The sequence below is a fragment of the Anabaena azotica FACHB-119 genome, assembly GCF_014697625.1.
Taxonomy (GTDB): Bacteria; Cyanobacteriota; Cyanobacteriia; order Cyanobacteriales; family Nostocaceae; genus Trichormus; species Trichormus azoticus_A.
The window spans coordinates 1-57,671 of the sequence record NZ_JACJSG010000047.1; the positions used below are offsets into that span (position 1 = coordinate 1).

General features: G+C 40.3%; 51 protein-coding genes and 1 pseudogene (1 of these 52 running past the window's edge). 30 read left to right on the top strand and 22 right to left on the bottom strand.

Going from position 1 to position 57,671, the window contains the following annotated elements:
- The 3 genes and pseudogenes from H6G83_RS27010 to psbB form a co-directional block, all read right to left on the bottom strand.
- Positions 1-194 (bottom strand): annotated as a pseudogene (locus tag H6G83_RS27010) (hypothetical protein); the annotation flags it as partial.
- A 166-nt stretch (positions 195-360) separates the two neighbouring features.
- Entirely contained in the window at positions 361-465 is a 105-nt protein-coding gene (locus H6G83_RS27015) for a photosystem II reaction center protein T (protein ID WP_082727189.1), read from the bottom strand.
- Positions 466-556: 91 nt separating this feature from the next.
- Entirely contained in the window at positions 557-2,086 is a 1,530-nt protein-coding gene (gene psbB, locus H6G83_RS27020) for a photosystem II chlorophyll-binding protein CP47 (RefSeq protein ID WP_190477786.1), read from the bottom strand.
- A 199-nt stretch (positions 2,087-2,285) separates the two neighbouring features.
- On the opposite strand from psbB, the gene H6G83_RS27025 reads away from it, so the two are divergent.
- Positions 2,286-2,456: a hypothetical protein gene (locus tag H6G83_RS27025; RefSeq protein WP_190477788.1), complete on the top strand. Its 171-nt coding sequence runs from the start codon at positions 2,286-2,288 to the stop codon at positions 2,454-2,456.
- A 261-nt stretch (positions 2,457-2,717) separates the two neighbouring features.
- Here H6G83_RS27025 and H6G83_RS27030 read toward each other — a convergent pair whose 3' ends face one another.
- The 3 genes from H6G83_RS27030 to H6G83_RS27040 all read right to left on the bottom strand — a co-directional run bounded on the left by H6G83_RS27030 (position 2,718) and on the right by H6G83_RS27040 (position 3,761).
- Positions 2,718-2,981: a ParE family toxin-like protein gene (locus H6G83_RS27030; RefSeq protein ID WP_190477790.1), complete on the bottom strand. Its 264-nt coding sequence runs from the start codon at positions 2,979-2,981 to the stop codon at positions 2,718-2,720.
- Positions 2,978-3,208 carry a hypothetical protein gene (locus tag H6G83_RS27035; protein WP_190477792.1) on the bottom strand — a complete coding sequence of 77 codons (231 nt, stop codon included), beginning with the start codon at positions 3,206-3,208 and terminating at the stop codon, positions 2,978-2,980. Before H6G83_RS27035 ends, H6G83_RS27030 begins: the two co-directional genes overlap by 4 nt.
- 226 nt (positions 3,209-3,434) lie before the next feature.
- Positions 3,435-3,761: a hypothetical protein gene (locus H6G83_RS27040; protein ID WP_190477794.1), complete on the bottom strand. Its 327-nt coding sequence runs from the start codon at positions 3,759-3,761 to the stop codon at positions 3,435-3,437.
- A gap of 517 nt (positions 3,762-4,278) precedes the next feature.
- On the opposite strand from H6G83_RS27040, the gene H6G83_RS27045 reads away from it, so the two are divergent.
- The 3 genes from H6G83_RS27045 (at position 4,279) to H6G83_RS27055 (ending at position 8,140) form a co-directional block, all read left to right on the top strand.
- Entirely contained in the window at positions 4,279-5,925 is a 1,647-nt protein-coding gene (locus H6G83_RS27045) for an ABC transporter substrate-binding protein (RefSeq protein ID WP_190477796.1), read from the top strand.
- 435 nt (positions 5,926-6,360) lie between these two features.
- Positions 6,361-7,386, top strand: a complete 1,026-nt coding sequence (locus tag H6G83_RS27050; RefSeq protein ID WP_190477798.1) for an ABC transporter permease — start codon at positions 6,361-6,363, stop codon at positions 7,384-7,386.
- Between the two features lie 130 nt (positions 7,387-7,516).
- Positions 7,517-8,140 (top strand): Uma2 family endonuclease, encoded by a 624-nt coding sequence (locus tag H6G83_RS27055; RefSeq protein ID WP_190477800.1) that lies wholly within the window; start codon positions 7,517-7,519, stop codon positions 8,138-8,140.
- Between the two features lie 64 nt (positions 8,141-8,204).
- On the opposite strand, the gene H6G83_RS27060 is transcribed toward H6G83_RS27055, so the two are convergent.
- Positions 8,205-8,459 (bottom strand): hypothetical protein, encoded by a 255-nt coding sequence (locus H6G83_RS27060; RefSeq protein ID WP_190477802.1) that lies wholly within the window; start codon positions 8,457-8,459, stop codon positions 8,205-8,207.
- A gap of 265 nt (positions 8,460-8,724) precedes the next feature.
- Here H6G83_RS27060 and H6G83_RS27065 point away from each other — a divergent pair, with 265 nt between their 5' ends.
- The 4 genes from H6G83_RS27065 to rnhA are packed head-to-tail and all read left to right on the top strand — an operon-like array spanning position 8,725 to position 14,791.
- Positions 8,725-12,084, top strand: coding sequence for a CHAT domain-containing protein (locus H6G83_RS27065; RefSeq protein WP_190477804.1), 3,360 nt, complete (start codon positions 8,725-8,727; stop codon positions 12,082-12,084).
- Positions 12,072-12,497 (top strand): hypothetical protein, encoded by a 426-nt coding sequence (locus H6G83_RS27070; protein ID WP_190477806.1) that lies wholly within the window; start codon positions 12,072-12,074, stop codon positions 12,495-12,497. The genes H6G83_RS27065 and H6G83_RS27070 overlap by 13 nt, the downstream gene beginning before the upstream one ends.
- Positions 12,494-13,846 (top strand): hypothetical protein, encoded by a 1,353-nt coding sequence (locus tag H6G83_RS27075; protein ID WP_190477808.1) that lies wholly within the window; start codon positions 12,494-12,496, stop codon positions 13,844-13,846. The genes H6G83_RS27070 and H6G83_RS27075 overlap by 4 nt, the downstream gene beginning before the upstream one ends.
- 33 nt (positions 13,847-13,879) lie before the next feature.
- Positions 13,880-14,791 carry a ribonuclease HI gene (gene rnhA, locus H6G83_RS27080; protein WP_190477810.1) on the top strand — a complete coding sequence of 304 codons (912 nt, stop codon included), beginning with the start codon at positions 13,880-13,882 and terminating at the stop codon, positions 14,789-14,791.
- A gap of 116 nt (positions 14,792-14,907) precedes the next feature.
- Here rnhA and cruG read toward each other — a convergent pair whose 3' ends face one another.
- Positions 14,908-16,098, bottom strand: a complete 1,191-nt coding sequence (gene cruG, locus H6G83_RS27085) for a 2'-O-glycosyltransferase CruG (RefSeq protein ID WP_190477812.1) — start codon at positions 16,096-16,098, stop codon at positions 14,908-14,910.
- 196 nt (positions 16,099-16,294) lie between these two features.
- Entirely contained in the window at positions 16,295-17,200 is a 906-nt protein-coding gene (cruF, locus tag H6G83_RS27090; protein ID WP_190477814.1) for a gamma-carotene 1'-hydroxylase CruF, read from the bottom strand.
- A 366-nt stretch (positions 17,201-17,566) separates the two neighbouring features.
- On the opposite strand from cruF, the gene H6G83_RS27095 reads away from it, so the two are divergent.
- A complete protein-coding gene (locus H6G83_RS27095; protein ID WP_190477816.1) occupies positions 17,567-18,016 on the top strand; it encodes a hypothetical protein in 450 nt (149 codons plus the stop codon).
- 263 nt (positions 18,017-18,279) lie between these two features.
- Here H6G83_RS27095 and rpmA read toward each other — a convergent pair whose 3' ends face one another.
- Positions 18,280-18,558 carry a 50S ribosomal protein L27 gene (gene rpmA / locus H6G83_RS27100; RefSeq protein WP_190477817.1) on the bottom strand — a complete coding sequence of 93 codons (279 nt, stop codon included), beginning with the start codon at positions 18,556-18,558 and terminating at the stop codon, positions 18,280-18,282.
- A gap of 27 nt (positions 18,559-18,585) precedes the next feature.
- A complete protein-coding gene (gene rplU, locus H6G83_RS27105) occupies positions 18,586-18,981 on the bottom strand; it encodes a 50S ribosomal protein L21 (RefSeq protein WP_190477820.1) in 396 nt (131 codons plus the stop codon).
- 243 nt (positions 18,982-19,224) lie between these two features.
- Between rplU and H6G83_RS27110 the strand changes: the two genes are divergently transcribed.
- From H6G83_RS27110 to H6G83_RS27125, 4 genes are all read left to right on the top strand, one after another.
- Positions 19,225-19,446 (top strand): hypothetical protein, encoded by a 222-nt coding sequence (locus H6G83_RS27110; protein WP_190477822.1) that lies wholly within the window; start codon positions 19,225-19,227, stop codon positions 19,444-19,446.
- 105 nt (positions 19,447-19,551) lie between these two features.
- Positions 19,552-19,797: a type II toxin-antitoxin system VapB family antitoxin gene (vapB, locus tag H6G83_RS27115; protein WP_190477823.1), complete on the top strand. Its 246-nt coding sequence runs from the start codon at positions 19,552-19,554 to the stop codon at positions 19,795-19,797.
- Positions 19,794-20,180 carry a type II toxin-antitoxin system VapC family toxin gene (locus tag H6G83_RS27120; protein WP_190477824.1) on the top strand — a complete coding sequence of 129 codons (387 nt, stop codon included), beginning with the start codon at positions 19,794-19,796 and terminating at the stop codon, positions 20,178-20,180. The genes vapB and H6G83_RS27120 overlap by 4 nt, the downstream gene beginning before the upstream one ends.
- 42 nt (positions 20,181-20,222) lie before the next feature.
- Positions 20,223-21,317, top strand: coding sequence for a nucleotidyltransferase domain-containing protein (locus H6G83_RS27125; protein ID WP_190477826.1), 1,095 nt, complete (start codon positions 20,223-20,225; stop codon positions 21,315-21,317).
- Between the two features lie 72 nt (positions 21,318-21,389).
- On the opposite strand, the gene H6G83_RS27130 is transcribed toward H6G83_RS27125, so the two are convergent.
- Both H6G83_RS27130 and bchI read right to left on the bottom strand, forming a co-directional pair.
- Positions 21,390-21,686 (bottom strand): hypothetical protein, encoded by a 297-nt coding sequence (locus H6G83_RS27130; RefSeq protein WP_190477829.1) that lies wholly within the window; start codon positions 21,684-21,686, stop codon positions 21,390-21,392.
- A gap of 219 nt (positions 21,687-21,905) precedes the next feature.
- A complete protein-coding gene (bchI, locus tag H6G83_RS27135; protein WP_190477831.1) occupies positions 21,906-23,030 on the bottom strand; it encodes a magnesium chelatase ATPase subunit I in 1,125 nt (374 codons plus the stop codon).
- 335 nt (positions 23,031-23,365) lie between these two features.
- Here bchI and H6G83_RS27140 point away from each other — a divergent pair, with 335 nt between their 5' ends.
- The 3 genes from H6G83_RS27140 to H6G83_RS27150 all read left to right on the top strand — a co-directional run bounded on the left by H6G83_RS27140 (position 23,366) and on the right by H6G83_RS27150 (position 26,016).
- Entirely contained in the window at positions 23,366-24,211 is an 846-nt protein-coding gene (locus H6G83_RS27140) for a DUF2382 domain-containing protein (RefSeq protein WP_190477833.1), read from the top strand.
- 214 nt (positions 24,212-24,425) lie between these two features.
- A complete protein-coding gene (locus tag H6G83_RS27145; RefSeq protein ID WP_190477836.1) occupies positions 24,426-25,370 on the top strand; it encodes a DUF2382 domain-containing protein in 945 nt (314 codons plus the stop codon).
- Between the two features lie 130 nt (positions 25,371-25,500).
- The gene (locus tag H6G83_RS27150; RefSeq protein WP_190477837.1) at positions 25,501-26,016 is read left to right on the top strand and encodes a DUF2382 domain-containing protein; all 516 of its coding nucleotides are present in this window, start codon (positions 25,501-25,503) and stop codon (positions 26,014-26,016) included.
- An 84-nt stretch (positions 26,017-26,100) separates the two neighbouring features.
- On the opposite strand, the gene H6G83_RS27155 is transcribed toward H6G83_RS27150, so the two are convergent.
- From H6G83_RS27155 to H6G83_RS27185, 7 genes are all read right to left on the bottom strand, one after another.
- Entirely contained in the window at positions 26,101-26,304 is a 204-nt protein-coding gene (locus H6G83_RS27155; RefSeq protein WP_190477839.1) for a hypothetical protein, read from the bottom strand.
- A 366-nt stretch (positions 26,305-26,670) separates the two neighbouring features.
- Positions 26,671-27,573 (bottom strand): DUF4435 domain-containing protein, encoded by a 903-nt coding sequence (locus H6G83_RS27160; protein WP_190477841.1) that lies wholly within the window; start codon positions 27,571-27,573, stop codon positions 26,671-26,673.
- Entirely contained in the window at positions 27,574-28,953 is a 1,380-nt protein-coding gene (locus H6G83_RS27165) for an AAA family ATPase (protein ID WP_190477842.1), read from the bottom strand.
- Positions 28,954-29,279: 326 nt separating this feature from the next.
- Positions 29,280-30,077, bottom strand: a complete 798-nt coding sequence (locus H6G83_RS27170) for an ABC transporter permease (RefSeq protein ID WP_190477844.1) — start codon at positions 30,075-30,077, stop codon at positions 29,280-29,282.
- A gap of 48 nt (positions 30,078-30,125) precedes the next feature.
- On the bottom strand, positions 30,126-30,923 hold the full coding sequence (locus H6G83_RS27175) for an ABC transporter permease (RefSeq protein ID WP_190477846.1): 798 nt from the start codon (positions 30,921-30,923) through the stop codon (positions 30,126-30,128).
- Positions 30,924-31,090: 167 nt separating this feature from the next.
- Positions 31,091-32,047 carry an ABC transporter ATP-binding protein gene (locus H6G83_RS27180; protein WP_190477848.1) on the bottom strand — a complete coding sequence of 319 codons (957 nt, stop codon included), beginning with the start codon at positions 32,045-32,047 and terminating at the stop codon, positions 31,091-31,093.
- A gap of 291 nt (positions 32,048-32,338) precedes the next feature.
- Positions 32,339-33,580, bottom strand: a complete 1,242-nt coding sequence (locus tag H6G83_RS27185; protein ID WP_190477851.1) for a hypothetical protein — start codon at positions 33,578-33,580, stop codon at positions 32,339-32,341.
- Between the two features lie 460 nt (positions 33,581-34,040).
- On the opposite strand from H6G83_RS27185, the gene H6G83_RS27190 reads away from it, so the two are divergent.
- The 13 genes from H6G83_RS27190 (at position 34,041) to H6G83_RS27250 (ending at position 53,047) form a co-directional block, all read left to right on the top strand.
- Positions 34,041-34,829, top strand: coding sequence for a DUF1868 domain-containing protein (locus H6G83_RS27190; RefSeq protein WP_190477853.1), 789 nt, complete (start codon positions 34,041-34,043; stop codon positions 34,827-34,829).
- A 399-nt stretch (positions 34,830-35,228) separates the two neighbouring features.
- Positions 35,229-38,318, top strand: coding sequence for a beta strand repeat-containing protein (locus H6G83_RS27195; protein WP_190477854.1), 3,090 nt, complete (start codon positions 35,229-35,231; stop codon positions 38,316-38,318).
- 803 nt (positions 38,319-39,121) lie between these two features.
- A complete protein-coding gene (locus H6G83_RS27200) occupies positions 39,122-41,326 on the top strand; it encodes a GumC family protein (protein WP_190477856.1) in 2,205 nt (734 codons plus the stop codon).
- A 200-nt stretch (positions 41,327-41,526) separates the two neighbouring features.
- A complete protein-coding gene (locus H6G83_RS27205; RefSeq protein ID WP_190477858.1) occupies positions 41,527-42,480 on the top strand; it encodes a glycosyltransferase family 2 protein in 954 nt (317 codons plus the stop codon).
- 66 nt (positions 42,481-42,546) lie between these two features.
- Positions 42,547-43,869 (top strand): flippase, encoded by a 1,323-nt coding sequence (locus H6G83_RS27210; RefSeq protein ID WP_190477906.1) that lies wholly within the window; start codon positions 42,547-42,549, stop codon positions 43,867-43,869.
- 4 nt (positions 43,870-43,873) lie between these two features.
- Positions 43,874-44,800 carry a glycosyltransferase family 2 protein gene (locus H6G83_RS27215; protein ID WP_190477860.1) on the top strand — a complete coding sequence of 309 codons (927 nt, stop codon included), beginning with the start codon at positions 43,874-43,876 and terminating at the stop codon, positions 44,798-44,800.
- Between the two features lie 31 nt (positions 44,801-44,831).
- Positions 44,832-46,097: an O-antigen ligase family protein gene (locus H6G83_RS27220; RefSeq protein ID WP_190477863.1), complete on the top strand. Its 1,266-nt coding sequence runs from the start codon at positions 44,832-44,834 to the stop codon at positions 46,095-46,097.
- Between the two features lies 1 nt (position 46,098).
- Positions 46,099-47,370, top strand: coding sequence for a glycosyltransferase family 4 protein (locus H6G83_RS27225; protein ID WP_190477865.1), 1,272 nt, complete (start codon positions 46,099-46,101; stop codon positions 47,368-47,370).
- Between the two features lie 81 nt (positions 47,371-47,451).
- Positions 47,452-48,468, top strand: a complete 1,017-nt coding sequence (locus H6G83_RS27230) for a hypothetical protein (protein ID WP_190477867.1) — start codon at positions 47,452-47,454, stop codon at positions 48,466-48,468.
- 68 nt (positions 48,469-48,536) lie between these two features.
- Complete coding sequence (locus tag H6G83_RS27235; RefSeq protein ID WP_190477869.1) at positions 48,537-49,412, top strand: glycosyltransferase family 2 protein; 876 nt, start codon at positions 48,537-48,539, stop codon at positions 49,410-49,412.
- 133 nt (positions 49,413-49,545) lie between these two features.
- Positions 49,546-50,691 carry a glycosyltransferase family 4 protein gene (locus H6G83_RS27240; RefSeq protein WP_190477872.1) on the top strand — a complete coding sequence of 382 codons (1,146 nt, stop codon included), beginning with the start codon at positions 49,546-49,548 and terminating at the stop codon, positions 50,689-50,691.
- A gap of 42 nt (positions 50,692-50,733) precedes the next feature.
- Positions 50,734-51,507 (top strand): WecB/TagA/CpsF family glycosyltransferase, encoded by a 774-nt coding sequence (locus H6G83_RS27245; protein WP_190477874.1) that lies wholly within the window; start codon positions 50,734-50,736, stop codon positions 51,505-51,507.
- Positions 51,508-51,616: 109 nt separating this feature from the next.
- Positions 51,617-53,047, top strand: a complete 1,431-nt coding sequence (locus H6G83_RS27250) for a sugar transferase (protein WP_190477877.1) — start codon at positions 51,617-51,619, stop codon at positions 53,045-53,047.
- A gap of 230 nt (positions 53,048-53,277) precedes the next feature.
- Here H6G83_RS27250 and H6G83_RS27255 read toward each other — a convergent pair whose 3' ends face one another.
- A complete protein-coding gene (locus H6G83_RS27255; protein WP_190477879.1) occupies positions 53,278-54,441 on the bottom strand; it encodes an endo-1,4-beta-xylanase in 1,164 nt (387 codons plus the stop codon).
- Between the two features lie 196 nt (positions 54,442-54,637).
- Here H6G83_RS27255 and H6G83_RS27260 point away from each other — a divergent pair, with 196 nt between their 5' ends.
- A complete protein-coding gene (locus H6G83_RS27260) occupies positions 54,638-56,632 on the top strand; it encodes a zinc metalloprotease HtpX (RefSeq protein ID WP_190477881.1) in 1,995 nt (664 codons plus the stop codon).
- Positions 56,633-56,999: 367 nt separating this feature from the next.
- On the opposite strand, the gene H6G83_RS27265 is transcribed toward H6G83_RS27260, so the two are convergent.
- Positions 57,000-57,671, bottom strand: the 3' portion of a protein-coding gene (locus H6G83_RS27265) for a polynucleotide kinase-phosphatase (RefSeq protein WP_190477883.1). 1,929 nt of this gene lie beyond the right edge of the window; 672 of the gene's 2,601 nt are visible here — the last part of the coding sequence; its start codon lies beyond the right edge, outside the window; it ends in the stop codon at positions 57,000-57,002.

A 57,671-nucleotide genomic window follows, 5' to 3' on the forward strand; every position in this document is an offset into this window, starting at 1 on the left:
TTCAAAGCTTTCACAAAGGAAAACTCATGTCTGAGAACCTTGCTAAGACGATACAAGTCTTTCTGCCCTACACCTCGGTTATCCATCCAAAAACGAATAGCTTTGTTGCGAACAAATTGACAGGTTCTCATCGCCTCATCAATGGCTGCATATTGAGTTGTTTTCCCTTTAACTTTAAACTCTAAAACAATCATTTCACGTGGAAAACTCCTACGCAATTATTATACCATAATCAAAGCCGTCCTTGAAGGACGGGGCTTTAGACCCTGTTTCTTGGTAAAACAAACAATATCCGTTGTTTTATGAGAAAAACAACGGATATCAGCTTTTATTTGAATTAAAAGTTTAGTATTGACTACCTTACTTCTCTTTTCTCTCAATACGGGGTGGTTCGCGGAATGCGATCGCAAAAAAGAGAACGCCTATGGCTAGGGTCAAAATTAGAATGTAAGCAACGCTTTCCATATTAAAAACTCCTGCTTAGGTATTGGGTATTGGGTACTGGGTACTAGGTACTGGGTAATATTTCCCGATCCCTATTCCCCAGTCGCTAAAATTAAGCTTCCTTCCGAACGCGGGTTGATTTGTCACCCACTTTCTGGAATAGACCCCACTCTACTTGTTCTTCTAGATCCGCATCCACACCGGCGAATACGTCTCGGTAGATTGTCCGAGCGCCGTGCCAAATGTGGCCAAAGAAGAATAATAGAGCAAATACAGCGTGACCGAAGGTAAACCAACCTCTAGGAGATGTACGGAATACACCGTCAGAGTTTAAGGTTTCACGGTCAAATTCAAAGATTTCGCCGCCTTGAGCTTTACGGGCGTATTTCTTCACGTCGGCGGGATCGGTAAAGGTCTTACCATTCAAATCGCCACCGTAGAAGCTAACTTTTACACCAGTTTGTTCAAAGCTATACTTAGATTCTGCCCGACGGAAGGGGATGTCAGCGCGGACAACACCATCAGCATCGGTCAAAATTACCGGGAAGGTTTCAAAGAAGTTTGGTAGACGACGTACTGTTAGTTCGCGTCCTTCAGCATCTGTGAATACGGCGTGACCTTGCCAAGATTGAGCGATACCATCACCCTTAACCATTGGCCCGGTACGGAACAAACCACCCTTAGCGGGGCTGTTACCTACGTAATCGTAGAATGCTAGTTTTTCGGGAATTTGTGACCAAGCTTCAGAAAGGCTTGCACCTTGAGCTACGCTAGATTGCACGCGACGCTCAATTTCTTGACGGAAGTAGCCTTGATCCCATTGGTAACGGGTGGGGCCGAACAACTCGATGGGGGTGGTAGCGTTACCGTACCACATGGTTCCGGCAACTACGAAGGCTGCAAAGAATACTGCGGCAATACTGCTGGAAAGTACGGTTTCAATGTTACCCATCCGCAGGGCTTTGTAGAGCCTTTCGGGTGGTCTAACGGTGAGGTGGAATAAACCAGCAATGATACCGACAATACCCGCAGCAATGTGGTGAGCTACTACACCGCCTGGGTTGAATGGGTTAAACCCGTCTGGCCCCCATTCTGGCGCTACTGGCTGGACGCTTCCAGTTACTCCATAGGGGTCAGAAATCCACATTCCCGGGCCGAATAAGCCTGTGAGGTGGAAAGCACCGAAGCCGAAGCAAAGTAAACCAGATAAGAACAGGTGAATGCCAAACATTTTTGGCAAGTCTAGTGCAGGTTCACCGGTACGAGGATCTCTGAAGAGTTCCAAATCCCAGTAAACCCAGTGCCATACGGCAGCTAGGAATAATAAACCAGAAAGTACGATGTGAGCAGCAGCAACGCCTTCAAATGACCAGAAACCAGGGTCTGTTGCTGGGCCACCAGTCACGCTCCAACCGCCCCAAGATTGGGTAACGCCTAATCGTGCCATGAAGGGTAGCACGAACATTCCTTGCCGCCACATCGGGTTAAGAACTGGGTCGCTAGGGTCATAAATAGCTAGTTCGTATAGTGCCATCGAACCAGCCCAGCCTGCCACCAGGGCTGTGTGCATCAAGTGTACAGAAATCAGTCGTCCTGGGTCATTCAGAACAACTGTGTGTACTCGGTACCAGGGTAGTCCCATCGACTACGCTCCTCCTCGATGAGTTATGTTTACAAAACAATTTTCTTACTTAACAGTTATCAGTTATCAGTTACCAGTTAAGTAAGAGGGTTTAAGTCCCCCATTAGTTAGTGGTAGGCGTTGCTGGCGGGTGTAAATTCCTCACCATACGCCTGATAACTGTTTACTGTTCACTGTTCACTGTTTTAAGGTTCCAAGGTTGGAAGCCTCACCTCGGACTTCTCTGAAATTTTTTTTATTGCCAGAGTCTAATCCTTTACCACGTCTAAATTTATTAATCCAGAACAGTGGCTTATTTGGCAAGCTCAACCGCTTAGGGATTGTTTCCCTAGAGGGTGGCGATCGCCAAGTAAAAATGAGAATGTTTTAAAAAGTGTAACTATTGATGGAACTGTTTGCAAGCGGTTCAATCGATGCGTTAGCGAAGCTTACCGTAGGTATTGCCTCGCCTGTCAGGTTCATCTTCCCATAATTCGGGGTTAGAAGTTATTCTGTGTAACTTTAAAAATCTTTACAATTGTGGACAAGAAAAGAATGTAATTTTTTATTTCCTTTCCTTTATTAAAATTATTGTAATGAAATATACATCTAATACGTAAGTTTAGTTATGATATGAATACCCATGCACTATTTATGAATAAAATTGCTCATAGTCATCATGGCTACCAATCCAGAACCAAGTTACTGTGTCACCATCTAACACACCAAGCGCTCGATAACTTCGATTAACTCTCACAGACCAAATTGCTTCCTCAGTATTAATACATTTGAAATGCAAAGACGGATGGAATGGGTTTTCTGACCACATTCGATAAGCTTTGCGAGTATTCAATCTGACTTCATGATTTAACTGCCGATAACCTGCCCAGAATGACGGCAAGGTAGCTGATTTCATAGTTGTTCATAATCCATTGGAACGGATTTACCTTGAGCAATTTCTTGTCTAGCATTGCGGGCAGCAGCAACAAGTTTGGCTTGTGTTTTTTGAAACGATTTTTCCCACTGTGCTTCATCTTGTAAATCACTAATGTACTCTTGAAGATGTTCTGCAATTTGCTCCTGAATCTCTACAGATAGAGATTCCATCATTTTAACTACTTTGTTAATTGCTGTGGATGACATTTATGTAGCTCCGAAAAGAAGAGTAACGTTTTTCTCATTTTAATATTAAAGTTCACTGCTCATTCTTCTTGAGAAAATTGCTGATGCTAATAGTCAGGTCATAGTCAATAAAAATCGCAGATTAAATATGTTCTCAGGCGGGACAGCTTTTCCAGCGTCGCCTGAAAATGATGTTATATTTACTTTCTGCTTATTACCAGATTTTCTACTTAAAACTATGTTTGAGCTAAAGTAGGACTGATTGGATGTTTTGTAACTGACACTTAGCCTCGGCTGTCTCTAGGCGTTCAATTACTTGTTCTGCTGTCATGAGGCGTTTTAGCACTACTTGACCAATAGCTTCGCTAACTATAGCTGATGGGGTTGGCTTGACTTCTACGGTAATAACGGCATCTTCAATGCGATAAAGCCACATTAATTCGTTGTTTTCTACCAAAGAAATATTTAGGCGTTGAATATCAGGTTGTCTTCGCCATGCTGTGATTTGCCATAACCCCTCAGATGCCCATACTCTACCAATAGTCCATCCTTCAGTGAGAAAGAAATATTTCACGGTTTGAGTTCCTTTTTGGCAAGTTTTAATTGGTCAAGCAGTAGTTAACTACAACTACTGGAAACAATAAAATAATTTACGCAATATCTGCCCTGATAAACAAGTATTTTTAACAATTTTACTCAATAAATTAAATGATGAGTCAATAAAAATTGTTGCTTATTTACTACATATCACAGTCATCTATTAAATAATGTTGAATTATGACAATTTCACTAGTTTCAATTCTTATAATTATTGTGGGGCTACTTTATACTTAGTTACTTAATTAACATTTATAAATAAAACTTAGGACTTACGCAGGTGTGATAATCAAACTCACTGTAGGGTGCGTCAGCCCCAATAATTTCGTACAGATTCAAGGATTTTCCACATCTGACGCACCCTACCCCAAGTGCCAGTTGCGTAAGTCCTGAAATCAACAGAGCGATCGCCTAAATTAATTTGGAGAAATAAAATATAAAAGCTAATTTATATAGTATAATTGCTGACCGCTAACTGCAAAAATTGGGACGCTATGAATTGGTTTGCTTTGTCTGGGAGACGGATAACAAAATTTGTCTCTATATTCTGTCTTTGTTTAGTTTTGGTTATCAGTTGCACTCCTCGTCAACAAACAACTACACCAACATCGGGCGCTACTAATGCAACCGCAGGGGATGGGCGCATTACAGTAGGGACGACGGGTAAGCCAAGAACTCTAGATCCGGCTGATGCTTATGAAATACCATCTCTGAGCTTGTTGTTTAACATGAGCGATCGCCTCTATACTTATGAACCAGGTAGCACAGAAATTAAGCCGCAACTGGCGACAACATTACCAAAAATCAGCCCAGATGGTTTAACCTACACCATACCTGTACGCCAAGGAGTGGTTTTTCATGATGGCACGCCTTTTAACGCCAAGGCGATGGAATTTAGTATCCGGCGTTTTATCGAAAATAAAGGTAAACCCGCTTTCTTACTCGCTGATACTGTCGCTTCCGTGAAAGCCACAGGTGATTATGAGTTAACAATACAACTAAAAAAACCTTTTGCAGCGTTTCCTTCACTGTTAGCATTCTCAGGAATTTGTGCAGTTTCTCCCACAGCTTATGAAATTGGTGCGGGTAAATTTAAACCAGATACCTTTGTCGGGACTGGGCCTTACAAATTAGCACAGTATGGGACAGATTCTATACGCTTTGATGTTTTTGATAAATATTGGGGAGAAAAACCCAAAAATCAAGGCGTGAATGTGCAAATTCAAACTAGCCCAGTGAATTTATTCAACGCCTTTAGCACTGGTGCAGTAGATGTAGCTTATCAGTCTTTACAACCAGACCAAATTCAAAGTTTAGAACAAGGTGCTAAAAGAGGGGATTGGCAATCGATCACATCTCAAGGTAGTGTGGTGACATTCATGGCGTTGAACCGAAATCAACAGCCTTTAGATAAACTAGAAGTTAGACAAGCGATCGCATCAATTGTTGATCGGCAAATATTAAATACCAGGGCTTTATTTGGTCAAGCCGAACCACTTTATAGCTTAATTCCCAGCACTTTTAATGTGTCCCAGCCAGTTTTTAAAGAAAAGTATGGTGATGCTAACTATGATAAAGCCAAACAATTGCTAACTGCGGCTGGTTTTTCGCCAACAAACCCCGCAAAAGTGCAAATTTGGTATCCTTCAGGTTCAGCGCCTCGGAGTTTAGCAGCCCAGACATTAAAAGCGATCGCCGATCAAAATCTTGGTGGTATACTTCAGTTTGAAGTCAGTACAGTGGAAGGTACTACTTTCTACAAAGACATTTCTAAAGGTATATATCCCACCGCTTTAGTTGATTGGTATCCCGACTTTTTAGACCCAGATAACTATGTACAGCCATTCCTAGCTTGTCAAAAAGGGTCAGTTGCTAAAGGCTGTGAAGATGGCGGTAGCCAAACTCAAGGTTCTTTTTACTATAACGAAGCAGTCAACAAATTAATCGACCAGCAACGCCAAGAACAAAATCCTGCAACCCGCCAGAAAATATTTACAGAAATTCAAAATCAATTATCAACCGATATTCCTTACATTCCTTTGTGGCAAAGCAAAGATTACGTATTTGCTCGCAAAGGCATCAACAACGTCCAACTTGACCCATCGCAAATTCTCGTTTATAAGTCAATAGTCAAAGGTTAATAGTCCATAGTCCACAGTCAATAGTCCATAGTTTGATGACTTTTTACGCTATGTGGAAAAGGTAACGCCAGACCTAACCCCCCAGCCCCCTTCCCTACGTTCGCGCAGCGTGCCGTAGGCAGGGAAGGGGGAGAAATCAAAGCCTCTATCCTTGTAGGGGGGTGGTTTTATATAATCAGAGAAAAAACACAAATGTATTTCAAAGCCTCTCCCCCCGTGGGGGAGAGGTTTGGAGAGGGGTCAAAATCTCTGCTAAAACACAAGAAATCAGGACTTATAAATTTTTGTTTTTTCGTATGAAACCACCCTGGCGTGAGAGGTTTGGAGAGGGGTTCTCCAGATACCGTGAAAAGTCAGATAGTTTAATGACTGTTGACTGTTGACTGTTGACTGTTGACTGTTGACTGTTGACTAATGACTAATGACTAAAATATTATGTCTCGCTCCAAAGCCTTACAATATTACATAGTCTCGCGGTTACTCTTTGCGCCCTTGCAATTATTAACCATCATGACAATTGTATTCTTATTACTCAGAGCCACACCAGGAGATCCCGTAGATGCAATTCTGGGTGGACGTGCATCAGAAAGTGTTAAAGAACAATATCGAGAACAACTAGGTTTAAACCGACCCATATTTATACAGTACCTAAACTATTTAGGTGATTTGCTGCGGTTTGATTTAGGTACATCTTTAAGCAGCCAGGGAAAAGCCGTCTGGAATATTATTGGACAATATTTCCCAGCGACAGTAGAGTTAGCTGTGTTTAGTATGGTGGTTGCTTTGTTGGTGGGAATTTTGGTAGGTACACTTTCCGCTTCTCGTCCCGGAACATCCTTTGACCTTGGCGGACGGTTGTTTGGAATTATCACCTACGCCCTACCCATGTTTTGGGCAGGAATGATGTTACAGTTGATTTTCTCGGTACAATTGGGCTGGTTTCCCAACTCCAACCGTTTCCCGCCTAATCTCCAGCCTCCCTCGACAATTACGGGACTTTATACCCTCGATAGTTTACTTAGCGGCAAATTTGATTTGTTCTTAACATCATTGCATCATTTGGTGCTTCCCAGTGTGACTTTAGGAATTTTGCTGAGTGGAATTTTTGAGCGAATTGTGAGAGTTAATTTAAAGCAAACATTAAAAGCTGATTATGTAGAAGCAGCTAGAGCGAGGGGTATTTCTGAAAATAAGATTTTAGTATCTCATGCTTTAAAAAATGCGCTCATTCCGGTGATTACTGTTTTAGGATTAACCTTTGCTTCCCTGTTAGGTGGAGCGATTTTAACTGAGGTGACATTTTCTTGGCCTGGGTTAGCAAATAGGTTATATCAAGCAATCTCTGAGCGTGATTATCCCACAGTCCAAGGTGTACTAGTATTTTTCGGGGCAATTGTAGTGTCAGCAAGTATTTTGATTGATATTCTCAATGCTTATGTTGACCCACGTATCCGTTATTAACGTAGTTATTAACGTAGGGTGGGCAATGCCCACCACCATGATACTTTGGACATTGCCAACTAACTATTTTTTGCCTCACGCAAAGGCGCAAAGGTGCAAAGAAGGGAATTAAGATTTTAGGCAACAAACTATGAGTCAAGCCTTAACTAAACCTGTAACATTTGATGAGTTTATCGAATGGTATCCAGCAGACTCACAAGTGCGCTATGAATTACATGATGGGGTAATTGTTGAGATGCCAAAACCAAGAGGGAAGCATTCTAAAATTGCTGGATTTGGTATTAGTGTCATCAATGATGCTATTAAACTCTTAAATAAGAGTGGAATTTGGTTTATTCCTAGAGAATCGATAGTGAAAACATCAGAGGGAAAATCAGGATATGAACCAGATATTATTGTTTTGGATGAAACATCTCTTGTTAATGAGCCTAGATGGGAGAGTGAATCAATCATCGAACTAGCGGATTCTGTAAAATTAATTGTGGAAGTTGTCAATACTAATTGGCGAGATGAATACTATCGGAAATATTCTCAATATGAGGAAATGGGCATTCAAGAATACTGGATTATTGATTATGATGCTTTAGGCGGTAAGCGGTTTATTGGCGACCCAAAACAACCAACGATTTCAGTTCACAACCTTATTGATGGTGAATATGAAATTACGCAATTTAGAAATAATGAGCAGATTATTTCACCAACTTTACCAACTTTCACTCTCACTGCCCAGCAAATATTTAATGCGCGTTTGTGATTATAAATATGTTCAATTAAAGTCAGAGCGTTGCAAAAAATCTATCATCTGCGTTCATCTGCGTTCATCTGCGTTCGATTTTTTCCAAATCTATTATAACGATATCCCTGGGGAAATTACTCCACATTTCTTGACGTGCTTGAGCAATGTCTTCTTCACTAATATCTACTTTTAAATCCGCACATAATCCTCTCACAGTCCGTAAAGGAGGCTTAAGAGTAGTTTTTTGAGACAAAAATTCGGCAAATTCTAATAGTTGCTGCTGTTTATCCACAGGTAAGTGGCGTAATCTTTCTAACACTGCTTCTTCAAGATTCATCTAACCATCTCCTGATTTAACTTCCCAGCAGTTGTGATCAGTGAGTGAAATTTCAACTTTCTTATTGGCTGCTGGTGTTGCTATTGGTAGTTCACCACGCTCATTTAATTGTAACTTCACTTCTTGCTTGCTCCCGCTTACCCCCTATTTGTCGATAGCGAATAGATAATTGTTTTCTACCATGACCAATTACCAATTACCAATTACCAATTACCGACCCCCAAGATATGATAAGTGATTAAGCGGACATGACATCATACAGTGTATGCTCAAGCGGCTTTGGCAGTGGTTGAAAAAATTGTTGCGGCGTTTATTGGGTAGTCAGCAAATACCTGTGTCTCCTCCTGTGCGGGAAATGAGGAGAGGTGAAGTACCTCAGCTAACAGATGCGGAGTATGAGTCGATATTTCTCCGGCTATTAGCAGGGGTGAATGATGAAGGCTGGAGTAGAGGACGGGTAGAAGGTTTTTTGGATGCAAATTGCATTAATGAGGCGGCGTTGGTTCGGTGGTTGCGGGGTTTTGGTGAAAGGTTGTTAGCCTCTCCTACACCCAATGATGAGTTAGCACGGCGAATGGTGCAGTTGGCTGTGTTGAATGTTGGGGAAGTGGGAGATGTGGCGGGTGAGATTGGGAGGCGGTTACAGGAGGGAAGAGGAAGGAACCACAGAGGCGCAGAGGACACAGAGGAAAGAGAAACAAATAATCAATTTAATAATGGTGAGTTGGACGCAGAGGCTTGGTTTAATCAAGGTGTGGCGTTGGCAAATTTGGGCTTATATGAACAAGCGATCGCATCTTACGACAAAGCTATTGAAATTAAACACGATTTCCATAACGCTTGGCAAAATCGCGGTGTGGCGTTGCGTCAGCTAGGGCGATATGAAGAAGCAAACGCATCCTTTAACACAGCTTTCACTCAAGCCTTACAATTTACAATCAAACCTGATGACTGTGAAGCTTGGTTCAACCTGGGTTTGTCTCAAGCTAATTTAGGAGAATATGAACAAGCGATCGCATCTTACAACAAAGCCATCGAAATTCAACCAGACGACTACCAAGCATGGAACAACCGAGGTAATACACTGGATAAATTAGGGCAATATGAACAAGCGATCGCATCTTTTGACAATGCTCTGGCAATTCAACCAGACTTATACCAAGCATGGTACAACCAGGGTGTGGCACTGGATCATTTAGGACAATATGAACAAGCGATCGCATCTTACGACCAAGCCCTCCAAATTCAACCAGACTACTACCAAGCATGGTATAATAGGGGGCTTGCTCTGGTTGATTTAGGGCAATATGAACAAGCGATCGCATCTTACGACCAAGCCCTCCAAATTCAACCACACGATTACGTAGTATGGCACGACCGGGGTGTTGCACTGAAAAATTTAGGAGAATATGAAAAAGCGATCGCATCTTATGACAAAGCGCTGAAAATTCAACCACACGACTACCAAGCATGGTACAACCAGGGTATTGCACTGGGTAAATTAGGAGAATATGAAAAAGCGATCGCATCTTACGATAAAGCCATTAAGATAGAACATAATTTTCCTGAAGCTTGGACTAATCGTGGTATTTGTCTAATTAAATTAAACTTATATAAAGAAGCACTTGAGTCTTTTGATCGGGCTTTAGTCATCAATCCCAACTTCTCAGAAGTATTCAATGCCTGGAATGGTCAAGGCAATGTGCTAGAAAGATTAGGGCAATATGAAGAAGCGATCGCTTCTTACGACAATGCCCTGAAATTTGCATCAGATAACCATGCAGCTTGGATTAATCGGGGTATTGCAGCAGGAAAATCAGTTAGTTTTAATCAGTTGCTTGCTTTCTCTAGTGCTATTGCTAGACAAAATCCTCACCTTAACCAACGTGGTTATGAGGGAAGCTTAATAAGTTATGAAGAAGGTTTGAAGTATTGTCAGCAAAAAACTCACCCTGAAGGTTGGGGAATGTTGCATCAAGCAATAGGTAATGCTCGCTACTTTCGAGGAAAAGGAGATTTTCGTCTCCGCCGCTATTGGTACGAAGCTGTTATTAGCTACAATGAGGCGTTAAAAACTCTCACAGCATCAGATTTCCCTGAGTTGCATTTAGATGTTTTACAAGATTTAATTCGTGTCCATTCTGATTTAGGTCAAACAACTGAAGCCGCAGAACTCCAGCGACAAGCAACCGATATTTTACGGCGGTTGCTGGATGAACCAAATCGTTCTGATAAAAGCAAGAAACAACTGGCTTTAAAATTTGCATGGCTGCGACAGTTGACTGTTGATTTAGCTGTCCAGTCTGGGGAGTTGTTGCAAGCAGTGGAATTAGCAGAACAGGGGAAAAATGCTTGCTTGAGTTGGCTGTTAGATGGGTGGAGTGATGAGATTTTTTCCCCCAGCTACTCACAAATGCGACAACTGCTAAACCCCACAACAGCTATTATCTACTGGCATCTGAGCTTTTACGCCCTCCACACTTTCATTCTCAAACATGACACACCAGAACCAATATTATTAAAAGAATCTCAGTTGACTGAAGAAAACGGCGTGATCAGACAAGCGCAACGCCTACGGGATTTTGAGGACTGGCTGAAAAATTGGAATCAACAATACAATGATAATCGCAAGGGAAAGAAAGACGAGGAAGCCGGAACTTGGCGTGATAATTTGCCGCAAATGCTTTCAAGCTTGGCTGATATTCTCAATATCAACGCTATTGTTAATGAAATTCCTGATATTCAGCAGCTAATTTTAATTCCTCATCGTGATTTGCACCGCTTACCTATTCATGCCATCTTCCCGCCACAATACACAATCAGTTATTTACCTAGCGCTCAAATTGGCATCAATTTACAACAATTACAGCCAACAAATCTCAAATCAATTCCCGAATCATCTCTATTGAGTGTAGAACATCCCGAAAGTATAGATTATGACTCACTGGAGTTTGCCCAAATTGAATCACAAGTCATCAGCCAGATGTTTCCCCATCCTCACCGCATCGATTCTGAGGAAGTAACAAAGCCAGCATTGCTCAATGCTTTGCCCCAAGCTTACAATATTTTCCACTTTACAGGGCATGGTGAGTATAACTTTCACAATCCCGCTTTATCGTTTTTAGCCTTAGCTGGTGAAGATAGGCTAACTTTGGCAGATATCCGCGATTTTGATTTAACAAGCTATCAACTCGTCAGCCTTGCAGCTTGCGAAACTGCAATTACAGGTAATCACACCATCACTTCAGAATATGTCGGACTGGTAAGCGGTTTTATGGGTTGCGGTGTGGCTCATGTCCTCAGTACCCTATGGATTGTGGAATCTGAAGCTAGTGCTGTGGTGATGATGCGATTTTATCAAAAATTACAGCAAGGCAAATCAGCAGCCGTGGCTTTGGCTGAAACTACCCAATGGTTGCGAAACCTCACAAATGCAGAATTAGCAGAATGGTATGCAGATGAAATCAACAATTTGCCAGAAGAAGAGGAGATAGTTCGTGATGTATGGACAGAGAATTTAGACATTATTAAGAATACACAAGAAGCAAATAATCAACCTTATAATCACCCTTATTTCTGGGCAGCTTTTACCATCACAGGCAATTTTCCATTATGCAACCAATAGAAGCTTCTGTATTGAAAGCCTTTATTTTCGCAATATACCAGCTTGATACACCATTACCAGATACTATACAAGAGCAGATTAGGGAGATTAATCTTCCTCAAGATATTAGTAAATTAAAAAGCATAGCAAATAGTTATCCCCCCTTAGCTGCATCTTACAAGCAAGTGCGGGAACGGATAAATACAATGTCTAAATACCGCAGCAAAGGCAAGAAGAACTTGCCTGAATACGAACCGGAACCAGAAAATACAGAAATTGAAAATGTTTCTAGAGAAATTGAAGATGAGTTAGTCAAGTTTGAGCAAGAAGTTGATGATACCAATAAACTAGTAGTGCTATCTCGGCAGATTTTCCAGGCGTTAAACCCTGTAAAAGCTGCAAAAGATGTTATCAAAAAAATTCTTTCTTTATGAATCAGCAGTATCAATTAGTTCACCCAACGCTGGATTTATTTCTTTATGACCTCAAGGAAGGTTTAGGACAAGATGACGCGAAAATAACAGAAAATCGTCAACTATTTTGGCAAAAAGTTTATGGTGATAAGTTAGATAATAAGAAATTAGCAGAACTGGCAAAAGCCGAAGCAGATAGTTCTGATGATATTCAGCTACTAGGTAATAAAAAAGCGGAATTTTTTCCAGACCCTTTAGATGGATATTATTATCCTGTACAGTTGGGTGATACTTACGCTCTACAAGTAGACTGCACTGCTAATTATATAACTGATTATGAATATTCACCGCAATCTATTGATTGTTTCGAGAAGTTACAAACAGAAATCCTCACTAAAATTAATCATCAACATGGTAAACTTGGACAAACTTGGTTAATTTGGGGTCAACTAGCTACAAATAATCAAGACCCCCTCGCCACAGCCCAAGCTTGTTATGCACAATTAAAATTTAGCCATCAGCACAATTGGGACAAAGATGTTATTAAACAACAAGGTAAGTTTTTCGACGGGACTGTATTTGAACTGCGGCGACTCCCTACAGCAAATGAAAAATTGAGTGATGGTTATCACGTTTTAATCTGTTTGTTTCCCTCTCACCTCAAAACGGATGTAGTTATAGAAAAGAGTAAGAGTTTACTTATTCAACTAATTAGGCTTTTATGGTATCGCCATAAAATTATTTGGGCTTACTCCGAAAGTCGGAAACTAAAAGACAATTTAAAACAAGCAGATAAACTAGCGGATTCTATAATTAAGCATTTGAATACTAGCTTGCAAAGTCCGGATATTCAGATAAGCCAATTAGAAAAGTTCCTTAAAGATACACCAAAAATATTATTAAAATATACTAATAATTTAACTTATTTAGATGAAAAAAGACGAACAATTAATGTTAATATAGGAGATTATAAAAAACGTTACCTGGATATTACCAAATTAGATAGTCATAGCGATTGGCAATTCTTAGAAACTTTCAGCAACTATGCACAGGAAAAGTTTCTCGGACAAATTGAAACTGACCAAGCTAACTTCAGTCCAGGTTTAACATTAATGGAAAATTATATTAAGACTGTACAAGGTATTATCGAGATTGAGCGCACAAAAGGCGATCGCAATCTAGAAAACCTCATCGGTAGTGTGGGTATTGGGTTAGCCGTCAGCCAAATTGCATCATCCATCTTGGTGACTCAGCATCCACCAAAACCAGACAAATTATTTTTCCTGACAGAAGCCTTTTTGATTAGCGTTTTCGCTGGATTAGTTACCAGTATAATAGCCTGGAGATTGCTAAAAAAATATCGTAAGTAACAGCTATTTGCTGTATGTTTCGCTATTCTTCCTATGTCTAAACCGATAATCGAAAGTATATACACCGATGGGGCTTGTACTGGTAATCCTGGCCCTGGGGGTTGGGGTGTTGTCGTCTATTTTAGTGATGGTTCAGTTCACGAAATGGGGGATGCAGCCAGCCATACCACTAATAATAAGATGGAGATGCAGGCAGCGATCGCAGCTTTAAAATTTCTCCACGACTCTGGACAAACCCAACCCATTACCCTTTACACCGATAGTGAATACCTGATTAACTGCGTTACCAAGTGGGTAAAGGGTTGGAAAAAAAAGGGTTGGAAAAAAGCTGATGGAAACCCAGTCCAAAATCAAGACTTGTTAGAAACTTTAGATGAACTCAATAGTCGTAAAGTAAATTGGCATCATGTGCGCGGTCATTCTGGTAACGTAGGTAACGAACGCTGTGATGTGATTGCTCGCTCATTTGCAACTGGTAAAATACCATCTTTACAGCAACTTAGCCACAACGATTCTCATAAATCTTTACCTAATGTTACCAAAATAGATGTAGCAAAAGTACATAATCATGTTACAAACTCTACAATAGTTCACAAAACTACACCAGAAAGCAGTACCTCTGCATCCAACATCAACATCAACACTATGGAACCATCTACCGCACAAGTTGCGGCTACAATCGATGAAAACCCGCCGGAAAAGCGGGTGGAACAACTGCGGAACTTAGTAGAAACCCTGCGGATTGCGGACGAAATAGCAGCGAAAGGTTATCTCATCACCAGTTCGGAGTTAGCAGACTTAATGGATGTCCACGCCAGTGCTGTCACCAGTCGCGGGGATCAGTGGCGGTGGCGTAACTGGATTGTTTCACGAGTCCGCCGTGAGGGTAATCAAATTCTCTGGGAGTTGGAAAGAGGCGATCGCGTGGGGGGTGAAGAGGAATAAGGGAGAGGGGAGAGATGAGGGAGTAGGGGGAGATGAGGGAGTAACCCACCCCTAACCCCTCCCAGCAGGGGAATAGGAAGGAGAGGAGAAAATAATGACTCCCTACTCAGCACTCACTACTCTTTACTGTATTTTCTTCCTCGCCATTCTCTTGGGGTGCGGAATGCAGATAAGAAGATTCGCAACACTGCTAGAGGATCGGCTAGGGGTGACAGCCAAAATAGCCAGCCACCTTTAGCTGTTGTCCGGTCGTAGGAAGGTGCGATCGCCAATAGCATCGCAAAGCGAATCACAAGCAAGAACACATTTAACCCGAACAAAAGCTTGAGGGGTAGCAGTGAGGGTAAGAAACCAACAAGCAAGTAACCAAGTACAACCAGCAAAGGTAAACCCTGAACTGCCGAAAGTAACCATAAATCTCCCCAAATTTGGGCGCGGGAAGAAGCATCTTTCAAGTCCAGACTGCGCCCCCATTCCTTCCAAGTCTCCAACGCCCCCTCATACATCCGCACCTTCAACACCTTAGCACCGTCCAAAAAGCCCACCTTAAACCCTTGGGCTGCAATATGACGGGCTAGGGTGACATCATCACAAAAAGAGCTACTAGCGCTACTGTAACCACCCACAGCCGCTAGTACAGAACGACGGCATAAAAAGCATTGTCCGTTTGCCATGACCCTTTCTGGTTGGTCTGCGTTAACGCCTGCGGGGTCAAATCGGAAAAGTAAAGTCATCAGCAAGGCGGGTTGCAACAAGCATTCCCCCGGATACTGGAGGATAAACTGGGGTGAAAGGGACACTAAGTCGTATCCTTGCGCCTCGGCTGTCTTCACCAAACTCGCCACTAAACCAGGATGGGGCTGAGTGTCCGCATCCATCCCCAAAAACCATTGACTATTTTCTGAACTATACAAAAAGCCGTTATGCAATGCCCAAGGTCTACCCACCCAATTGGCGGGTAAAGGATCATCATTGATGAGGCGAAAGCGGGGATCTTGCTGTTGGGCAGCTTTTACTAAGTCGGGAGTGCCATCTTGGGACTTGCTGTCTACCACAATTACTTCCCGAACTTCGTAACTTTGGCGACTCAACCCAGCCAACAAAGGGCTGATACGCAGGGCTTCATTTAGTGTAGGAACAACAACGCTCACCTGACCCAAAAGTTCTGGTGTGGGCTGTTGGGGCTGGATTGGCGCTAGTCGTCTTGGCCCCTTAAATAGACGAGACAGCAGAATTGCTGTTGCTGGCACTTGGATGAGTAATAACAGAAGCGCCAAAGCACTTGCTGCTGTCAAAGCGTTGTCCACGATAAAAATACTATGTAACTCGAAATCGCTAATCTAACAAGAGTGTTTTTGATGTTGAATCGGGTGTGGAGGAGTGCTGAGTAGTGAGTGCTGAGTAATTATTCTCTTCCCAGTCACGCCAGTTCGCTCAACGGAGGGAACCTCCGCACGCGACTGGCTCCCCAGTCCCCAGTCCCCAGTCCCCAGTCCCCAATTCCTAATTCACCGCTTTAATGCTGGCAATGGAGACTTCATTTGCAGTTGGTTCCACGCTCAGTTGACCTGATGCAGATGAGCCTTTCCACCACAGGTATAAAGCCGGGGCGACACCTGTCAATACGCCCAACAATACAGGAATAGAGAAGCCTGCTGCCAAGCTCATGACGGTAGCGAAACCAAAGTTGCCTAAATAAACTACTAGAGGTAGATTAAGCTGCGATCGCTCAAATTTGATCGGCTGGTTTCTCCACAAAATAGCCGCGACTGTCATGAATACTGCACCTGTACCCAACCAACCTGCAAAGTTTTGATAAGGCATCCCAAAGAATGCTCCTGGTTGTTGCCAATACCAGAAGGGTAGGGAAGTTTGGCTCATGGCAGGATCAAGGACAAAATCCCAGGAGGTTAGTAGTAACGAGCCTAAAGCGATCGCGCCCACATGGCGTAACAAGCTGGGTTTTTTATCTACATCTAAACCAGCGCGTCCCAATAGGTAGGAGGAGCATCCCACATAAAACCAGGATAAGGGAATGGTGAAAGGTACTAACCCAGCAATTTTATAGCCCAAGCCACTTAAATAACTGTAATGACCAAAAGGAAAACCTGTGCTGGTTCCTAGCAGTTCACTGGTTAAGGATATCAATACCGCAGGTAGCATAAAACCCAAAGTACGACCCAAACCCAATGTCCGCAACGCATATAAAAATACTGCTGCTGCGCCCAAAATCATGTAAACTACACCACCACCAGCCATACTCCATTGCATGGCTTTCTGCCCGAACTCAGACAGATGGAAAAGCACTTCGGCGTTAGGTACAACTAAGAGTATCCCTACTAATCCAAACACCATTGAGACGATGTGACCAATCAGGCATACGCGCTCTGCGATAACAAGTTGTTTCATGATCATTCCTTGAACACGATGTGATACGTGGCTAGTTGGCTGATATATAGTTTACAAATGTTTACTAAAATATTTAACTAGTTTATACCGTAATTCTGGGCAAAATTTATTTAAACTTTTGTCAGAGCTTAACCACCTATTAATTGCAACTAGAAAAAATAGGATGATAAACTAATAGTCTAAGCGATCGCAGTCAAAATCCATCCAAGTAAGTGAGATTTTTTGCCGCCTAAAAGGTTGGTGTGTTTGTTATCGCCTTCTCAAGTGAGGCAATCATCACAAAACCTACCTTGCTAGGAACAAGCCCTGAATTTCAAACAATATTTTCGACAGAGTAAAGTTTTCTATCTATAGTTATACCAACCCATGCCAATTGTAAAGAAACTTCCCTGGCTAGCCCTACTGCTATTAATGTTGAGCTACAGCACATTGGGTTGGGTATTATCTGATATACAAGCCCCTTGGTTTGCCTGGATTACTCTTGTGTTAACTATGGTTTTTTTGATAGGAACTATCACAGCCCCCTATCCCAATATCACAATTTTCTCTAATGTTTTCCTTGCATCCAGTATTAGAAGTTTTTTCACTGCTGTAGCTGGTGCATTCTTCTTCTTTCTGATGATAGCTTGGTTTCGTGTGTTTCTGGACACACTTCTCATCGTTTCCGCCGCTCTCCTAGCAAGAATAGACTTCCAGTCAGATGGATTTACAGAATGGCAAGCTTTTATCGCTACATTTACTTTTTCAATTGCTGGAGTGGGATTAGGCGCATTGATTAATATGCTGTTGACACAAAAGATTGTACTGAGTTTGTAGTAAGCACTTTAGTGCTGATACCTAAATAAATGTAGGGTGGGCAGTGCAGCGCCAAAAACAAGACATGGTAAGCATTGCCCACCCTACCATTAGTACAATGACAGCAAATTGCAGGTAAATAAGGTACAGATATAAACAAACTTTTGTAGGGTGGGCATCTTGCCCGCCCTTGTGTACCTCACTCAGATGAAATGTGCTGCAGTTTGAATGCAGTGAGAGGACTAAAGTCCTCTCTGCGAGACGCTGCGCGAACACTACAAACATTAGCTAGCTACTGCTTCTGCGGTAGCTGCGGGGTAAACACTAACTTTCTTGCGAGATTTGCCTTTTCTTTCAAAGGTGACTAAACCATCAACCAAGGCATACAAAGTATCATCTTTACCGATACCAACGTTGTTACCAGGATGAAACTTAGTTCCACGTTGACGCACGAGAATGTTGCCAGCACGGACTACTTGTCCACCAAAGCGCTTTACACCCAGACGCTGGGCATTAGAATCACGACCGTTGCGTGTACTACCTGTTCCTTTCTTATGAGCCATAATTTCCTTTTTATTGCTTCTTTACTATTATTCAGCAGCAGCTTCTGTCTCTGGGGTAGCGGCAGGAGTTTCAGCAGTTGCGGGTGTTTCTGCTGCGAACACTGTGCCATTCAGGGTGATGGAATCAATTAAAAGTCTAGTGATTTCCTGGCGATGCCCCCGTTTTTTGCGGGTTTTCTTTTTCGGCTTCATTTTATAAACCAGGACTTTGCGACCTCTCAGATGCCGCAAAACCGTCCCTTGCACTGTTGCCCCAGCTACTAACGGCTGTCCAATGGTGACTTCGCCATCGTTCTGCACTAGTAATACAGAATCTATTGTAACTTTTTCATCTGGTTGGGCAGAGAGGAGTTCAATATCGTAAAAACGACCTGGCTCAACTCGCACTTGCTTGCCGCCAGTCTCAATAATCGCGTATGCCATGAAATTGTCCTTAAAGTTGCCGTACAGGTAGCTGATGATGATTGACCAGCTTTTGCAGTATGTCTACCTGATCCGAGCAGGTAATTAGACAGACAATCTCTAATTATATTTTATCAGCTAGCGTTAAGTCAAGGTTTTACCTATAGTTTTTGCGCCAGTAGTTACAAGATTTAAAATTTGAAAACTTATCAATTAATTTTTAAAGATTTTGCGTAATTCTCAAAATTCTGGATGAAGTTAATAATGACACAGAACAGCACCAACAAGTCTGAGCAACGGAATCTCCTTGCTCAGATTTTCCCTTTTTTAGGAAGGAAGTGGGGAGATGGGGGAGATGGGGGAGATGAGGGAGATGAGGGAGATGGGGGAGATGAGGGAGATGAGGGAGATGGGGGAGATGAGGGAGATGGGGGAGATGGGGGAGATGAGGGAGATGAGGGAGATGGGGGAGTAACCCACCCCTAAGCCCCTCCTGGGAGGGGAACAGGGAGAATGACTAATGACTAATGACTAATGACTAATGACTAATGACTAACATATAGTTAAGATGCTCGATTAGGAGAAGGTAAGATGACTTCCCAAGTTGTAGATACCACTTCAGAATTAATTGCCAAGCTACAAACTCTACCACCAGAGAAGTTACAGCAGGTGCTAGATTTTGTGGAATTTTTAGCCCAGAAATATACTCAACCCCAAGAAATAGAACAACAGCCTGAAAAACGGGTATTAGGCTTACATCAAGGTCAAATTTGGATGAGTGATGATTTTAATGATCCTTTACCGGATGAATTTTGGTTGGGTGAAGGTGAGATATGAATTTACTTTTGGATACCCATGTACTGATTTGGTCAACAGGAAATCCCGAAAAGCTATCTGAAAATGTGAGGAACTTGTTACTAGATACTAGCAACTCTTGGGTGGTTAGTATCGCTAGTGTTTGGGAGATACAAATTAAATATCAGCTTGGTAAGCTGAATTTAATCTCACCTCTTCCCAGCTTGATAGAAACGCAACAGCGAGTAAATAAATTACGAATCTTACCTATTGAATTAGCTCATATCTACGCACTAGATGGTTTACCAAACCATCACCGTGACCCTTTTGACAGAATTGTTATAGCTCAGGCGATAGTTGAAAAAATACCTTTGTTAAGTGTTGATACAGTTTTTGATGCTTATCCAATTCAAAAGATTTGGTAGGAAGGATTGATTATTTCCCTACGTTGGTTATAGGTAAGAAATATGAAAAGAATTGAAGTTGAACAAAGAACAATTCTAGTTGGGTTAGCTGGTAGCCACGGGTATGGGTTAAATCGTCCTGACTCTGATTTAGATTTTCGGGGTGTGTTTATTGCACCTAAAAGGTATTATTTGGGTTTTGACAATATAGAACAGAAAGATTCTGGTTGGGATGAACCGGGTTTATTTCCCTTTATTGATGGAAATAAGGACACGGTTATATATGAATTAAGAAAATTACTTCAGTTGTTATCGGGAGCTAATCCTAATGTTTTAGAATTGCTATGGTTAAATGAATATCCTGTTTTAACTGATGTTGGAAGGCATTTAATTCAGCATCGACAACTATTTTTAAGTAAGAAGGTTAAACATACTTATTCAGGATATGCGTTTGCTCAAATCAAAAAGATGGAAACTCATCGTAAGTGGTTGTTAAATCCACCTGAGAAGAAACCACTACCATCTGATTTTGGTATAGAAGATGAAGCGCCACTAATTAAGGATGAGTTGAATGCTTTTTTGGAGTATCTCTATATTTTAATTAGAGGTCGGATTGAATTTTTGGAAGAAGCGGAACAATTATATAAGTTATTAACGGCTGATATTGATTTTAAGGGTGTTTTGAAACAGTATGCTTTACCGGATGAGAGTTTGGAGTATACGCAAAAGTTAACTAATAGCCGTAAAGATTTTATTCGGTTACTACAGAAAAGTCAGAGCTACCAAATAGCTTTAAGAGAATGGAAAGCTTATTTAACATGGCAAGAAAATCGTAACCCGGCTAGGGCGGAGATGGAAAGAAAATCTGGTTTTGATTTGAAGCATGGAATGCACTGCATTCGTTTGTTACGCAGTGGTTTGGAAATATTAAAGACTGGTGAAATAACTGTAGATAGAAGAGTTGCGGGTGATGTTGAGGATTTAAAAGCTATTCTCAGGGGGGAATATTCTTATCAGAAGGTAATGCAGATGGCTGATGATTTAGTGGCTGAAATGGATGCTATTTATGAACAGTCAACTCTAGCGCATAGACCTGATTTAGAAAAAATTAATGATTTGTGTATGGAATTGGTGGAAATGCAAGGTTGGGGAGAATAGTTATTAGTCATTAGTCAAAAAATTAAGTTTCAGGTTGTCAATACGAACTATGGAATTTTAACTTTTGACTAATTAGAGAGTGATGAGTAAGTCGGCGAAACCGTACAGGCTGATGAAGAGAGCAAGTAAGGCTGTGAGCCGGGCAACTTTTTGTTCGGGGGAGGGTGCGATCGCTTCTCGCACTAAAATAGAAATGGATGAGCCAACTACTAAACTCAAGCCCAGTACCATATAAGGTTTGTCTGGTAAAATCGTGGCAATGCTTAACATGGCGATCGCTAACACCAGCATCAACAATTCTACAAACCGGGGTGGGTTGTATTGGCTAGCTAAAATCAAGCTGCTTAACCAAGAGTTCCAATATCTCATAATTCAATGCTGATTGTAGAGTGCTGAGTGCTGAGTGCTGAGTGCTGAGTAATAATTTTCCCCTCTGTTCCCTGTCACCTGTCACCTGTCACCTGTCCCCTGTCACCTGTCCCCTGTCACCTGTCCCCTGTCACCTGTCACCTGTCACCTGTCCCCTGTCACCTGTCCCCTAAATATTTCAGTGAACAGTTGTTAAATACTACTGTCCACTGATGTTAATTACCGGACACCTGTCTTAACTTGACCTGCACCGTTTCTTTGGGAAGCATCATCTTCGGCTATTTCTACACCAAAGACGCGGGCGAAGGCTTTTTCTACCTTGTAACCAGAATCAATTGATTCTAGTGGGTCTTTGCGTAGGCGGTGACGCAGACATAGGGTAATTACGCGACGGATATCATCAACTGTGACTTCGGTGCGTCCTTCAAATGCTGTTAAAGCTTTGGCGGCGCGGTTAGTAACAATATCACCCCGTAAACCATCTACATCTAACTCTGAACAAACCTCAGAAATCTTCACCCGCGAGTCATAGTCCAGCTTCACTTCTGGTAATAGCTTTTGGGCGTTAACGATTTTTTGTTGTAGTGCGTCTTGTTCTGATTGGTATTTTTCCAGAAAAGAGGGCGGATTTTGGTCAAATTCTGACCTTTGTTCGACAATTTGCACCCGCAAAGCTGGTTCTTTCACTGTGTGAATTTCGGCGTGCATCCCGAAACGGTCAAGCAATTGGGGACGCAATTCACCTTCTTCTGGGTTTCCCGAACCGACGAGAACAAAACGAGCCGGGTGACGGATGGAAATACCTTCCCGTTCTACGGTGTTCCAACCACTGGCGGCGGAGTCGAGGAGTACGTCTACGAGGTGGTCATCTAGGAGGTTAACTTCATCGACGTACAAAATCCCCCGGTTTGCTTTCGCCAGCAGTCCTGGTTCAAAAGCTTTGACACCTTCAGACAGGGCTTTTTCGATGTCAATTGTGCCGCATACCCGGTCTTCTGTAGCGCCCAAGGGCAAGTCCACCATTTGGACTTTTTTCAATTCTATGGGAATTTCTGCCCCTGCGACTGCTTTTTGGCGGACTTCATCGCTCATCAAATCGGGGTCGCTGGGGTCACTGTTGAAGGGATCATTGGCAACCACAGGGATTTCTGGCAATAGGTCAGCCAAGGCCCGGATTGTTGTGGATTTACCTGTGCCGCGATCGCCCATAATCATTACACCACCGATTTTGGGATCAATCACGTTCAACAGCAGCGCCAGTTTCATTTCTTCCTGGCCCACAATTGCCGTAAATGGGAATACCACGCGACGCGCACTTGCCGTGGATTGAGCTGTTGGAGTCACTAAATTACCTTAACAATACTTTTCTTATTACAGTTCTTCATTGTGCCACACCTGGGGGGTAGACGAAGATTAAATCTGGGAAGGGAGTGGGGAAAGGGGAAAGGTGAAAGGGGAAAGGGGAAAGGGGAAAGGGGAAAGGGGAAAGGTAATAAATGAACCGTTGACTATGGACTATGGACTGTTGACTATGGACTATGGACTAATGATTAATGACACAATAAATAAAATCTCTCACCTGATTTGATCTGACTTCAGTCGCCAGCCAGAGGGCAAGAGGACAAAACCTTTCTACTGTGATAGGTAGATTATTCTATTTTCACAATTGGTAACAATGTATGCCTCTTTATAAACTTGGAGACTTTGACCCCAACTACCGGGAAACTTTTGGCGGCGATGATGTTAAATCTTTAGAACTCTATACCCAAAGTGGAGTCAGAGTAGGAGATATTTCTGATGTTTTAGTTGACTATGATGGTCGTTTTCGTTATCTAGTAATTGATACCAATATAGAAGATTCTATCAATAAAAAAATCTTACTACCAATTGGTCTATCCCATATTGATTATCCAGCAAAACGTGTTTATGTCGATGGATTAAGCAAAGAACAAGTAGCACATTTACCTGAATATCACGATAATATAGCAGTTGATGCTGACTACGAAGAAAGAGTACGCGGTGTATTTCGTCCGCAAACTAGCAATTTAACTTATGATCGTCAGACATATAATTATCAGCAAGAACCAGATTTATATGATTTGAATGATCAATATCATCAAACCTTCAGACTCTACGAAGAAAGGTTAATTGCTAACAAGCAGCGTGTGAAAACTGGTGAAGTAGCAGTTGGTAAACATATTGAAACAGAAACTGCACGGGTGGAAGTACCTATTCAAAGAGAACGTGTAGTCATTGAAAGAAGCTCACCCACATCACTAGACGCAGTAGTAAATCCTGAAGAAGCTCAGTTTGAACAAGGGGAAGTAGCACGTATAGAACTTTATGAAGAAACTCCAGAAATTCGGAAGGAAGCTTTTGTACGTGAAGAAGTCCGGGTAAGAAAAATCATCGAGAATGATACAGTCGAAGCACAAGAAGTAATTCGCCGAGAAGAGTTGGATATCGATACTGAAGGCAATTTACTTGTAAATGAAACTAATCTCGAAAAACATGGAAATGTCTGATGATTAGTTAAATAGCAAATATATATAGGTGCAAATGGAAAAAATAGTTTCTATTTGTACCTTTGTTATTAAAAATTATTTATAAATACAAATTGTCTATTACTTTTGATTTTTGATTTTAAAATCATTTCACTCGCGAGAAAGAGGCAATCTTAGTAATAAATTCTTAGATTGGTGCATAGAAGATGTTTTATATATTTGAGGAGAAATTACAATGGTACTTTACAGATTAGCCGATTTTGACCCAAATTATCAAGATTCATTTCAAGGTAACGACATTAAGGGACTTGGTGTCTATACAGAAAGAAGTGATGAAAAAATTGGTACTGTCAACGATGTTTTAGTGGATGATGAAGGTCATTTCCGCTATTTAATTGTTGACTTAGGTTTTTGGATTTTTGGTAAAAAAGTTTTATTACCAGTTGGTCGTTCTCGCATTGATTATAGTGCGGGTCGTGTATACGCAGTTGGGATGACCAGAGACCAAGCTGAAAACTTACCTGAATTTAATGACCGTTTAGCTGTTGATTACGACTACGAAGAACGGGTACGTGGAGTATATCGTAATCCTAGCAGCACTAGTACATTAGATACATCCGCAGCTCTGGAAGCATCTACTCCTCTAGAAACTTCCGCATCATTAGACAATAGCTATCAAACAGCTACACCAGCAACTAGACCTGCTACGCCTGCTGTCCCAGCTACACCTTCTGACAGCCGCGACACCTACAGATACGAAAACGAGCCTTCTTTGTTCGGACTCAATGAGCAAGATCATCAAACTTTGAGATTGTATGAAGAACGCTTAATTGCTAACAAACGCCGTCAGAAAACTGGTGAAGTAGCTGTTGGTAAGCACGTTGAAACAGAAACTGCACGGGTTTCAGTACCAGTGGAAAGAGAGCGTGTTGTAATTGAACGGACAACACCAGACGATGCTGGTAGAACTGTTGCTCCTGGTACAGCTACCTTCCGTGAAGGCGAAGTTGCTCGTGTAGAACTTCACGAAGAAACTGCTGACATTCGCAAAGAAGCTTTTGTGCGTGAAGAAGTCACAGTTCAAAAAGTTGTTGATCATGATACTGTACAAGCTCAAGAACAAATTCGTCGTGAAGAATTAGATGTAGATACATCTGGCCTTCCCATCGAAGAACGCTAATTGTTCGTTGAGTTGTTAGTTAATAGCTAATAACTCAATTAAATTGAGTACAGGTAAAGCTTGATATCATCAAATACAGCTTTACCTGTATTTGTAATAACTCCAGATATAAGTTTAAAACGTAGATTATATGTCTGACTATTTAGCCGCACAAAGACCGATTGATCAGCAAATATCTGATAATTCAACTGAGCCAAACCATAACCATATAGTTGAGGTGGATAAGAATTTTCGGTTATTGGAAGAAAGGCTGGTAGTTGACAGTATTAGGCAGAAAATTGGTGAAGTTGTTGTCCGTAAGGTCATCGAAACCGAGATGATACAAGTTCCTGTGCGGCGGGAAAAGCTGATTGTGGAACAAGTAGGCGCAGAACGCAGACAACTTGCAGAGATTGATTTAAGTCAAGGGGAAATTTCTGGGGTTGAATTAGCTCAAAATGCTAGCCATCAATTGGCTAGTTTGGATAGTGGTTTAACGGTGAGTGGGAGTTTTAGCTCTCCTAAGATTGCTAGTTTATTATTGAATGCGATCGCCCTAGAACGCAACCACGGTTGTCAGCAGGTGCATATCTCCATCTCAGTTGTCGATGAAGCACACCGTCAAAAATATCAAGAGTGGTTTGACCGTTCTAGGGAGAGAAGTTAGAAGTTAGTTTTCATCCAGATGAGATGTGCTTTAAAAAAGTAATTCGTAATTAATAAAATAATTACGAATTACACAAATTAAGAGTTATTCTGGTTTATTTTCTGGACGCTCCGTAGCAGGAGGAAAATCAACGTATTCATCGGTTCTGAGAGTTTCTGTCCTTACCAACTCTTCAGGTAGGAGGTCTTCTGGTTCTAAAGATTGATCAGCCGCTTCACTGATGACTCCATTAGCATTAGTATTAGGTTTAGCACCCGTTCCTTTATGACTAGCGTGTCCACCTGGCATAATATTTCACCTCATTTAGCTATTTGATTACACCTAATTTAATCAGTTTTACTATTAGATAATACCTATCATAAGGCTCGTATAGTTAATTTAATAATCTAACCTTTAGGTATAAAATATAATAAATAAGTTATTACTTTTGTTGATTAAATTATCAGAAAAAACCTAGAAATTATACAAGTTTATCGTCATGAAAAATATGATAGAAGCGTCTAACGCACCCTACTGGCGTGGCAAGACTAAAATGTGGCAATAGATTTGGATAAATTGAACGCAGATAAACGCAGATAAACGCAGATGAATAAGATGTTAGATTATTGGCTAATGTACTATTTTAGCCTTGCCACGCTACTACTTAAGATTTACTCATGGCTTGCGTAAAGATTCAAGATAATTGTAAAGGCAGTTTGGAGTATCAGCGTACTGAGACAAATCAGAAATAATCGTTCTTATTGATAAAGTCAACGGAACTTTTACCTTTCTAGTAAAATATGGATAATTACCCTCATTAGCTTCATTGATAAGCTTCTGAAGGAAAGTTCGCAAAAACTCTATTTCAAATTTTCCTCTAAAACTCTGCTGTCGATTCATAGCCTGTAACTCGCTTCGCTTTGTATCTAGTTCCTCTTGAGAGAGCAAAGGTGCTTGCGGGAACAGAGTATATAAATCATCAATCGTGTACATTGTTGTAATTTTATCTAGATCAATAGTGACAAAGCGAGTTACACTAAGGTCACAGATAGTGATTTGACTGCTCTTATCTATTTGGCAAGCAATCCAAGCATTGAGTAATTCAACTGCATTGTGAAATTCTTCTTGTAATTTAGTGTAGAGACCAACACATCTATGAAAGTTTTCATCTGATTCTAATAGTTTAAATTCTACTTTCAAAATCTCCGATACGCATTGAACAGATGTATAAAAATTTTCTATTGAGTAGCATGGAGTTTCATATATTACACTTAAACTAGCTCTATCAATTGGTTTGTCAAAATCTCGATCTATAAAGTAAGCTGCTCTAACATTTGCATAATACTTACGAAATAATAACATCTGATAAATACCTAGAACTGCTTCTTTGCCACGGCAAGGAAGATAAATATCCTTTTCTGGTCTTGTAATATTTTTTATCCTAATACCATAATATTTTGAATCTTCTTCCTCAAAAAAGCAATATAAGGCAGATGGATATTGCTTATATAATCTAGTAAACTCAGTGAATACTACTACTGCCTTTTCGCGTGATGCCCTCAAATTATCTACAGACATTTATCTTTCTCGCACAAAAGTATCTAGGTCATTAGCATTTGAATCCAATTCATTATCAAAAATGAACGGCGAGTGGGTAGCAGCTAAAAGTAATCTACATTTACCTGATCTTAAAATATCAGGTAATAGAAGCCTTTGCCATTCAATAGAAAGAGACAATTCTGGTTCATCAAACAATAAAATGAAGTCTTCGGAAGATTCTAAATAAATTTTTGAGAAAAGAGATATAATTTGTTTTTCTCCAGATGAAAGATTCTGAAGGAGAATAGGAGTATTATTTCTGGTTTGAATGATAGATATATCTACATTTACTTCATCGTAAATAATACGTTTTTTATTTAAATATCTATTACAAATAGTTGCCAAGTTGTTGAGTGATTCATCTTTCTCTTTCTGCTGTTCATATAATCCAACTAGTTTTGATAAGAAATAAACTAATTGATCATGACTGTCAGAGGCATTTATTTCGCCTGAATTGACTAGTTTTTCTATCTTCTGCCTATCTGATTTAGATATATTTTTTTCACCAACACGACTCAATACTATATTCAGAGTTTCAGGCTTAATACTATCTCTCATCTCTTGAGTTATTTCGATACCTTCCACAAACTGAGTTAAAATTTCACCTGTAACTTTTGAAAATAGATTTAATGCTAAATTTTTAATATTTGTTTTAATATCTTCAAATTTATTATTTACATCGTTCATCCCAAACTGAATAAGCTTACCTTCTCCATCGCTTAGACTTAATCGCTCTAATCTATCTTCATATCCTAAATTTTTTAAATCCTCTTCAATTCTTCGATAAGTAGGAAAATAAAGTATAAATTCATTAAGATTTTCTTGAATAGTAGCTTTGATTTTATCAATTCTACTTATATTTTCTATTAACGTATCGTCTTTAAATGTTGAATAAATTTCCTCTATAATATTATCAAAGTAATCAGGTAATCTTAACGAACTATATCTTTTTCTGGCTTCAAACAAGCGCCTACGCAATCCTTCAGGTGTTAAACCTCTTTTTATGTCCCTTTGCAATAATTCTATCTCTCTGCTAGGTAAGTAAGGTCTAAGGAGACTAATAAATTCAAAAGCATCACGTTTGTAAAAAGAATTTAAGTCACTCTTTTTAATTTCTACACTAACTCCTGATTCAAATTCAATCACTACTGATTCAAAATCTACAGTCCTCAGTTTATTGAAATTGCAAGAAATTGAATAATATAAAGTGTTCAATATGGTAGTCTTTCCCGAACCATTTTCTGCAATCAGAATCATTGCTTCTTTATCGAAACAGATTTCGACATCCTTATAACCAAATAGACCGTTAATTGTAAAAGATTTTAACTGGCTTGAGTTGGGGCGTTCACTTAGCAACATAGTTAAATTTTCCCAGAACTAGCGATGAAGATATACAAAAATTATCTCAAATATATTAATGACCCTGTTTTACTCGGTAGATTGTTCCCTTATCATAACCAACTATAGACTGATATTTTGTAATAGATTTATGAGTGAATCAATCACTGAACACAAAACTAAGCATTCCCCCATAAGAAAATTCGCCCACGCTAGAGATATATAAATAAGCGTGAGGTTACTGACATGGCTCAACCCCAAGAACACCAAGCGGTTGGCTTATGTATTCAATCCAACTTAAATAGTAATAATTAACACCAAGTATACCCCGGATTTTTACTCTCAACTCACCCGCGCATATCCATCAAGTTACCTGAAGCATAGCGCCGTAGTCCGTGATAAAACACAACTGTACCTACTAACAAGACGGCGATCGCACCAGCTACAGCCAGTAAAGTATGTACTATGGATAACTCTCTTAATGCTTCAATGGGTAAATAAGCAACGAACCCAGCCGGAATTAAAGTGTACAACAGCAATTTCACCCAACCTTCAAATAAAGTTGCTGGATAGGTGCTGAAGGTAAGCATAGCGTTTCGCCATTGCTGCGCCAGTCCTTCAGAATTACCAAGGTAAAAACTCAGACTCCCAGCCAACACATTAAAGCCGACATACGCCCCAGCAGAGGAAATTGTCAATGCTATGAACATCAACAAATGTATTAAATCAGGCTTGACGAAAAATAAATATACCCCATAACCAAATAACAAGTCACCCCAAGCTGTCGCACTCATTTGTCCCAGCAATAAGTGGGATAAAAGAGTACGCGGGTACAGCATCCACACATCCAACTGTCCCCGGACTATTAAACTACTCAGGCGTAAAGCATTACCACAGACAGCATGAGCTAAACCAAAACCTGCGGCTGCTAATGCCCACAAAGTAATTACATCCTGCACAGTCCAACCACGCAGTACAGGAAAGCGTTGGAAGAATAACGCCCAAAACGTTACCCAAACAACGTTATTCAGCACCATTGCTACTACTTGCGTGATAAATGCGCCACGATATTCTAAATGCGCCTTCAAATTGAGGCGGACATAAGCCGCAGCTAAATTCAGGTAGGAAACTAAAGGCTGTAACATTGCTTTAAATATATTTTGAATTTTGAATTTTGAATTTTGAATTTCCCTTCATCCTCCGTTTGCATGGATGCGTTTAACTGCTGTGCTATAAACCCAAGCTACCAATAAGCTGAGTACACCTATAGCTATTGCTTGACGCAGCAGTAATTCCCCAGCAAATGCTAAGTCGGGTTGGACGAACAGACGCGCCGGGCCATAGACGATGCTGGCAAAGGGGAGATTTTTTAATAGAGGTTGCCATTGTTCGGGAAAAAGATCCAACGGTATCAGCATTCCTCCTAAAATCATCGTGATACGCGAATATATCAACATCAAACCTGTGGTATTCTCCAACCAAAAAGCCCCCAACCCTACCAAAAATGTTGCTAAAAAATCAAGGACAAAGGCTAATGGTAGGGACAGGAGAAATAAGAAAATGCCTGGCAAACTTAAGGGAATTAAACCCACGAATAGTAGTGCTATGACTATAGATACTGTGACATTTAGTCCAAAGCGGACTGCACGTTCTCCTAACGTAGTCCACAGGCGATACAACGGATAGGATAAGGGACGAATTAATTGCACAGCTAACGCCCCTGTGCGTACATCCTCGTCTACCTCTTGGGCTATTGTGGGAGCAGACAGCACAATTGACTCGGTTATGCCTAAATACCAAAGCATTTGCGCTAAACTGAAGTTCCCTAACTGTTGGGCGTTTGTCTCTGTATAAGTAACACGCCACAATTGGAGAAAGATGTAAAGAATTACAAATAAAAAAACACCCCGTGAAGCTACTTCTGCTAAATAAGCTAGGTTAGAGCGTGCGGAAGTCCAGCCAATCCAGATATATTTGGTGATATTGTTCATCTTGTTTGTACTGCTTGACTAGGGGCGGTCTGACTTTTAACGGGATCTGGAAAACCCCTCTCCAAACCCCTAAAAGCAGAGAGGCTTTAATTGCTCCCCCTTCCCTTGTAGGGAAGGGGGCTGGGGGGTTAGGTAGGAGCGTTAACTTTTCCACATGACGTGAAAAGTCAGGGGGCGGCTTGGGAGTAGATGTGAGCGATGACTTCTTCTAATGGTGGGTCTTCAATGGCAATATCAGCCACAGAACCTGCTTGCAGAATGTGACTCATCACCGCTTCAATGGGAGTGATGCGAGTATTTACTTCCAACTTGAGGGCGTATTCAGTTTTCTTAAGTTCGGTCACGCCAGGGAGGGTAATTTGCGGGGCTGTGTCATGAAATCTCACACTGAGGATTTTTGCCCCTAAGTAGTCGCGGCGCATGGCGGAAATTTTGTCATCAAGTACGACTCGACCGTGGTTAATTACCACTACTCGTTGGGCTACCCGTTCGATGTCGCCTGCATCATGGCTGGTGAGAAATACGGTAATATTTTCATTGCGGTTCCACTCCCGAATGAGGTCGCGTAATTCTTGACGAGCAATCACATCTAGACCAATGGTAGGCTCATCAAGGAATAATAATCTTGGTGCGTGGAGTAAACTGGCTGCGACTTCTGCCCGCATCCTTTGCCCCAAGGATAGCTTACGCACTGGGGTATGCCAGAAGGGTCTGAGGTCAAAACGCTCAACTAGGATATCACGGCGTTTGATATATTCTTGGCGGTCTAGGTTGTAGATACGTGCCAATAATTCTAATGTGTCGCGGGGGGGTAGGTGATACCATAATTGCGATCGCTGTCCAAATACTACCCCAATCTGATAAGCTAATTCCCGCCGATTTTTCCACGGGTTCAACCCCAACACAGACGCATAACCAGAGGTGGGATACAAAATACCCGTCAGCATTTTGATTGTAGTAGATTTACCCGCACCGTTTGGCCCAATGAATGCGATCGCCTGCCCATCGGGAACAGTCAGCGTAATATCATCTACCGCCACAACCTCAGTTTGCTTGCGCCCTCTCCCCCAACCTTGAGTCAGCGTAAACGTCTTACGTAAATTTTCCAGTTCTACGGCTGTCATTACCGATGAACTCCCAAAGTATGTATTACAAGTATACTACATTAGTTCATAGTCAAAAGTCCAGAGAAAAACAACAAATTCTTCCCCTTTCCCCGTCATCTTCCCTTAACTACAGGACTTACGCATCGAAGTTTTCTGTTGAGGCAGGGTGTAAGGGTGTAAGGGTTTTAAAGATTTACACCCCTATATCCCCATACCCCCATACCCCTATACCCCTATACCCCTATACCCCTACACCCCTATACCCCTACCCAAACGCTTGATTTTTCGTTTTTATGCGTAAGTCCTGAACTACAATTCACCAGCATCCTGCAAACTACCGCAACTCTTACAATGTGGTAAGTGTTTGTAAGTAAGCTCATGGCAGTTGTGACATTCAACGTACTGATAATAACCACAATGTGGACAATAGGCATCATTTTGTCGAATTCTCTTTGCACACTTAACACAACGTGATTTTTGAATCCTGTTAACTGCTTGAAGTTTAGGGTTAAGAACAATTTTTTGGAAAAACTTGATAACGCCAAAACCAATTAAGGGAATCAGTAATATATAAACATAGCTGACAAGGAAAAGTAAGCTACCGAAAATAGCACGAATAATATTAAAAACAAATTGGAATATTGCCCCGACTTGCAGAAATTCAAATATCTTTAATATTAAGGGGATGAAAAATATTACTAATAAATGCCAACTAATCAGAGCGATAAGTCCATAATTCCGACGCAAAGAAAATTGATGAACGAATAATGCTGCAAATATTAGTGGCAACAAAAACAGAGACTGAAAAGCCAGTTGAATACTGGGATACCAAAAAGATGCTTGTTTATAGCCTTGTTCCAGCTTACCGAATTGTTCACTATTCTGAAGAAAAGCAATAAAACTACTACTTTCTGGTTTCAGAATTAGAGCATTTTTTAGATTAGATATTTCCTTTCTTAACTGAGCAATATTAAGATTATTTTTATCTAACTCTTGTTTAGCTTTTTCTGCCCCGACTTGATTAATTGACTGCTCACGAGATTGTCCGGCAATTTTTTCCAATAGTGTAGAGTCATACTGAGCGCGAATCCTGTTATTAGCTTGTGTCAGATTAGTGATTTGCGCTTGTTTGTTGTCAATTGTTTTAATATCTTGCTGATTTTGGGGAATATTAATCTTATCCTGATATTCAGCATATTGTAAGCAAATTGGTGAAACTTTACCTAAACGGTCTGTTTCAGTTTGTTGGTAGATTTGTTTTTGACTGGGTTGATTACTATTGTCATAGCGTAAAGACTGCCTAATAATTCCATAATCTTTATCTTTATCATTTTCTGTGCGGTAACTCTGCCATTGTGCATAACATGGATAAGCTTCCCCAGGGCTAAGATGCCACCTACTAATATCATCTAAACCCGTAAAAACGTTGACTAATATAAAAATATCAATCAAAATAATCACAATCAAACTTACTCTATTTAGAGGTTCATTGTTGATTTTTCTTGACCTGTTAAAAAATAGATTAAATAGACGGCGGATTCTGGCAAACATACTACGCTCGAACTTTTATTAAAATAAACAGACTGTTATAAAGTGTTTCTTGTTTCAACAAAGTAAATTTTGTGGAGGCTAGAGGGTAGAATATAATTCATCTCAATAAACCAATACTTACGCAACTGGCACTTGGGGTAGGGTGCGTCAGATGTGGAAAATCCTTGAATCTGTACGAAATTATTGGGGCTGACGCACCCTAAAGTTAGTTTGATTATGACATTTGCGTAAGACCCATAAATTTAAAAAATTATGTTTTTAATTATACTCGTCAGAGAGAGCGTAGAGCAGTTTTGTGATTTAGCGAGCCAAAATTGTTATCAAAATATAAAAAGCAGCGAATAAATCACCTCTACTGATAACATTTCTTTAAGAACAGGCTAAATACTTTTGCAAACCCTCAGTTAAGTCGTGTAATTTTTTCTAAAATCTATCAAGTGAGAGCGCGAGGCAATGTAGATTGGACGATAACTATCAAACCTACTTAAATCGGGTAGCAAGACTGACGCTACCAGAAGCTTATAGATCCCAAGTCCAGCATATTCATGAATCTTATAAATTTCAGCTTGTTGGGGGATCTAGACAAGCAGCACCTTTTCCAGGGTATACGCTAATTACCCCATCGGCGGCGGAGGACTCGAAAAATTCTGGTTTTTATAGCCAATTAGAAGCTTATCAGCAGGAATTATTACAGTTACCTATCAATCAGGATTTGATAGTTCCTGTACCTCCTGCTAGCTTTCATGTAACTTTGGCAGACTTGATTTGGGACAGTGCTTATCGGGATGCTGGCGAACAAAATCCTGATTTTGACCAACATCTACGTTCCTGCATAGCTGATATATTACAGCAATATCAAGAATCCCTGACACCAGAAACTGAGCCGATTTCTTGGCAAATGTTAGGATTGATCATCATGCCCAGGGCTGTTGCTGTTTGTTTAGTACCCAAAAATGAACGTTGCTACGAACAGATAGTGAAATTCCGCCGCACAGTTTATCAAAATCCTAAATTGATAGCTTTGGGGATTGAACAACATTATCATTTGACGGCTCATGTAACATTAGGTTATTTCGGGGAGGTATCAGCAGATTTAGACCGGACAGAACTTAGTGATACACTATCCCAGTTGAATCAAAATTGGCTGTTAAATGCGCCAGAATTTGTGATCAGTCGAGTAGAGTTGCGGAAATTTGACGATATGACGCAATATTATCGTCAGCCAGACTGGCCGAGTTTAGATTTTTAATTAAACTTTAGGCATGAGGATTTGGCAAAATCTATCCTGCGCTAACGTAGTTGTATGTAATTATTTCCGTTACAACGCTTTTATTATCTACCTTGGTTGGTAACGGTAAAAGCTGTTGCCTATAAGCTATAACGCATCGTGAGAAATTAGCCAAACTTGATGTCAGTTATTAAATTGATAATATCCTCATCTTTATAGATGGGGATTTTTATTTGCACTGTGTCAGTTGTCAGTTGTGATTGGTCAATTATTTTTGCTCAAAGTTTAATATCATAACCCAAGAGTAGCTCATCTTCAAAGATACAGCAGTTTACAAGTAAATAAGGTACAAAAAACAAGATACATACAGTTATCAGAGTACACTAGGTTGTGGTCTACCATTCTCTAAAACAAGCAAAAATGAACCACCATTGTATTACAGTAGGTATTTCTATTATTTTGGGCATAGGTGCAGTAATTGGCTTTGCTAATGTGAGCAATGCGGAAATTGTTCAAGACAATACATTGCCTAAAAATACTATTATCACTACGAGTAAGTCGGATGAAAGTCAATTTATTATAGATGGTGGAACATCAGTTGGTAACAATTTATTCCACAGTTTTACCAAGTTTTCATTATTTAAAGGTCAAACTGCCTACTTCAATAGTGCGGGTAATATTCAAAATATCTTTGGTCGGGTTACTGGTGGAGAAGTATCGAATATTGATGGTATGATCAAATCTGACAACAGATTCAATCTATTTTTAATCAATCCCAACGGCATTATTTTTGGGCCTAATGCTAGCTTGAATATTCAGGGTTCTTTTGTTGCTAGTACTGCTAATAGTATTAGGTTTGCCGAGGGTGGCGAGTTTAATGCTAATCCAGTAAACAATACCGCCTTACTCAATGTCACCACACCTCTTGGTTTGCAATATGGAACTAATTCTGGCAGCATTCGGTTACAGGGAGAATCAATATTTCAGCCGACTACACTGCAAGTAGAAGGGAGTCAAACTTTAGCTTTTTTGGGTGGCAAGATTATTTTAGAAAATGCTAATCTTATTACTTTAAAGCCTGAAGGCAGAATAGAATTAGGCAGCGTAGCATCAGCTAGTTTAGTTGGCATTAATCCAACAAGCTCAGGCTTATTATTTAATTTTGATGTAGTGCCTGAGTTTGGTGATATTCAGATACTTTCAGGAACTAATATTAATAGCTTAGGTGATCTCAACATTACAAGTAATAATCTAGTCCTACAAGATGCTAACTTAAATGTAGAGAATAATTTAACAATAAATACAAAAGAAAATATTCAACTGCAAAATAGAAGTTCTATATCTACTAGTAACTCTGATAGAATACCGGGAAACCATACTATTAATACTCGTAATTTATTTGTGGAGGATGACTCGTTTATCGGTGTGAATGGTGGCAATTTAACGATAAATGCTTTAGAAACAGTGAAACTGACAGGTGATGTTAATAGTATTCCCATCCGGATATATGCCACAGCTTCAGATAATTACACAGACGACGGAAATTTGATAATTAATACTCGTAATTTAAAAGTTGAGAATAATTCACAAATTATTACTGATTATTCGGCGAGATTTCTGGACAGGATTCCTTTTAATCTACCAACTAAGGCTAGTTTAACTATCAACGCTTCAGATTCGGTGACATTGCAAGGTAGCTCATTAGATGAAAGATACCCTAGTGGTATATTTACTCAAACTAATGGTAGTGCAGAAGCGGGAAACTTAACGATTAATACTCGTGTTTTGCGAATTGAAGATGGGGCGCAGGTAATTGTGAGAAATTCAGGGGATAGTAAAAGCGGTAGCTTGACTGTAAATGCTACTGATACGGTACGAGTAATTGGTACTTCTAGCAGTGGTAAAATTCCTGGGGACTGGTCGAATGATGCAAATACAGATGAACCAGTACCTAATAAGATTGCCCCGTTACAAGATTTGGTAATCACAGGAGTGCTAGGCAGAGGTAGTCTACCTAGCGGTATATTTACTGATGCAACCTCTTCTGGGGAAGCTGGCAGTATCAGGATTCATACCCGTGAATTAACAGCCCAATATGGGGGGTTAATTAGTGCGGACACTTTTTCAGCAGGTTTGGGTGGAGATTTAACTATTGACGCGGAAAAAGTGCAACTGATTGGTACTGCTGCTAATGGTATTATTAGTGGTTTGTTTACTAGGTCTGGTTCTTCGGCAACAGAGAATGCAGGTTCTCTGGCAATTTTTACTGATGATTTGTTGGTGCAAGATGGGGCGCAGGTGAGTGCGAGTACTTTTGGTGAGGGTAAGGGTGGTAATTTGTCTGTACGAGCTACTAATAGCGTCAAGCTAATTGGTGTTTCTCACAGAAATTCTCCCAGTGGCTTGTTTGCTCAAGCTAATAGGGGCGCTATAGGAGATGCCGGTAGTTTAACAATTGATACGACTAGCTTATTAGTAAAGGATGGCGCACAAGTTAGTGTTAGTACTTTCGGTGTGGGTAATGGGGGTAATTTATCTGTCGAAGCTTCGCAAATACAACTAATTGGTACTGCTCCTCATGATTTATTTTCTAGTGGTTTGTTTGCGGTAGCAACGCCAGACTCCACGGGTAGCGCTGGAAACCTGATGATTAATGCTGATGTATTGCAAATTAGGTATGGGGCGGGAGTAGCGGTACGGAGTAGCGGTAGGGGAAGCGCGGGTAGTTTAAGTATTGATGCTCGTTCTATAGGTTTGGATGGTCAGGCTTTTATCAACGCTGATACTCGTGATCATAGGGGCAATCCTCACCAATCACAAGCTAATATTAACTTGCGATCGCAAAATCTGCTCCTCTCTCGTGGCAGTAAAATCTCTACCAACGCCACAGGTAATAATGTCATCGGTGGCAATATTGATATTGATACTAACCTTCTCATTGCTAGCGAAAATAGCGATATTAGTGCCAATTCTGCTGATTTTCGGGGCGGTCGCATCAAAATTAAATCTCAAAGTATTTTTGGCATCGAATTCCGTAATGCGCCTACCGCAGACAGTGATATTACTGCCACTGGAGCTAGCCCAGAGTTAAGCGGTACTGTGGAAATCACTAGCCCTGATGTTGACCCTAGTCAAAGTTTAATTCCACTCCCAACAAATGCCATTGATATATCAAAGCAAATTAGTCAAAAATGCCATAGTGGTGAAGCGATCGCACAAACACAAAATCAATTTATCATTACCGGACGGGGTGGCATACCGGAAAATCCTTACGAAACTTTAGAAAATCCTGCTGTAATCACAAATTGGGTCATAGTTGATGATGCCAATAACACCACCAATAGGGCAACTAATCTGACAAAGTTGGAAGATAGTTCTACCAATACTATTGTTGAAGCCCAAGGTTGGGTGATTGATGCCAAAGGAAATGTAGTTCTCACAGCCCAAGCGCCCCAAATCACAGCCCATAATTCAGGATTGACAACTGATTTTTGTCAAAGTAGAAGCTAGGACTTCCAGATATTCTATTTTCTGGAAATCCCTTATTTGCTAGCCCCCAAACTTTTCACAGAGGCAGAATATCGACAGCAAAGTATCAAAGATTTTTACTATACTTAATTCATAAGTCAAAAATTTTCTTCCGATGTAGAATTTTATATTCTCCTATATATGAATTTTTAGTAAAAAGAATTATTAATTAGTCCGCCGCTATCTGGGAGAAAACCTTGCAAAACGGGCTTTTCAGACAGTTTGCCAACAGAGACTATATAAATTTTTTATAAACTTAAGGCATTAAGTGGATTTACATAAAATATGATATGATACTACTGATTTAGCCTATATATACCAGAAGAAAAGATTAGCTAAATAAAAAACTTGCTTGGTTCATCAACCCACTGACCACTCTCAAAGCGATGATGTATGAGAAACCTGTTACCAAATACCAACTCAAGCAGGAATTATTTGCATCTGAAGGTCTTGGAAGTGTATAGAGTTGAATAATGGATAATCTTAGCAATTTTACTTAATCGAAGTTAATCTTTAAATAAGTGAACAGGCTTAAACAGGATTGAAGGTGCGATCGCAGCAAGTTAAAAGATTTAGAGTCGCGGCTTAGATTTGTTCTGTGCATGGGTGTAGCGTCAAAAGTAAGCGGGAAGAAAGTTCATCAGTAAATAACTAGTAGTGAACCAATTCCTGTCCCGCTCATGACCCGCAAATACTACTACTACTGAAAAACCAAATAAAGTGTTTAAGGTGCATAGACACTGGTATAGTCTGCTGTCAACAGTTTGTGATGAAAATTTGTATATATGACCATAGAATCTTTAAAAAGTATTGAAGAAGTAGATATTCACAAGTACCTAGAAGTTCTCCAACGGCGTTGGTTGGCTGTAGTGAGCATTTTTATACTATCTGTCACCTTGGGATGCCTGTATGCCTTTTCCCAGAAACCTTCATACAAAGCAGAAGGTAGCTTAATGATCAAGACAAATCGCACCTTCTCTTTAACAGGTCTACCTCAAGATATAGGCAAACTTGAATCATTAAATGTTAATGACAACCCTTTGGAAACTCAAGTGAGAATCATTGGTTCAAATCCAGTGTTGGAGACAACCATTAAAACCCTCAACCTCAAAGACGCTAAGGGTAAACCTTTATCAATTCCCCTGTTTGCACGGCAACTCACAATCCAAGGAATTAAAGGCACAGACGTTGTACAGCTTACCTATAAGAGTAATGATCCTCAACAAGCTGCCAAAGTTGTCAACACAGTAATCAACAGTTACATCAATTTAAATATTCAGGCGAACCAAGAAGAAGCAATCACCGCTAAGCAAGTCATTCTCACGGAAATACCTAAAGCCGAAAAAACCGTCAAAAAAGCCGAATCAGAACTACGCACATTCAAAGAAAATAATAGAATTGTTGCCCTAGACCAAGAGGCAAGCGTAGCAGTTGATACTGTTTCCAAACTAGATAATCAAATTTCCCAGGCGCTAGCACAACTAAACGATGTCAAAGGTCGTTTAGAACAGTTACGCGCTCAAGCTCAAGTCAATTCCCAACAAGGTGTCATCGAAGCTGAATTGAGTCAAGCGCCGGGAGTTCAGAAAGTGCTGGCTGAACTCCAAGAAACAGAAAGTAAACTCGCAGTGGAACGTACTCGGTTTGCACCTGAACACCCAGCAATTGTAGCTTTAGAAGACAAAGTAGCCGTGTTGAAGAAGCTACTGAAAGAACGGACAGGAGAAGTAGCAGGTAACGCATCAGTCACCCAGGGAAGTTTGCAGGTAGGAGAACTACGGCAAAGCCTCATCGCTGATATTACCCGTGCTGAGGCACAACGTGTAGGTTTAGAAAGACAAATCGCCACCCTCACCCAACAGCGTCAAGCTTATGCTCAACGAGCCAACTATTTGCCGAAACTAGAACAGACTCAAAGAGAGCTAGAACGCAAATTACAAGCCGCTCAAGGAACTTACGAAACACTGCTCAAGAAGCGCCAAGAAGTTGATATCGCCCAAAACCAAAAGCTTCCCAACGCACGTGTTGTATCCTATGCTTTAGTCCCAGAATTTCCTGAAGGCCCCCGCAAAATCTTGTTTATTGTCGGCGGCGGAGCAGTAGGTATCTTCTTAGGACTCATAGCCGCCTTCGGTATAGATTTGATCGACCGCTCAGTCAAGACTGTTAAAGAAGCTAAAGAAGTCCTCAGATACACTGTTTTAGGTATCATTCCTACACTTGGCAGAACGGCTAAAGATGATGCTCCCATCCCCGGACTTGATAGATCAGTTCCCAAAGTCATTGGTAGAGATATTCCTTACTTCCCAGTTGGGGACGCATACCAAATATTACAAGTGAACTTAAAGTTCCTCTGTTCTGATAAACCACTCAAGAGTATTGTCGTCACAAGTTCCGTACCCAAAGAAGGCAAATCTGAAGTCTCCGCAAATTTAGCGGTAACAATGGCTCAATCTGGTCGTCGGGTGCTGTTAGTTGATGCAGATATGCGCCACCCCATCCAACATCATATTTGGGATTTGTCCAATGCGATCGGGCTAAGTAATGTCCTGATTGGTCAAGTGACTTTAGATGAAGCCTTGCAACAAGTCATGCCGAACTTAGAAGTGCTTCCTTGTGGAATTTTACCACCCAATCCTGTCGCCATGCTAGATTCCCAACGTATGGCTGTGTTGATGAGTAACTTTGCCAAAGACTACGACTTTATCATTTTTGATACGCCACCCCTGACCGGAATAGCAGACGCAGCCGTTTTAAGCACTCTCACCGACGGTATTTTATTAGTTGTACGTCCTGGGGTAGTTGACCTTAACAGCGCCAATGCAGCTAAAGATTTCTTAAATCAGTCGGGACAGAAAGTATTAGGAATAGTCATCAATGGCGTGAACGTTAAAAACGAACCTAATAGTTACATCTATAGCAATAAAGCACCACAAATTGAATCTCGCTTACCATCGAGTAGCTTAATCAAGCTATCCAAAAAACAGTAATTGGTGGAAATAAATTTTCACTATTGCCTACAGCGACTATTTCCATATCACATCTTTTAGACAATAGTCAAAGATGAATACATGAAATAGTCGTCTGACCTAAATAAATCAAAAAATTGATTTTGTAAAAAATACAACTAACTCATTTATTTAGGTTAAAATTATTGTGTGTCTTTGTGTTTCTTGCTAGATATTCTCATATGAATACCACAAAAATCAAAACTTCCTGTTTGATTAATAATTACAACTACGCAGAATTTCTGGGAAAAGCTGTTGATAGTGCTTTAAATCAAACAGTCAAATTTGATGAAATTATCATTATTGATGACGCATCTACAGATAACTCGGCTGAAATAATAGCTAATCTTGCCAAAACTTCAGGCGTTAAATATCTTTTAAAAGAGAAAAATCAAGGTCAACTATCATCTTTGAATGAAGGATTTCTAGCGGCTCATGGAGACATAATATTTTTTCTTGATGCTGATGACATCTATGAACCTGAGTATTTAGAAACAGCACTGAATTTCTACGCTAGGCGCAGGGAATGTGACTTTGTATTTTGTGCATATAGGAAATTTGGTGCTGTCGAGGGGGTGTTTCAAGATTACGCAGTTGATTTAGACTTGGGCTATTCAGTCATCAAAACCTTATGTAAGGGTGAGTGGATTGGTTCTATGACTTCCACATTATCAATGCGTAGGGAAATACTAGAAAAAATTCTACCTATTCCCTATACAGAAGACTGGCGCATCAGGGCTGATGATTGTTTAGTCTGGGGTGCTTCTTTAGTGGGTGCAAGAAAGTTTTATATATCACAACCTTTGGTGAAATATAGAATACACCAAAATAACAAATTTCATAATCAGCAATCTTTAGTGCTGGACAGAAGTTATGAATATAAAAGATGGTGGAAACGGAATGCTTTATTTAATTACATTCTCCAGAGAAACAGTTTGCGATTACCGTATTTATTAGCTTTTACATCCTTAAATGAAATCAAGACGATACCACGTCCAACTACTAAAGATTTTGTTTTGTATTTAAAAATAATCTTTGTATTTGAAAAAAATTTCTATTGGAAAGTCAAAGGAATATTTTCACTAGTTAGCTACTTTGTGAAAACATTACTGAAAGGAAAATTAGTTAAGGGGTGACATGACCATGCCAAAACTAGAACTTTATATATGCAGAACATCATCAAAAACTTGCGTAAGCAGAAGATGCTAAGTAAATTAACGCTGTCAAACTTATCCAAATTCAAATCTCGTTCGGGATTGTGGGCGATTATTGCAAATACAGGCTGGCTATTTGGCGATCGCATCCTGCGTATGGCTGCTAGCTTAATTGTCGGCGTATGGATAGCACGCTATTTAGGAGTACAACAGTATGGGCTGTTTAACTACTCTCTCGCCTATGTCACCCTATTTACGCCAGTTCTCACTCTAGGGTTAGATGAAATTGTCGTCCGTCATGTTGTAAAGGAATCATTCAACAAAGAAGAAATATTAGGAACCACATTCTGGTTAAAATTTCTCGGTGGTATAGCCTCTGTCATCCTTGCAGTTGGTAGCACAGTCTTGTTAGGCGAACGCGAGTCTCTGAAAATCTCCCTTGTGGTGATCTTAGCGGTAGCAGGAATTTTCAGGGCTTCGGAAGCCATCGAACTATGGTTTCAATCCCAGGTGCAGGCAAAATATAGTGTGATTGCTAAAAATATAGCCTTCCTGCTCAATAGCCTGTTGAAGGTGGGATTAATCCTTATCCATGCACCATTGTTAGCTTTTGCTTGGATGACCTTAGCAGAAATGGTAATGTGTGCGGTTGGTTTAGTGATTGCTTACCAAATTAAAGGTAATTCCTTTTGGTTATGGCGGTGGAGTACGACTGTTGCTAAAAACCTGCTCAAAGAAAGTTTACCTTTGATTTTCTCCGGCTTCGCCATCATGATTTTTATGAAAATTGACCAAATTATGATCGGTCAAATGATTGGCGACCAAGAAGTGGGAGTGTATTCTGCGGCTGTGCGAATTTCCGAACTTTGGTACTTCATCCCCGCAGCAATTGTTTCTTCTGTCGCGCCTTCAATCTATGCTGCTAAGGATAAATCGGAAACTAGTTACTATCAGCGTATTAGGCGATTACTTCAGCTATTAAATTGTATATCTTTAGCCATTGCTGTGCCGATGACTTTCTTATCTGACAAGATAATTGCCGTGATGTTTGGTAGTGGTTATGCAGAAGCCGGGACAATATTAGCAGTACATATATGGACTTCCATATTTGTATTTATGGGTTTTGCATCATCACCTTGGTTCATAGCCGAAGGTTTAAATCATGTCTCTTTAGGTAAGAACGTATTTGGAGCAATTTTAAATATTATTCTTAATTATTTGCTAATTCCTCAATACGCCGGACTTGGTGCAGCGATCGCCACAATTATATCCCAAGCATCAGCCGCATTTTTATGCAACGCTTTTGATAAAAGAACGCAAAAAATATTCAAAATTCAAGTTCAATCCCTTATCCCTTTCTTCAAACATTAACAACATGAATACACCAATCACCCTCATCATTTTTAAACGTCCCCAAACCACAGAAAAAGTTTTTCAACTGATTCGCCAAGCCCAACCGAAACAACTTTTTGTCATCGCCGATGGCCCTAGACATGACCGCGCAGATGAGGCAGAAAAATGCCAAGCCACCAGAGAAATTATTGAGAGAGTTGACTGGGACTGCGAAGTTATCAAGAATTACTCAGATGTTAACTTAGGCTGTGCAGTCAGAGTATCTAGCGGTTTAGATTGGGTCTTTAGTCATGTAGAACAGACAATTATTTTAGAGGATGATTGTATCCCCCATCCCAGCTTCTTTAGATTCTGTGAGGAACTACTAGAAAAATATCAAAATGATACGAGAATAGCTAGCATTTCCGCTCAAAACATCCAGCCTCAACATAAACAAACAAATTATAGCTATTACTTCTCCCGTTATAGCCACTGCTGGGGTTGGGCTACATGGAGACGTGCTTGGCAACATTATGATTTATATATGAAACTCTGGAAACAAGTCCAAGCCGAAAATCTTTTAAATGACATTCTCATCGACCCCAAAGCAGTCAGTTATTGGCAGAGAAAACTGCAAACTATCTACGATAATCCTACAGGTATCACCTGGGATTATCAATGGACTTTTGCTTGTTGGATGCAGGGAAGTTTAAGCATTACACCCAAAGTAAACTTAGTTTCCAATGTCGGCGTTGGTGCAGATTCTACTCATTTTGCTTCTAACCAAGAATTTTCCTTTATTAATGTCCCAACCCAAGCAATGGAATTTCCCCTCCAGCATCCACCATATATTGTTCGTAACGTAGAAGCAGACATTTTCACCCAAAAAACCGTATATCAAGCAAAAATCATTGATGTGTTCAAGGAGAAAGTAAAAAAAAGATGGGACTATTCAAAACTAAAAAAATAACTCATGAATAATTACCAATGACTAACAACTAATGAACACAAGAACACGCGAAATAATATTAACAATCTTCTTAATCTTAGCTTCTGCAGGAGTATTGACAATCAAACCCGCACAGGAAATTTCCATGTCTCCCCTTGGAGGAGATAAAATAGATACCTTATTAAATATAATTTCATATTTAATCTTATTTTATTTCCTCCTTATCCATTGGAAAAAATTTCTGTACGTAATTACTAAAAACCCCTTACAATTTTTATTGTTAGGCATAGTTTTATTTTCTCTACTGTGGTCGGAAGACTTAAGCAACGCCCTTAACTATGTTAGAGGCATCATCAGAATATACTTGATTGCTACATATCTAGCCATACGCTATACCCTGAAAGAACAAATGAGATTTATGGCTTTAGCTTTAGGCTTAGGCGCATCATTATCTCTGTTCTTTTCCAGATTCATGGGCGGTTATATTCACGTAGCGCCAGAATTGGCGGGAATGTGGTCGGGAATTTATGGGCATAAAAATGAATTAGGTTATATGATGGCTTGGAGTACAGGAGTGTTTCTACATCTGGGTCTTAGTATTAATCGATATCGTTGGTTGATGTGGATATTATGTGGTGTATCTTTATGCCTAATTATTTTTTCCCGCTCCACCACATCCTTAGCGATTGTATTAACAATGGTCTTACTTTTACCTTTTTATAACTTCTTGAAAAAGACCAACTATAAACTACAAGTAATGATGATGAGTTTAGGGTTGATGTTACTCATCTGTTTTTCTCTTGTATTGATGAGTCATATCGAAACTTTAGTTGGTACTTCTGGTAAAGACTTGACCTTGAATGGACGTTCTGACTTGTGGGCAGGAGTAATTTCTAAGGTTTGGGAAAGACCTTGGTTTGGTTATGGATATTATGGCTTTTGGAATAGTCCTAACGCATCTAACCTCAGAGCTACTTATGAATGGGCGAGTAATTCCCATAATGGATTTCTAGATTTACTGTTAGATTTAGGTTTCTTTGGTTTTATCGTTTTTGCTGTTGGTTTCATGAGATGTTTCTTCATGGCGTTAAGTCGCATTACTTCCATCGGCAAAAAACCGGAAGATTACTGGCCTGTGCAGATGCTCATACTTATTGTCATTGTCAATTTTACAGAAGCGAGATTGTTAACTCCCAGTTGGAATTGGTTGATGTATGTCACAACTGCCTTAAGTCTAACTGTTGAGTATCAACGAAATCGCCAAGTTAGCACCGATAAATTAACTTTAATCACAGTTCAAAATACTTTTAGTAATTAACATGAAAATCTTACACGTGAGTACAAGTGATATTAGCGGTGGTGCAGCTAGGGCTACGTATCGCCTGCATGGAGGTTTACAGAATATGGGGCTAGATTCACAAATGCTAGTCCAAGAAAAATCTAGCCATGATCAGACAGTCATAGCTCCAAGGATCAGATTATTTCAAGGTATTGCTAAAGCTAAGTTGACCTTTGAAGCTTTACCTTTAAAGTTGTATCGTCATCGGAAAAGTACACCATTTTTTCTGCAATGGCTACCAGATAGAATTGCGCCTCAAGTAGCAAAGATTAATCCAGATGTAATTAATTTGCACTGGGTTAGTGCTGCTTTTATGCAAATAGAAACCTTAGCGAAACTGAAGCAGCCATTAGTATGGACTCTCCATGATATGTGGGGGTTTACGGGAGGATGTCACGTTACTGGAGGTTGCGATCGCTATCAATTATCCTGTGGAGCTTGTCCCCAACTGTATAGTAATACAGACAAAGATATATCACACTGGGTATGGCAACGTAAATCCAAAGCTTGGAAAAATTTAGATATTACTCTAGTCTCACCCAGCCATTGGTTAGCACAGTGCGCTCGTTCTAGTTCTTTATTTCAGGATAAACGCATCGAAGTCATTCCCCACGGTTTAGACACACAAAAATACCGACCTATCAATCAACATTTTGCACGGGAAATACATAACCTACCCCAAGATAAAAAGCTGATTCTCTTTGGTGCTATCCAAGCCACCAGCGATATCAATAAAGGCTTTCATCTATTGCAGCCTGCTCTACAACAATTAAGCAAAGCTGGTCAAAAAGACGACATAGAAGTCGTAATTTTTGGGGCAAACAAACCGGAAAATACACCTGATTTAGGCTTCCGAACCCATTATTTAGGATATTTAAACGATGACATCTCACTAGCAACAGCCTATTCCGCCGCCGATGTCATGCTAGTACCTTCCCTGCAAGAGTCCTTTGGACAGACAGCCTCAGAAGCTCTAGCTTGTGGGACTCCAGTCGTAGCATTTAACGCCACTGGACTCAAAGATATTATCGACCATCAACAGAACGGCTATTTAGCTCAACCTTACGTAGTAGATGATTTTGCCACAGGAATTGCTTGGGTTCTAGAAAATGAACACAGACTACAAAAACTCTCATTCTATGCACGTGAAAAAGCAGAGAGAGAGTTCCCATTAGAACTACAAGCGCATCGTTATCACTCCTTATTTCAAGAAATCATCAATATACAAAATAACAGCTTACTCCATACTTAATCGTATAAATACAGCACTTTTAACCTACATGAAACAGATGATTCTCGCCCTAACCTCTAACCTCTAACCTCTCTAAATTTTATGACTATACCCTTAGCTTTTGTAATTTGTACTGAACCTGGTCGTTTAGAAGCTCAATCCCTGATGCTAGCAGAAAGTATTCGTAAATTCTGCGGTAATCTCAAAGATACACCAATCTATAGTTTTCATCCCAGAGTCGGTGCGCCGATATCCAAACAAACCCTAGAAGCCTTCGCCGCCTTACATGTCATCCACCAACAAATCCCCATAAATCAAGAATTTCATCAATATTATTTAGCCAATAAACCCCTAGTTTGTGCCTATGCAGAACAGAATATTGATGCCGAAATTTTAGTTTTTCTAGATAGTGATAAATGCTTCTTTGCTGAACCAACAGAGTTTTTATTACCAGCAGGTTGTAATGTACGGATGCGTCCTGAATATGGTAAAGGAATAGGTTCTACAGGTTCACAAGACCCGCAAGAATGGTACTGGCGCAAGCTATATCAAATTTTTGGTGTTAAGCAGGAGTTATTTATTAACACACCAATTGGTAACAAAAAAATTAGAGCCTACTGGAACTCTGGGTTAATTGCTGTCAGAAGAAGTGCAGGTATCTTTACTGCTTGGAAACAAAACTTTGAGAAGGTAATGCACCTAAATATTACCCCGCCTCAAGGTATTTACTTTGTCGAACAATCAGTCTTATCGATTACTTTATGTGCTTTGGCAGAAAATGTCGAACATTTTTCACCCAATTACAGTTATCCCCTACCTTTACATAACCGTCTATCCTCAGAATTAAGGGTAAAAGATTGGGAAGACATTACATCTATCCATTATTTCAACCTATTTTTTTACAAAGATTGGCATAGCCAAATTAAAAAAATGAAAAAATTAAATATTAATTCCGAAAAATATCGATGGTTAGCTGAAGAAGTTACTAGACTCAACATGGCTCGAACATCAGTTTTACATCGATATATGTTAGCGATTAGGAAAATCGAGCAAAAACTTCAAAAAGTTAACATCAAAATTAATTTTAGTAGATTGATAGAAAAGACAGCTAAATTTTAAACATTAATCTATTAAATAAACTAAAGTTTATTGTTTCTATTATCCCAAAATTACACGAGCCAACCGCCATGCAAAAACCAACCATAGCCGTAATTATGACCTGTCATAACAGACGTAATACGACTCTCACCTGTTTACAAGCTTTATATCAACAGAAACATCATTTTGATGTTTACTTAACTGATGATGGCAGTAGCGACGGTACAGCCGAAGCTGTAAAAGCAAAATACCCACAGGTAAACATCCTTCAAGGTAATGGCAACTTATTTTGGGTTGGGGGAATGCACCTTGCCTTTGGTAAAGCAATGCAAAATAATTATGACTACTATATGTGGTTAAATGATGACACATATCTAGAGCCGAATGCTTTAGATAAATTATTAGAGGTACATCAAAATTTAACAGCACAAGGTTATCCAGACTCAATTGTAGTTGGTTCAACTCAAGACCCAATTACAAAAAAAGCTACTTATGGAGGAGCAGTTAAGTCTCAAAAGTGGTACTCTAACAAATTTGAATTTTTAGAGCCAACTTTAGAGGTGCAAAGATGTGATGCTATGTACGGTAATTGTGTGCTGATACCTCAAAGCGTTACTGCAAAAGTTGGCAATATAGATACAGCTTTTATTCACAGTTTAGGAGATTTAGATTACGCCCTCAGAGCGCGGAAATTGGGTTGTCATGTATGGGTAGCACCAGGACATATAGGAACTTGCACTAAAAATTCTGTTCGCAATAGTTGGGTAGATCCAAACCTAAATATATTAGAACGATTGAAAAAAGTGTCGCACATTAAAGGATTTCCTATAAAACCTTGGGCTACATTTTGTAGCAGACACTCTGGAGCATTTTGGATATTCTACTTCTTCTTGCCTTATATCAGAGCCATCATTGGGTACAAGAACTTGGCAAACTCACCCACCTTTTCTGAAAGTGTTAGTTAAACTAAACCTTTATCCTTTACTCTCAAAGGATTGCGTTTGTTAGTAAGGTTTTGGTAGCTCTAACTTATGCAGAATCAATTAGTCAATCAGATGACATTACCTTTCATAACAGCAAATCGAGAGTATTATTATTATGGGCAAACGCTTATTAATTGTTTCGACACTTGATTCTCAGCAACCATTTGGTGCTTTTACCAGACCGTTTTATTTAGGGCAACATCTTACTGAATATTTTGATGTTTTTCAGTTAGGCTTAGATTGCTCATCTGTAGATTATGCTCCTTCTATGTCAATTGGGCATAGAAGTTTGCAGTCATATATTAAAAATATTCAAAACTGTGTAGACGAGTTTGCTCCAGATATTGTCTATGCACAAGAAACACTACCTGGGTTAGCTGCTTTAATCGCATTAAACCTAAAAAGACGAAATAAGCCTTCTCTTGTTTTAGACTTCCATACATTTTCCGCCTATGAATATTGGCAACGCTTGTTTTCAGTAGCTAATCCTTTTCAAGAGTTGAGACAACTGATCAAGACATACATTGCACAAGGAATACTCATATTCTCTAACTGTCCAATTATTGCCGCAGGCGAATCAACACCTAAACTCATTTCTCAATGGTATGGTAAATCTCCACAAAATATTTATTGCGTTGGTAATGGTGTAGCAGAAGATTTACTAGTTGCCGAACCTCTTGTGGAACAAGACCCTTACCAAGCATTCAGACCATCTAAAATAGTAGTTGTCATTGCACCTAAAACTTTTCAATTCCCTACTAACGATATGTCTGTAGACATGACTATTCAGGTCGCCAAACACCTGGAAAGTCATCAAGAAAAAGTACATTTTATTGTCATTGGTAGGGATACTCAAGATATTGCTGAACCACTTCCTAGTAATATCTCTTTTTTGGGTTTCCTATCTAAACGCGAAGATTTTGTTACCCATCTTCAATATGCAGATATTGCTCTCCTCCCATTTTCAAAACAAGCTGTGGCAGGTGGCGCTCGCAATAAAGCCTTAGATTATTTTGCTACTAAAAAGTTAGTTGTTTCAACTCCAGAGGGCTTACGAGGCTTAGAGGAGTTTCGTCACTTGGAACATCTTTTAGTTACAGGATACTCCAGTGAAGAAGTTGCTAATACGGTGTTGGAAGCAGCGACCAACATTGATAAATATCAATCGCTGGTCGATACAGCGTATTCCTTAATTACAGAAAAATATTCTTGGGATGCTCAAGCAAAAAATATTGCAAAAATCTTGATCAAGGCTACTTAACTATAATGTCAAATTTTCTATTTACAAAATAGTTATGAATTTATGAGTAAACAATCTTCTTACAAACTTCTTGGCGTTCAAGTCGATGCTCTTTCTATCCCTGAGTTAAATGGTTTAATTGCAGCATCTATTCAACAACATCAGAAATGGATTATTGCTAATCACAATTTACATAGCCTTTATCTGTTCCACAATGATCCAAAAATGAGGGATTTTTATGCGAAGGCAGAATATACTCACATCGATAGTATGCCGATAGTATTTATTGGCAAACTCTTAGGCTATCCCATCAAACGAGAACAGAGAGTTACTTATGCTGATTGGGTATGGCCACTGATGGCGGAAGCTACTATCCAAAGTTGGCGCATCTTCTATTTAGGCTCTAAACCAGGAGTAGTTGAGCGAGGAGCGAGCATTTTGCGTCAGCAATTTCCAGGTTTACAGATTGCTTGTAAGCATGGCTACTTTAATATGAATCCAGATAGTCCCGAAAATCAGGCCACTATAGAAGCTATCAATGCTTACAAGCCTCATATCTTAATGGTTGGTATGGGAATGCCGCGTCAAGAGCATTGGATAGCAAAAAATCTGGAAAGTATCAATACAAACGCTATTCTCACCAGTGGAGCCTGCATTGACTATGTGGCTGGAGCCATACCTACCCCCCCTCGTTGGATGGGAAGAATGGGGTTGGAATGGTTGTATCGATTGTTTAGTGAACCGAAAAGGCTGTGGCGGCGTTATTTACTTGAGCCTTGGTTCTTAGGAATATTATTCTTACGAGAAATTCTTATTTTGCCAAGTCAATCAAAGTAAATGTTTCTTTTGTGTTTTTTAAGTTAATAACTTGTGTAAAACACAATATCACCCAGATCAATCGATTATTTAATGAAAATTCAATTAGATTACCAAGGGTTAAACATTCATGCTATCCAGCAATATTTCATTAGGAAATTTAAAACCTGATTTGCGTTCAGCGAGAACTCCCAGAGTGCAGCGAGGATTATTTATCCGCCTTATGCGTATAGTAATACTTGTGTCGCTAGACGCAGCATCTATCAGCCTGGCATGGGTTTTATCTGGTTTGTCTGGGACAAACTTAGATATTTGGACTGCTAAGACATTATCGTTTTTGCTGTTAAATTTGGGCTTGACATTAGCAATATTCCAAACAACTGGACTTTATGATGCTGGTGTTCATCGCCGTAATTATTGGGGTGTTATCAAAGGTATTTCTTTGTCAAGTATACTTTTGTTTTTCATCAACTTTATCTACACAGAGAACAGGCATTTTGCATATACCAAATATTTAGCATATTGGTTGCTTGCTCTTGTCTTTATCTGTGGATATCGTTATTTATTTAATTTCATTACTAATTTTTTTCGCGTCAAAGGAGCAATACGCCATCGAATTTTTATTATTGCTGATGAGGAAGACAGAGAAGAATACTATATAAAGCTACTAGAAAGAGAAAATTATTTTTCTATTCAAGACTATGCAGATGCTCGATGCCTAGACTTGGCAAATAGAGAGATGACTTTTGAATATCTTCGGAAGAAGAATATAGACCAAGTTTTCATCTCTTGGAATAGTATCAAAAACCGTTTATTCCTGTGTTGGCATTTTTATAATGCGGGCATTACTGTGCGTATGCTACCAACAATAGGGGAATTTTCTCTACCTAAATCTACATTCGACATGATAGGAGAAGTGTTTTTCCCAACCATTCCCGCACCAATTATTGTCGGTGGTGATTTTTGGATGAAACGCTGTTTCGACCTCTGTTTTTCTTTCACTCTCATTATTTTGTTATCACCTCTATATCTGTTAATTGCTATCGTCGTTAAATTAGATTCTCCTGGCCCAATCTTTTTTAGGCAGAAACGTGTTGGCTTACATGGGAAAGCATTTGAAATTTGGAAATTTCGGACGATGGTGACAAATGCAGAAAAAATTCAAGCTTCATTGGAAGCTAAAAATGAAATTAAAGATGGAGTGTTGTTCAAAATTAAAGATGACCCGCGAATTACCAAAGTGGGTAAGTTCTTACGCCGTTACAGTTTAGATGAGTTGCCACAACTTTTCAATGTTTTTCTAGGCGAAATGAGTCTTGTCGGGCCTCGTCCTTTACCTCTACGTGATGTTGAGAAGTTTAAAACACGTCATTTCATTCGTCAGGAAGTTTTACCTGGAATCACTGGGTTATGGCAAGTTTCTGGACGTTCTAATATTGATAACTTTGAAGACGCATTCAAGTTAGATATGGATTACATTGAGAATTGGTCACTCTGGCTGGACTTGCGGATTTTGCTCCAAACTTTTCAGGTTGTGGTGCAGAAAACAGGAGCGCATTGATTTTAGGTAGGAGGGAATAGAACACAAGTAAGAATAATGAAAGTCTAGTTTTCATAGGTTTTGAAAAACCTCTCTCCGAAATGGAGAGAGGTTCTAAATTTGCTTCCTTCTTTGGTAGGAAAGAGGGTTAAATTTTTCCATATTAGGGAAAAAGTTAGGTAGTGCTTGGAAATTCTTAGTTACGTAGGGTAGGCATTTCCCAATCCTCAGCCCTTTCTGGAAAGGTTATTTTACAGCCTGACATCACGAGCTTCTTTAAAAGCCTGGGAAATAGCATAGAATGCTTGTTTACGTTGCAAATTCTGGTCAAAGGGAAGGGGACGTAGATAGTTTTGGTATTGAGGATTGTTTTTATATATTTGTGGCATCCACTCAGGCTGACGTATCCAGGTGTGGCGATCTGTGATGCCCCATGTAATTATGGTATCGACTCCACCAGCAAAGCACAGATCAAGAAATCTTTTATAACCGTCGGCTACCATTTGATCTAGTTGTGCCAGAGTCGCTGGAAAAGGCGTATCAATAATAATATCCAACTCTGTGATTACTGGTTTAACTCCCATATCTTTCAACCGTTGTAAGACATTACTAAATCCTGTGGCATCGAAAGGATAGGCAGTGGAAAACCATAAATGGGACTGAAAACCAGCCCAGTCAATTTTGACTCCATTATTTTTTAAATATTCTATGGTCTTGAGAAATTGTTGAGCTTTCCAACCGCCATTCTCAATCCCAAATTCGTTAAGGCATAGTTTTTTATTGGGATCGACGCTAGCCGCAAGTAAAAATAAGTCTCGCAATACTTCTGGCTTGAACCCTCTCTGTATACCATAAGGGTTATCAGTTTCTTCTGGACTGTTAGCTATGACTTCGTTGGCAACGTCCCAAGACTTGAGAACAGTGCTGTTGCGATAATGCCCCATAACGCCTCTGACATGGCGTTCAAATATTGAAAAACTAGAGGGGGTAGGGGGATAGGGAACCCAATCAGGTCTTGCTGTATGCCAGACAAGGGTATGACCGTGCATGGCCATATTATTGTTTTGGCAGAATTTGGCGATCGCATCTGCGGCTGTAAAAGTAAAGACTCCTGGCTGGGGTTCCGTGGCTGACCATTTTAATTCCCCATTGGGTGTGGCGATGGAACATTCACGGGCTAATAAATTGGCGTAGTCTGCTTCTTTTTGTAAAGCATCTCCAGCAATTGCTGCGCCATAACGCATTCCTTTTGCAGCTGCTAATTGTCGTAGGGGTGTAGTGGAAATTTCATAGTTGGCAAAGGCCGCATTTTCCCTATCATGATCTCCCTTATCTCGGTGTAAAAATCCCATTGCCAGTAAGGTAGATAGGGTGGTGTATCCGGCTCTCTTTAAAAATTTTCTTCTTTGGGACATACATGTACCTAATTGTAAATACAGGCTTTACTATATTGCCCATTAAAACTTAAAACTATTAAGAGTAAATATACGGAGAAAAGAACTAGTTAATCAGGCAAATATAGTATTTTAAATTTTTGCGAAAACAAGATGACAAAGATTGTAGCTATTGATATTGATGGATCAAATACTACTCCTTGACTAAGGAGACTCTATGTCATTGCAATCTGGATTGGATGCCTTTAAAACAGGGCGTTATCAAGAGGCAGTTCAATTATTAGAACAGTTCTGCCGCAATTGTGCTGATCAAAATTCGTCAGATTATCTTTCCGCGCAAATGTGGCTGATGAAAGCGTATCAAGGTGCAGGCGAACCAGACAAAGCTGCGATTATGTGTCAAAAGCTGATGATGAGCCAAAACCCAGAGGTACGGAGTTGGGCAGAAACAGCGCGTCAAACTTTACCCCAAAATCTTCATAATCAGTCTAGCACGATTCAAAAAGCTGGACGTGCAGCTACGACTGGTGTGAAATTAGCGATGGGGGGTGTTGGTGGTAGTTTGGTATTAGCCTCTGGTGTCACCATGACCTTGCTGTTTGGCATGGTGTTGGCTTTAGGTTTGAGCTTGGTATTTATTTTAGGTAGCGACGATCCACTCCAAGGACTGGCGATCGCAATTGGTATTACCCTAGCTTTTAATATCCTCGCTTTTTTCTTGTCTCCCTTCCTGATGGACTTAACCCAAAGCTGGCTTTACCAAACTCGCTGGGTAGAGTTAGCAGAGGTAGAAAGCTATAGTCCTGAGACAGCCAGAGTTATTCGTCAAGTCTGTCAGCAAAAAAACCTGAAAATTCCCCGCCTGGGTATCATCAACGACCAAAACCCCACAGCTTTTACCTACGGTTCCTTACCCAATAGCGCCCGCTTGGTCGTCAGTCAGGGGCTTTTCACTTACCTAGATGATGATGAAATTGCTACCGTCTACGCCCATGAACTAGGACACATCGTCCATTGGGACTTTGCAGTGATGACGATCGCATCTACCCTAGTGCAGATTTGCTACTTAATTTACAGCACAGCCAGAAGATTGGGACGTGGCGGTGGTGATAGCAAAATCAAAGATGCAATGCAAACAGCCGCCTTGGTGGCCTATATCTTCTACATCCTGGGGACTTACCTACTCCTGTATCTCTCCCGTACTAGAGAATACTTTGCTGACCACTTCGCCGCAGAAAGCACAGGAAACCCCAATGGCTTATCCCGCGCCTTAGTCAAGATTGCCTATGGGATTTTAGAGGAAGGTTCACGGTCACAGGAACCCAGCCGTTTAATTGAAGGAACAAGGGCTTTAGGTATCTATGACCCGAAAGCCGCCGCATCCACAGGAACCGCCTACCGTATAGCCTCAGATACCCAAAAAATTGGTCGCGTCTTTTTGTGGGATATTTTTAACCCCTGGGGTTGGTGGATGGAGTTAAATTCGACTCACCCCCTGACTGGTAAACGAGTCCGCGCCCTCAGCACCTACGCCGAACAGCTAGGTTTACCAACTGAGTTTGACATGGGACGAGTTATTGGCGAAGGTAAAAGCCTAAGTAAGAGTAAGCTTTACGGTAACTTCTTATTAGATGTGGTGCTGTATGGGGCAGAAACCATCGGTTTATTAGCAGGTTTGGTTGTTGCTACCATTTTGTGGACAAGCACTCAAAACTCAGCTTGGTCTATTGCTGCGCCATTCATTGGTTTAGGGATCGGAATTGTCATCAAAGCTTTGGTGATGTTCCCCAACTATCAACAAGCCCCAGCAACCGACGTTCTCACCCTCATGTCAGACCCCTACGCCAGCCCATTACGTGGACAACCCGCCAAACTGGAAGGTCTATTAATTGGTCGTGGTGATGCAGGTTATAAATTTGGTTCTGATTTGAAAATTCAAGACCGTAGTGGAATGCTGTATTTACACTACGCCTCCCGTTTTGGCCCCATCGGTAATTTCTTATTTGGGATGAACCGAGTACAAAGTTTGCTTGGTCAACAAGTAGGGGCTGTGGGTTGGTTCCGTCGGGGTGTTGCGCCTTGGATGGACTTGATTCAACTGCAAAGTGAAAACGGGACTATTGTCAATAGTTACCATCGTTTCTGGTCATTTATCCTGGGTGGTGGATTTATCATTGCAGGAATTGTTGTGAGTGTGTTATTGAGCAGTTAATTGTGAGATTTCTGATTTGCTGTTGATTTCTAGGGCGGTTAACAACTGCCCTATTTTTATGTTTTTGTTGTAGAGACGTTGTATGCAAATTTTTATGTTTCGCGGTAGAGACGTTGTATGCAAATTTTTATGTTTCGCGGTAGAGACGTTGTATGCAAATTTTTATGTTTCGCGGTAGAGACGTTGCATGCAACGTCTCTACATAATCGGCTACTTATAGCGGTTTTCAAGTCAGTGAGGTACAGAAAAAATAATTGAACGCAGATGTTGGCGCAGACTTCCCGTTCACGGTAGCGTTGCGAAGCAAAGGGTACGCAGATGAATCTGTATTTTATCCGGTTGCAATCCGCTATATAACTGACAACTGTTAAAGTCGGGGATCTACGGGTTCACTTTCTAACGCCAAAATCCCAAACACACATTCATGGACACGGCGTAATGGCGCATGGGCGACAAATCTCTCTAGTGCTTCCACACCCAAGGCGAACTCTCGCATGGCTAAGGAACGTTTCAAGGATAACCCCCGTTGACGCAGACGTTGCAAGTTTTCTGGGGCTGAATATTCAGGGCCGTAGATAATTCGTAAATATTCCTGTCCGCGACACTTAACCGCAGGTTGTACAATACCCCGGTTTCCTTTGACGATGAATTGCATGGGTTTGACAACCATACCCTCACCACCAACTTTCGTCAATTCCTCCCACCAATGCACCCCTTCTGCTTGGCTGCTGGGGTCGGTTAAATCTATGACTTTGTAAGCGGTGGGTAGAAGTAAAGCTGGGTCTGACTGGCAGATTTGGGCTACTTGTTCCATGTGCCAGCGATGGTCTTTATCGGTATGCACAGATCCCTCTGTTGCTAGGATATGAAAGGGGGCGAGTTTTAAATCTGCAATATCGTTAACAGTCCAGCAGTAGCGACGGTAAGCAGTGACGTATTGATTAGCCATCTCTGCACGTTGTTGGTAGTGAGTGAGTTGGGTGGGGAGATTAACACCGCGATCGCTTGCTTGTTGCAACAATTTTACAGCATCATTCAG

What these genes read in the sequence shown, in the direction of transcription:
- H6G83_RS27150 (WP_190477837.1), top strand. Translation starts at nt 25,501, where the DNA reads ATGTCTGACTATTTAGCCGCACAAAGACCGATTGATCAGCAAATATCT.
- rnhA (WP_190477810.1), top strand. Translation starts at nt 13,880, where the DNA reads ATGTCTAAACCGATAATCGAAAGTATATACACCGATGGGGCTTGTACT.
- vapB (WP_190477823.1), top strand. Translation starts at nt 19,552, where the DNA reads ATGACTTCCCAAGTTGTAGATACCACTTCAGAATTAATTGCCAAGCTA.
- H6G83_RS27155 (WP_190477839.1), bottom strand. Translation starts at nt 26,304, where the DNA reads ATGCCAGGTGGACACGCTAGTCATAAAGGAACGGGTGCTAAACCTAAT.
- H6G83_RS27225 (WP_190477865.1), top strand. Translation starts at nt 46,099, where the DNA reads ATGAAAATCTTACACGTGAGTACAAGTGATATTAGCGGTGGTGCAGCT.
- H6G83_RS27140 (WP_190477833.1), top strand. Translation starts at nt 23,366, where the DNA reads ATGCCTCTTTATAAACTTGGAGACTTTGACCCCAACTACCGGGAAACT.
- H6G83_RS27205 (WP_190477858.1), top strand. Translation starts at nt 41,527, where the DNA reads ATGAATACCACAAAAATCAAAACTTCCTGTTTGATTAATAATTACAAC.
- H6G83_RS27170 (WP_190477844.1), bottom strand. Translation starts at nt 30,077, where the DNA reads ATGTTACAGCCTTTAGTTTCCTACCTGAATTTAGCTGCGGCTTATGTC.
- H6G83_RS27075 (WP_190477808.1), top strand. Translation starts at nt 12,494, where the DNA reads ATGAATCAGCAGTATCAATTAGTTCACCCAACGCTGGATTTATTTCTT.
- H6G83_RS27185 (WP_190477851.1), bottom strand. Translation starts at nt 33,580, where the DNA reads ATGTTTGCCAGAATCCGCCGTCTATTTAATCTATTTTTTAACAGGTCA.
- H6G83_RS27245 (WP_190477874.1), top strand. Translation starts at nt 50,734, where the DNA reads ATGAGTAAACAATCTTCTTACAAACTTCTTGGCGTTCAAGTCGATGCT.
- H6G83_RS27125 (WP_190477826.1), top strand. Translation starts at nt 20,223, where the DNA reads ATGAAAAGAATTGAAGTTGAACAAAGAACAATTCTAGTTGGGTTAGCT.
- H6G83_RS27160 (WP_190477841.1), bottom strand. Translation starts at nt 27,573, where the DNA reads ATGTCTGTAGATAATTTGAGGGCATCACGCGAAAAGGCAGTAGTAGTA.
- H6G83_RS27165 (WP_190477842.1), bottom strand. Translation starts at nt 28,953, where the DNA reads ATGTTGCTAAGTGAACGCCCCAACTCAAGCCAGTTAAAATCTTTTACA.
- H6G83_RS27260 (WP_190477881.1), top strand. Translation starts at nt 54,638, where the DNA reads ATGTCATTGCAATCTGGATTGGATGCCTTTAAAACAGGGCGTTATCAA.
- H6G83_RS27030 (WP_190477790.1), bottom strand. Translation starts at nt 2,981, where the DNA reads ATGAAATCAGCTACCTTGCCGTCATTCTGGGCAGGTTATCGGCAGTTA.
- H6G83_RS27045 (WP_190477796.1), top strand. Translation starts at nt 4,279, where the DNA reads ATGAATTGGTTTGCTTTGTCTGGGAGACGGATAACAAAATTTGTCTCT.
- H6G83_RS27195 (WP_190477854.1), top strand. Translation starts at nt 35,229, where the DNA reads ATGAACCACCATTGTATTACAGTAGGTATTTCTATTATTTTGGGCATA.
- H6G83_RS27210 (WP_190477906.1), top strand. Translation starts at nt 42,547, where the DNA reads ATGCTAAGTAAATTAACGCTGTCAAACTTATCCAAATTCAAATCTCGT.
- H6G83_RS27175 (WP_190477846.1), bottom strand. Translation starts at nt 30,923, where the DNA reads ATGAACAATATCACCAAATATATCTGGATTGGCTGGACTTCCGCACGC.
- H6G83_RS27070 (WP_190477806.1), top strand. Translation starts at nt 12,072, where the DNA reads ATGCAACCAATAGAAGCTTCTGTATTGAAAGCCTTTATTTTCGCAATA.
- H6G83_RS27035 (WP_190477792.1), bottom strand. Translation starts at nt 3,208, where the DNA reads ATGTCATCCACAGCAATTAACAAAGTAGTTAAAATGATGGAATCTCTA.
- H6G83_RS27055 (WP_190477800.1), top strand. Translation starts at nt 7,517, where the DNA reads ATGAGTCAAGCCTTAACTAAACCTGTAACATTTGATGAGTTTATCGAA.
- H6G83_RS27230 (WP_190477867.1), top strand. Translation starts at nt 47,452, where the DNA reads ATGACTATACCCTTAGCTTTTGTAATTTGTACTGAACCTGGTCGTTTA.
- psbB (WP_190477786.1), bottom strand. Translation starts at nt 2,086, where the DNA reads ATGGGACTACCCTGGTACCGAGTACACACAGTTGTTCTGAATGACCCA.
- H6G83_RS27110 (WP_190477822.1), top strand. Translation starts at nt 19,225, where the DNA reads ATGACACAGAACAGCACCAACAAGTCTGAGCAACGGAATCTCCTTGCT.
- H6G83_RS27065 (WP_190477804.1), top strand. Translation starts at nt 8,725, where the DNA reads ATGCTCAAGCGGCTTTGGCAGTGGTTGAAAAAATTGTTGCGGCGTTTA.
- H6G83_RS27130 (WP_190477829.1), bottom strand. Translation starts at nt 21,686, where the DNA reads ATGAGATATTGGAACTCTTGGTTAAGCAGCTTGATTTTAGCTAGCCAA.
- rplU (WP_190477820.1), bottom strand. Translation starts at nt 18,981, where the DNA reads ATGGCATACGCGATTATTGAGACTGGCGGCAAGCAAGTGCGAGTTGAG.
- H6G83_RS27215 (WP_190477860.1), top strand. Translation starts at nt 43,874, where the DNA reads ATGAATACACCAATCACCCTCATCATTTTTAAACGTCCCCAAACCACA.
- H6G83_RS27145 (WP_190477836.1), top strand. Translation starts at nt 24,426, where the DNA reads ATGGTACTTTACAGATTAGCCGATTTTGACCCAAATTATCAAGATTCA.
- H6G83_RS27255 (WP_190477879.1), bottom strand. Translation starts at nt 54,441, where the DNA reads ATGTCCCAAAGAAGAAAATTTTTAAAGAGAGCCGGATACACCACCCTA.
- H6G83_RS27120 (WP_190477824.1), top strand. Translation starts at nt 19,794, where the DNA reads ATGAATTTACTTTTGGATACCCATGTACTGATTTGGTCAACAGGAAAT.
- H6G83_RS27095 (WP_190477816.1), top strand. Translation starts at nt 17,567, where the DNA reads ATGCCAATTGTAAAGAAACTTCCCTGGCTAGCCCTACTGCTATTAATG.
- cruF (WP_190477814.1), bottom strand. Translation starts at nt 17,200, where the DNA reads ATGAAACAACTTGTTATCGCAGAGCGCGTATGCCTGATTGGTCACATC.
- H6G83_RS27240 (WP_190477872.1), top strand. Translation starts at nt 49,546, where the DNA reads ATGGGCAAACGCTTATTAATTGTTTCGACACTTGATTCTCAGCAACCA.
- H6G83_RS27200 (WP_190477856.1), top strand. Translation starts at nt 39,122, where the DNA reads ATGACCATAGAATCTTTAAAAAGTATTGAAGAAGTAGATATTCACAAG.
- H6G83_RS27060 (WP_190477802.1), bottom strand. Translation starts at nt 8,459, where the DNA reads ATGAATCTTGAAGAAGCAGTGTTAGAAAGATTACGCCACTTACCTGTG.
- H6G83_RS27180 (WP_190477848.1), bottom strand. Translation starts at nt 32,047, where the DNA reads ATGACAGCCGTAGAACTGGAAAATTTACGTAAGACGTTTACGCTGACT.
- H6G83_RS27050 (WP_190477798.1), top strand. Translation starts at nt 6,361, where the DNA reads ATGTCTCGCTCCAAAGCCTTACAATATTACATAGTCTCGCGGTTACTC.
- rpmA (WP_190477817.1), bottom strand. Translation starts at nt 18,558, where the DNA reads ATGGCTCATAAGAAAGGAACAGGTAGTACACGCAACGGTCGTGATTCT.
- H6G83_RS27015 (WP_082727189.1), bottom strand. Translation starts at nt 465, where the DNA reads ATGGAAAGCGTTGCTTACATTCTAATTTTGACCCTAGCCATAGGCGTT.
- H6G83_RS27235 (WP_190477869.1), top strand. Translation starts at nt 48,537, where the DNA reads ATGCAAAAACCAACCATAGCCGTAATTATGACCTGTCATAACAGACGT.
- H6G83_RS27250 (WP_190477877.1), top strand. Translation starts at nt 51,617, where the DNA reads ATGCTATCCAGCAATATTTCATTAGGAAATTTAAAACCTGATTTGCGT.
- H6G83_RS27220 (WP_190477863.1), top strand. Translation starts at nt 44,832, where the DNA reads ATGAACACAAGAACACGCGAAATAATATTAACAATCTTCTTAATCTTA.